At 52.7% G+C, this 57,671-nt stretch carries 57 protein-coding genes (2 of these 57 running past the window's edge); 51 read left to right on the top strand and 6 right to left on the bottom strand.

Translation table 11 applies throughout. The features are described 5' to 3' along the window. Positions 1–1,370, bottom strand: partial view of a S8 family peptidase gene (locus ACFQI7_RS05875; protein WP_218097036.1) — the 5' portion only. 517 nt of this gene lie to the left of the window's left edge; only the first 1,370 of its 1,887 coding nucleotides appear in the window; it begins with the start codon at positions 1,368–1,370; its stop codon lies off the left edge, out of view. Between the two features lie 234 nt (positions 1,371–1,604). Between ACFQI7_RS05875 and ACFQI7_RS05870 the strand changes: the two genes are divergently transcribed. The 13 genes from ACFQI7_RS05870 (at position 1,605) to ACFQI7_RS05810 (ending at position 11,829) form a co-directional block, all read left to right on the top strand. Then, complete coding sequence (locus ACFQI7_RS05870; protein ID WP_218097037.1) at positions 1,605–2,105, top strand: YpuI family protein; 501 nt, start codon at positions 1,605–1,607, stop codon at positions 2,103–2,105. Positions 2,106–2,182: 77 nt separating this feature from the next. After that, on the top strand, positions 2,183–3,325 hold the full coding sequence (locus ACFQI7_RS05865) for a glycoside hydrolase family 15 protein (RefSeq protein WP_218097038.1): 1,143 nt from the start codon (positions 2,183–2,185) through the stop codon (positions 3,323–3,325). Between the two features lie 50 nt (positions 3,326–3,375). Continuing rightward, positions 3,376–3,582 (top strand): DUF1540 domain-containing protein, encoded by a 207-nt coding sequence (locus ACFQI7_RS05860; protein ID WP_218097039.1) that lies wholly within the window; start codon positions 3,376–3,378, stop codon positions 3,580–3,582. A gap of 42 nt (positions 3,583–3,624) precedes the next feature. Continuing rightward, the gene (locus ACFQI7_RS05855; RefSeq protein WP_218097040.1) at positions 3,625–4,050 is read left to right on the top strand and encodes a hypothetical protein; all 426 of its coding nucleotides are present in this window, start codon (positions 3,625–3,627) and stop codon (positions 4,048–4,050) included. Positions 4,051–4,192: 142 nt separating this feature from the next. Next, entirely contained in the window at positions 4,193–4,900 is a 708-nt protein-coding gene (locus ACFQI7_RS05850; protein ID WP_218097041.1) for a lytic transglycosylase domain-containing protein, read from the top strand. Positions 4,901–4,981: 81 nt separating this feature from the next. Further along, complete coding sequence (locus tag ACFQI7_RS05845) at positions 4,982–6,154, top strand: cysteine desulfurase family protein (RefSeq protein ID WP_218097042.1); 1,173 nt, start codon at positions 4,982–4,984, stop codon at positions 6,152–6,154. Positions 6,155–6,157: 3 nt separating this feature from the next. Further along, positions 6,158–7,369 carry a tRNA uracil 4-sulfurtransferase ThiI gene (gene thiI, locus ACFQI7_RS05840; protein ID WP_218097043.1) on the top strand — a complete coding sequence of 404 codons (1,212 nt, stop codon included), beginning with the start codon at positions 6,158–6,160 and terminating at the stop codon, positions 7,367–7,369. Positions 7,370–7,402: 33 nt separating this feature from the next. Continuing rightward, positions 7,403–8,071, top strand: a complete 669-nt coding sequence (locus ACFQI7_RS05835; RefSeq protein WP_218097044.1) for a TerC family protein — start codon at positions 7,403–7,405, stop codon at positions 8,069–8,071. A 197-nt stretch (positions 8,072–8,268) separates the two neighbouring features. Beyond that, the gene (typA, locus tag ACFQI7_RS05830; protein WP_218097045.1) at positions 8,269–10,110 is read left to right on the top strand and encodes a translational GTPase TypA; all 1,842 of its coding nucleotides are present in this window, start codon (positions 8,269–8,271) and stop codon (positions 10,108–10,110) included. A gap of 98 nt (positions 10,111–10,208) precedes the next feature. Continuing rightward, entirely contained in the window at positions 10,209–10,478 is a 270-nt protein-coding gene (locus ACFQI7_RS05825; protein WP_218097046.1) for a YlaH-like family protein, read from the top strand. Positions 10,479–10,505: 27 nt separating this feature from the next. Further along, positions 10,506–10,973, top strand: a complete 468-nt coding sequence (locus tag ACFQI7_RS05820) for a hypothetical protein (RefSeq protein WP_218097047.1) — start codon at positions 10,506–10,508, stop codon at positions 10,971–10,973. Then, on the top strand, positions 10,970–11,242 hold the full coding sequence (locus tag ACFQI7_RS05815) for a hypothetical protein (RefSeq protein ID WP_218097048.1): 273 nt from the start codon (positions 10,970–10,972) through the stop codon (positions 11,240–11,242). Before ACFQI7_RS05820 ends, ACFQI7_RS05815 begins: the two co-directional genes overlap by 4 nt. A gap of 134 nt (positions 11,243–11,376) precedes the next feature. After that, complete coding sequence (locus tag ACFQI7_RS05810) at positions 11,377–11,829, top strand: pyridoxamine 5'-phosphate oxidase family protein (protein ID WP_218097049.1); 453 nt, start codon at positions 11,377–11,379, stop codon at positions 11,827–11,829. 38 nt (positions 11,830–11,867) lie between these two features. Here the strand turns inward: ACFQI7_RS05810 and ACFQI7_RS05805 are convergent, their stop codons facing one another. Further along, positions 11,868–12,425 carry a YhcN/YlaJ family sporulation lipoprotein gene (locus ACFQI7_RS05805; RefSeq protein ID WP_218097050.1) on the bottom strand — a complete coding sequence of 186 codons (558 nt, stop codon included), beginning with the start codon at positions 12,423–12,425 and terminating at the stop codon, positions 11,868–11,870. A 107-nt stretch (positions 12,426–12,532) separates the two neighbouring features. On the opposite strand from ACFQI7_RS05805, the gene ACFQI7_RS05800 reads away from it, so the two are divergent. Next, a complete protein-coding gene (locus tag ACFQI7_RS05800) occupies positions 12,533–13,867 on the top strand; it encodes a PhoH family protein (RefSeq protein ID WP_218097051.1) in 1,335 nt (444 codons plus the stop codon). An 84-nt stretch (positions 13,868–13,951) separates the two neighbouring features. On the opposite strand, the gene ACFQI7_RS05795 is transcribed toward ACFQI7_RS05800, so the two are convergent. From ACFQI7_RS05795 to ACFQI7_RS05785, 3 genes are all read right to left on the bottom strand, one after another. After that, complete coding sequence (locus ACFQI7_RS05795) at positions 13,952–14,479, bottom strand: hypothetical protein (RefSeq protein ID WP_230414622.1); 528 nt, start codon at positions 14,477–14,479, stop codon at positions 13,952–13,954. A 53-nt stretch (positions 14,480–14,532) separates the two neighbouring features. Then, on the bottom strand, positions 14,533–15,639 hold the full coding sequence (locus ACFQI7_RS05790) for a hypothetical protein (RefSeq protein ID WP_218097052.1): 1,107 nt from the start codon (positions 15,637–15,639) through the stop codon (positions 14,533–14,535). Between the two features lie 125 nt (positions 15,640–15,764). Then, positions 15,765–16,697, bottom strand: coding sequence for a hypothetical protein (locus ACFQI7_RS05785; protein ID WP_218097053.1), 933 nt, complete (start codon positions 16,695–16,697; stop codon positions 15,765–15,767). 87 nt (positions 16,698–16,784) lie between these two features. Here ACFQI7_RS05785 and ACFQI7_RS05780 point away from each other — a divergent pair, with 87 nt between their 5' ends. After that, entirely contained in the window at positions 16,785–17,921 is a 1,137-nt protein-coding gene (locus ACFQI7_RS05780; protein WP_230414623.1) for a class I SAM-dependent methyltransferase, read from the top strand. A gap of 64 nt (positions 17,922–17,985) precedes the next feature. Here ACFQI7_RS05780 and ACFQI7_RS05775 read toward each other — a convergent pair whose 3' ends face one another. After that, a complete protein-coding gene (locus ACFQI7_RS05775) occupies positions 17,986–18,216 on the bottom strand; it encodes a DUF2626 domain-containing protein (protein ID WP_218097054.1) in 231 nt (76 codons plus the stop codon). A 299-nt stretch (positions 18,217–18,515) separates the two neighbouring features. On the opposite strand from ACFQI7_RS05775, the gene ACFQI7_RS05770 reads away from it, so the two are divergent. From ACFQI7_RS05770 to ACFQI7_RS05595, 36 genes are all read left to right on the top strand, one after another. Beyond that, complete coding sequence (locus tag ACFQI7_RS05770) at positions 18,516–19,163, top strand: RsfA family transcriptional regulator (protein ID WP_218097055.1); 648 nt, start codon at positions 18,516–18,518, stop codon at positions 19,161–19,163. Positions 19,164–19,272: 109 nt separating this feature from the next. Continuing rightward, positions 19,273–20,274 carry a ketopantoate reductase family protein gene (locus ACFQI7_RS05765; protein WP_218097056.1) on the top strand — a complete coding sequence of 334 codons (1,002 nt, stop codon included), beginning with the start codon at positions 19,273–19,275 and terminating at the stop codon, positions 20,272–20,274. A gap of 17 nt (positions 20,275–20,291) precedes the next feature. Beyond that, positions 20,292–20,687 carry a DUF3397 domain-containing protein gene (locus ACFQI7_RS05760; protein WP_218097057.1) on the top strand — a complete coding sequence of 132 codons (396 nt, stop codon included), beginning with the start codon at positions 20,292–20,294 and terminating at the stop codon, positions 20,685–20,687. A 325-nt stretch (positions 20,688–21,012) separates the two neighbouring features. Then, positions 21,013–22,674, top strand: a complete 1,662-nt coding sequence (locus ACFQI7_RS05755; protein ID WP_218097058.1) for a peptide ABC transporter substrate-binding protein — start codon at positions 21,013–21,015, stop codon at positions 22,672–22,674. Between the two features lie 331 nt (positions 22,675–23,005). Continuing rightward, positions 23,006–23,941: an ABC transporter permease gene (locus tag ACFQI7_RS05750; protein ID WP_218097059.1), complete on the top strand. Its 936-nt coding sequence runs from the start codon at positions 23,006–23,008 to the stop codon at positions 23,939–23,941. Continuing rightward, complete coding sequence (locus ACFQI7_RS05745; RefSeq protein WP_329958200.1) at positions 23,941–24,855, top strand: ABC transporter permease; 915 nt, start codon at positions 23,941–23,943, stop codon at positions 24,853–24,855. Before ACFQI7_RS05750 ends, ACFQI7_RS05745 begins: the two co-directional genes overlap by 1 nt. 35 nt (positions 24,856–24,890) lie before the next feature. After that, the gene (locus ACFQI7_RS05740) at positions 24,891–25,916 is read left to right on the top strand and encodes an ABC transporter ATP-binding protein (RefSeq protein ID WP_218097061.1); all 1,026 of its coding nucleotides are present in this window, start codon (positions 24,891–24,893) and stop codon (positions 25,914–25,916) included. Next, complete coding sequence (locus tag ACFQI7_RS05735; protein WP_218097062.1) at positions 25,913–26,875, top strand: ABC transporter ATP-binding protein; 963 nt, start codon at positions 25,913–25,915, stop codon at positions 26,873–26,875. The genes ACFQI7_RS05740 and ACFQI7_RS05735 overlap by 4 nt, the downstream gene beginning before the upstream one ends. A 167-nt stretch (positions 26,876–27,042) precedes the next feature. Next, positions 27,043–28,680: a bacillithiol biosynthesis cysteine-adding enzyme BshC gene (gene bshC / locus ACFQI7_RS05730; protein ID WP_218097063.1), complete on the top strand. Its 1,638-nt coding sequence runs from the start codon at positions 27,043–27,045 to the stop codon at positions 28,678–28,680. Between the two features lie 58 nt (positions 28,681–28,738). Further along, positions 28,739–30,004 carry an adenosylhomocysteinase gene (locus ACFQI7_RS05725; protein WP_218097064.1) on the top strand — a complete coding sequence of 422 codons (1,266 nt, stop codon included), beginning with the start codon at positions 28,739–28,741 and terminating at the stop codon, positions 30,002–30,004. Between the two features lie 207 nt (positions 30,005–30,211). Continuing rightward, positions 30,212–31,282 (top strand): DUF4349 domain-containing protein, encoded by a 1,071-nt coding sequence (locus ACFQI7_RS05720; protein WP_218097065.1) that lies wholly within the window; start codon positions 30,212–30,214, stop codon positions 31,280–31,282. 127 nt (positions 31,283–31,409) lie between these two features. Next, positions 31,410–31,847: a division/cell wall cluster transcriptional repressor MraZ gene (mraZ, locus tag ACFQI7_RS05715; protein WP_218097498.1), complete on the top strand. Its 438-nt coding sequence runs from the start codon at positions 31,410–31,412 to the stop codon at positions 31,845–31,847. Positions 31,848–31,867: 20 nt separating this feature from the next. Further along, positions 31,868–32,818 carry a 16S rRNA (cytosine(1402)-N(4))-methyltransferase RsmH gene (rsmH, locus tag ACFQI7_RS05710; RefSeq protein WP_218097066.1) on the top strand — a complete coding sequence of 317 codons (951 nt, stop codon included), beginning with the start codon at positions 31,868–31,870 and terminating at the stop codon, positions 32,816–32,818. An 18-nt stretch (positions 32,819–32,836) separates the two neighbouring features. Continuing rightward, positions 32,837–33,298: a cell division protein FtsL gene (ftsL, locus tag ACFQI7_RS05705; protein WP_218097067.1), complete on the top strand. Its 462-nt coding sequence runs from the start codon at positions 32,837–32,839 to the stop codon at positions 33,296–33,298. A gap of 29 nt (positions 33,299–33,327) precedes the next feature. Then, positions 33,328–35,649: a penicillin-binding transpeptidase domain-containing protein gene (locus tag ACFQI7_RS05700; protein ID WP_218097068.1), complete on the top strand. Its 2,322-nt coding sequence runs from the start codon at positions 33,328–33,330 to the stop codon at positions 35,647–35,649. Positions 35,650–35,844: 195 nt separating this feature from the next. After that, positions 35,845–37,791, top strand: a complete 1,947-nt coding sequence (locus tag ACFQI7_RS05695; RefSeq protein WP_218097069.1) for a stage V sporulation protein D — start codon at positions 35,845–35,847, stop codon at positions 37,789–37,791. A gap of 114 nt (positions 37,792–37,905) precedes the next feature. Further along, entirely contained in the window at positions 37,906–39,393 is a 1,488-nt protein-coding gene (locus tag ACFQI7_RS05690) for a UDP-N-acetylmuramoyl-L-alanyl-D-glutamate--2,6-diaminopimelate ligase (protein WP_218097070.1), read from the top strand. Between the two features lies 1 nt (position 39,394). After that, the gene (locus ACFQI7_RS05685; RefSeq protein ID WP_218097071.1) at positions 39,395–40,822 is read left to right on the top strand and encodes a UDP-N-acetylmuramoyl-tripeptide--D-alanyl-D-alanine ligase; all 1,428 of its coding nucleotides are present in this window, start codon (positions 39,395–39,397) and stop codon (positions 40,820–40,822) included. A gap of 106 nt (positions 40,823–40,928) precedes the next feature. Next, entirely contained in the window at positions 40,929–41,891 is a 963-nt protein-coding gene (gene mraY, locus ACFQI7_RS05680) for a phospho-N-acetylmuramoyl-pentapeptide-transferase (RefSeq protein WP_218097072.1), read from the top strand. A gap of 2 nt (positions 41,892–41,893) precedes the next feature. Next, the gene (gene murD / locus ACFQI7_RS05675) at positions 41,894–43,312 is read left to right on the top strand and encodes a UDP-N-acetylmuramoyl-L-alanine--D-glutamate ligase (protein ID WP_218097073.1); all 1,419 of its coding nucleotides are present in this window, start codon (positions 41,894–41,896) and stop codon (positions 43,310–43,312) included. 108 nt (positions 43,313–43,420) lie between these two features. Then, on the top strand, positions 43,421–44,518 hold the full coding sequence (spoVE, locus tag ACFQI7_RS05670; RefSeq protein ID WP_218097074.1) for a stage V sporulation protein E: 1,098 nt from the start codon (positions 43,421–43,423) through the stop codon (positions 44,516–44,518). Positions 44,519–44,525: 7 nt separating this feature from the next. Then, a complete protein-coding gene (locus ACFQI7_RS05665; protein ID WP_218097075.1) occupies positions 44,526–45,599 on the top strand; it encodes an undecaprenyldiphospho-muramoylpentapeptide beta-N-acetylglucosaminyltransferase in 1,074 nt (357 codons plus the stop codon). A gap of 196 nt (positions 45,600–45,795) precedes the next feature. Further along, a complete protein-coding gene (gene murB, locus ACFQI7_RS05660) occupies positions 45,796–46,701 on the top strand; it encodes a UDP-N-acetylmuramate dehydrogenase (RefSeq protein ID WP_218097076.1) in 906 nt (301 codons plus the stop codon). A gap of 15 nt (positions 46,702–46,716) precedes the next feature. Beyond that, on the top strand, positions 46,717–47,985 hold the full coding sequence (gene murA, locus ACFQI7_RS05655; RefSeq protein WP_218097077.1) for a UDP-N-acetylglucosamine 1-carboxyvinyltransferase: 1,269 nt from the start codon (positions 46,717–46,719) through the stop codon (positions 47,983–47,985). 163 nt (positions 47,986–48,148) lie between these two features. Beyond that, positions 48,149–49,060 carry a cell division protein FtsQ/DivIB gene (locus tag ACFQI7_RS05650; RefSeq protein ID WP_218097078.1) on the top strand — a complete coding sequence of 304 codons (912 nt, stop codon included), beginning with the start codon at positions 48,149–48,151 and terminating at the stop codon, positions 49,058–49,060. A 189-nt stretch (positions 49,061–49,249) separates the two neighbouring features. Then, positions 49,250–50,503, top strand: coding sequence for a cell division protein FtsA (gene ftsA / locus ACFQI7_RS05645; protein WP_218097079.1), 1,254 nt, complete (start codon positions 49,250–49,252; stop codon positions 50,501–50,503). Positions 50,504–50,553: 50 nt separating this feature from the next. After that, positions 50,554–51,696, top strand: coding sequence for a cell division protein FtsZ (gene ftsZ / locus ACFQI7_RS05640; RefSeq protein ID WP_218097080.1), 1,143 nt, complete (start codon positions 50,554–50,556; stop codon positions 51,694–51,696). 278 nt (positions 51,697–51,974) lie between these two features. Further along, complete coding sequence (gene spoIIGA / locus ACFQI7_RS05635) at positions 51,975–52,874, top strand: sigma-E processing peptidase SpoIIGA (RefSeq protein WP_218097499.1); 900 nt, start codon at positions 51,975–51,977, stop codon at positions 52,872–52,874. A gap of 76 nt (positions 52,875–52,950) precedes the next feature. Next, the gene (gene sigE, locus ACFQI7_RS05630) at positions 52,951–53,673 is read left to right on the top strand and encodes an RNA polymerase sporulation sigma factor SigE (protein ID WP_218097081.1); all 723 of its coding nucleotides are present in this window, start codon (positions 52,951–52,953) and stop codon (positions 53,671–53,673) included. A 172-nt stretch (positions 53,674–53,845) separates the two neighbouring features. Beyond that, on the top strand, positions 53,846–54,628 hold the full coding sequence (sigG, locus tag ACFQI7_RS05625; RefSeq protein WP_218097082.1) for an RNA polymerase sporulation sigma factor SigG: 783 nt from the start codon (positions 53,846–53,848) through the stop codon (positions 54,626–54,628). A 183-nt stretch (positions 54,629–54,811) separates the two neighbouring features. Continuing rightward, positions 54,812–55,114, top strand: a complete 303-nt coding sequence (locus tag ACFQI7_RS05620) for a YlmC/YmxH family sporulation protein (protein WP_218097083.1) — start codon at positions 54,812–54,814, stop codon at positions 55,112–55,114. 108 nt (positions 55,115–55,222) lie between these two features. Beyond that, complete coding sequence (gene pgeF, locus ACFQI7_RS05615) at positions 55,223–56,083, top strand: peptidoglycan editing factor PgeF (RefSeq protein ID WP_218097084.1); 861 nt, start codon at positions 55,223–55,225, stop codon at positions 56,081–56,083. A gap of 54 nt (positions 56,084–56,137) precedes the next feature. Continuing rightward, positions 56,138–56,827 carry a YggS family pyridoxal phosphate-dependent enzyme gene (locus ACFQI7_RS05610; protein WP_218097500.1) on the top strand — a complete coding sequence of 230 codons (690 nt, stop codon included), beginning with the start codon at positions 56,138–56,140 and terminating at the stop codon, positions 56,825–56,827. 61 nt (positions 56,828–56,888) lie between these two features. Continuing rightward, on the top strand, positions 56,889–57,311 hold the full coding sequence (locus ACFQI7_RS05605; protein WP_218097085.1) for a cell division protein SepF: 423 nt from the start codon (positions 56,889–56,891) through the stop codon (positions 57,309–57,311). A gap of 22 nt (positions 57,312–57,333) precedes the next feature. After that, entirely contained in the window at positions 57,334–57,618 is a 285-nt protein-coding gene (locus tag ACFQI7_RS05600; protein ID WP_377516699.1) for a YggT family protein, read from the top strand. A 21-nt stretch (positions 57,619–57,639) separates the two neighbouring features. Then, positions 57,640–57,671, top strand: partial view of a YlmH family RNA-binding protein gene (locus ACFQI7_RS05595; protein WP_218097086.1) — the beginning only. 751 nt of this gene lie beyond the right edge of the window; the window shows 32 of its 783 coding nt (coding positions 1–32); the start codon lies at positions 57,640–57,642; its stop codon lies beyond the right edge, outside the window.

Here is a 57,671-nt window from a genome sequence, read left to right as displayed (position 1 = left end):
TTGATCGCATCGTGCAGGAACTGCGCATCCGCATAGTTGCCCAAGCTCATATTGATGACTTTGGCGCCATGATCGGTCGCCCAGATAATGCCTTGCGCGACGGCATACGTACTTCCTGCGCCGCTTTGATCGAGCACTTTGATCGGCATGATCCGGTTATACCAGCTCATGCCCGCTACGCCCAGGTTGTTGTTCACCAGCGCGCCGATGACGCCGGCTACATGCGTTCCATGACCTACGTCGTCGAGCGGCTGGGAATCCGGGTTAACCACGTTATACCCGCTTATGAGTTGATCTTTCAAATCGGAATGGTTCAGATCGACGCCCGTATCAACGACCGCTACGACAACATCCTCCGAGCCCTTCGTTACGTTCCAGCCGGCTTCCGTCTCGATGAGCGGCAAGTTCCACTGATATCGGCGGTACAGCGAATCGTTCGGGGTCAACACCGATTTTGAATTTGGCGGAGTGGATGGCGCCGCTTCGTCCGTTTGGTTCGTTAAATACAAGAAGTGAGGCTCGGCATACTCGATGTTCCACTTCTTGAAATAGTTCATCAACTGCTTCGCTTCCATCCCGCTTGATTCGAATACGTAGGTGTAGCCGAGTTTTTGCACATGAGCGCCGCCGATCTCTTTTTGGATGCGGGACAGATCGCTGGCGGACGGTTCTTTTTTGAACTTGACGACGACTTGATTCATGTGATAATGGCTTGTGCCTTCATTGTCTTCCGGATGATCGACATGAACATCCTGGAGCGTCCGGGAATCGACCGATTCGATTTTATAGCGCCCTTCGCTCGGATAGGTGACGATACGCAAATTTTTCTTCTGATGATCGGCAACCTGCTGCAAAATTTGCTGCCGTACTGCGCCGATAATACCGGTTGATCCGTCACCGGAAGGCACGCCGATAACGAAGTAGGTTCCTGCGCCGGTTTGTAAAGGTTGGGATTGATACGGTTTTCCCTGATCCGCCAAACGTTTGGCTTCGTCCAGCGATGCGGATAGCGCGCTCTGCACTTCCGGTTTCAGCGTTCCTGCCGAAACGCCCTTATCGCGCGGCTCGCCGGACTTGGTCCATGTGAGCTTTTCCATATGCGGATGTTCCTTTTGTAGCGTCTGCAGCCGCTGGCTGATTTTATCCGCCGGTTCCGACTTTACATCGTTCGCGGCTCGGCCAATTTCATAACTGCATTGCGTGCGGCACAACTCATCGGTTCTTGCGACATCCTGCTCCAAGGCCGATTGTTTCATTTGCAGTTCGACGGCAGGACTGATGGATTCGGGTTTTACGCGTTCTTCGCCGCGGGGGAAAATCAGCGCCGCTCCAACGACCAAAAACACAAATGAAAGCACATATTTCCACATGGCTGCTGCCTCCTAAGATCATCAATGTATCGTTAGATTTCCCATGAACCTGTCTTTCCTAGCGGCAAGGGAATAATTACACGTTTTGCTTACGAATGACAATCGATAAACGAGCGGCGATAGGTTTTTGTATATTACTTTTATGTTGGTTTTGTGGTACGATGTTGATAGGAACTGCAGTTGAATGATTATCACTTATTGTTTTGTTTCAAAGTTTAAGGAGGTCTAGCCCAAATGGCAGTATTTAATGTGAAAAATGTTTGCGAAACAACGAGAACAAAGTTGAGCGAAGCCATCGGTAAAATGGAAACGTTCCTGAACGGTCATGCTTTGCAGCAGCTTAATACGGATAACGATGAGGCAATGGAAGAGTTCTATAAGGGCTTTTTGACCGATACCAGACATTTGCTTGTATTTTGCGAAGTAGCTTACGAGAAGCTCGGTGTTGCGCTTCGCCGTCCGAATTTCAACGTGGATTATTCCGAGAAAGTATTATACGAGGTATACCATAACTGCGTGAACAGTTTCTTTTATCCGAAAAACGAATGCTACTCCGAAGACGGACGCTACGCTTATACAGGGCAGGATGCGATTCGCTTCCGGAAAAAACCGGTTCGCGTCGTACGCGACCTGACGATTGAACTGTCGAAATTATTTGAAGCGCTGCGTGAAGACTTGTCTTACTATGAGACTGACTATATTACCCAAAAAAGAATGCAGGGCGAAAAAGTATAACGGAAAGCCTGCTTGAAATAATATGAAGGAAAGAGGTGCTAACAGACAAGCATCTCTTTTTGTTTAGGGGGAATCTGATGAATCGTGCCTCAATCCTTGCAGGCGACCTGGCGGAAGCGAGCAAAAAACTGATTGCATGGAACCAGCATTCAAGCGGCGGATATGTGGCCTCCCCGTTATTTTCGCACTATGGATTCAGCTGGCTTCGGGACGGCAGTTTCATTGCATTCGGCATGGACTGCGCAGGCGAGACGAACAGTGCGGAGCTGTTTTACGATTGGGTGCGCCGCATTCTCGAGACGAAAGCCGGATATATCCGGGAGCTGATCGAAAAGAAGAAGCGCGGGGAGCAACCGCAACGCCAAGAAATGTTACATACCCGTTATCATTTGGACGGCAGAGACGATACCGGTTCGGATTGGGGCCATTTTCAGCTGGACGGTTACGGTGCATGGCTTTGGGGGCTTGCGGAGCATTTGAAGCGGACAGGACAAACGCACATTCCGCAAATTTACCGCACTAGCGTGGAAGTGACTTGCGATTATTTGCGCACGTTTTGGCGTATGCCGAACTTCGATTGCTGGGAAGAGAACGCCGACCATGTACATTCTTCTACGTTAGCGTGTATATATGGAGGGCTGAGGCATATTGCCGAGCTGGAGGAAAACGAAGCGCTCGAGGAGGTTTGCCGTGATATACAAGCATTTATTTTGGAGAACGCGGTTCATCCCGACGGTCACTTCGTCAAATATGTCACGCCCATTCAAGTCGAGTCGGGGCTGCGCTTTGAAATCGGCCACCCGGGCGTAGATGCAAGCCTGTTTTGGCTTTGTGAGCCGTTTCGCGTTGTAACGGCCGATCACCCTGCGTTTCGGACGACGCTTCGCAAAATAGAACGAGAGCTGCGCACGGATCAAGGCGGTATTCGCCGTTATGCGGACGATTCCTACTACGGGGGTGGCGAATGGCTGCTGCTCACGGCCTGGTACGGATGGATTCAACTGCGCATCGGCAACAAAGACAAAGCCGAACGAGCGTTATCATGGATCGTATCGAAAGCGGATAGACTGGGCCGATTGCCGGAACAAGTGCCGGATGCGCTTGCCTCTCGAGAACGTTACGACGAATGGGTCGGGCGATGGGGGACACCGGCTTTGCCGCTGCTCTGGTCGCATGCGATGTATCTGGTGCTATATAACATGCTGAAAGAAGACGGCTAGCAAGTATATCCCCATTTCAGAACGGGTAAGCTGAGATAGGGGTGATTACGATGCCAGTAGTCAAATGCAGCGTTGCCAACTGCGAATATTGGGCGCAAGGCAATAACTGTAACGCCGACACGATTATGATCGAGGTCGACAAGCATGCCAATGTGGGATATGATACGGAATTTGCAAAAGATTTTGAAGATCATCAGGATGAGGCAGCTAATGTAAGAAGCACCTGTTGTCACACCTTCGAGCCGAAGAAATCGTAAAGCTGATTCAAGCTCGCGAATTCGAGGAGAGAAGGTGGCCAAATGAACGACAACAAAGAGGATCGCATACAGCGCAACTCATTGGACGCCAGGTCGCAAGAACGGTTTAAGAAAGATCAGATCGCGAAAGAATCGGGCGGATCGGGATACGAGGAGGAATATGCGGCCGAAATCGCACCTGCAGCGGCTTACCGTCCGGAAACAAGACAGTTTTCGGATAACGTGGAAGAAACAAATGCCGACACGGGTCCGGCCGAGGGCGCGCAATCGTTCCGCTGGCTCGGATATACGGCTTTACTGCTCTCCATTGCATCGCTGTTTATATACCCGGCCTTGCTGGGTACAACTTCGGCGTTGTTTGGATTTTTCGCCTATATACTCGGATTCCGTGCACTGGGAGCATGGTCGGTGGCGATCGGGCTCATTTCGCTGGCTGGGTATTTGTTTCTTGTTCCGCTGTATGCGTAGCCCGTCTTCATTGGAGCAGACCTTTGCGGTCTGCTTTTTTTGTCGATTTATGCTATTTTGGGCTAGCTGATCAAAGGAAAACAGTGTACAATAAATAGATAAGAAGAAAAATGCAATCAATTGAAGGAGAGCCGGCTTCGAGATGGGAATGGATCCACACACGATCAAAGAGCTGCTGCAGCTGCAAATATGGAACAAATCGAGTTTGCTGACCTCCAGCGGAGCAGCGGCGAAATCGGATGCTGAAAGCGATTTTTCCGGGCTGTTGAACAGCTTGCTCGCTGGTCAGCAAGACACGCAGGCCGATACGGCGAACGTACGGGCTGAACAGCGGCCGAGCAAGGATACGCTCGCGGCGGCTGCGATGCTGGCGAGCCGTGTGGCACCGGCTTCATGGAACCGTTATCTGCAAAGCGACGACACCGTAAACAAGCCGACCGCATTCGAAAACGTTATTCAGGCAGCAAGCCGTAAGTTCGGCATAGAGCCTGCTCTCGTCAAGGCGGTCATTAATACGGAATCTTCCTTTAATCCGCAAGCCGTATCGCGATCAGGGGCCAAGGGGCTAATGCAACTGATGGATGGTACCGGGCAAGCGATGGGCGTCGTTGATCCTTTCGATCCGCAGCAAAATATCGAAGGCGGGACGAAATATTTGTCCGGCCTGCTGATGAAATATAACGGGAATCCTGGTACCGCGCTTGCCGCGTATAATGCCGGATCCGGCCGATTGGACAAGCTCGGGATTAAAGATGATCTGGACTTGGAGGCTAAGCTGCATTTGCTTCCGGCAGAGACTCAGCAATATGTTCGTAAAGTAATGCAGCTTAAGAATCATTATGAGGCATGATGACGGACGCGAGACCAACCCTTGAAAGCTCCGGTGGAGAACATGAGGGATTGGTCTTGTTTTTGTCGGGACGGAGGCAGCATGCGGGCACTGTATTTGGATAATGCGGCGACGACGCCAATGTATGAAGAAGTAATCGATACGATGGCCGAAGTGATGAGAACGTATTTCGGCAACCCGTCGTCGTTGCACAAGCTCGGCGTTCAGGCGGAACAACTGGTGCGTCGGGCCAGGGAGACGATTGCGGCCGGCTTACGCTGCGCACCGGAAGAAATCCGGTTTACTTCCGGAGGAACCGAGAGCAACAATTTGGCGATACGCGGCGCAGCTTATCGCTATCGTGGCAGAGGCATGCGGCTGATCACTTCGGAGATCGAGCATGCTTCCGTTTACGAAACGTTTCGGCAGCTCGCGAAGGAAGGGTTCCATGTCACATTTCTTCCGGTCGACTCGACCGGGCAAGTGGAGCTTGACGCGCTCAAGGACGCTTTGACGGCCGATACGACGCTCGTCAGCATCATGCATGTAAACAATGAAACCGGCCGCATCCAGCCGATTGCCGACATCGCCCGCATGCTGCGGGAGCACAGTCCGGCAGCATTGTTTCATGTCGATGCGGTGCAGGCGATCGGCAAGCTGCCGTTTTTCCCCGGTGACCTCGGGATCGATTTGATGACATGTGCGGCGCACAAGCTGCGCGGACCGAAAGGGATCGGTTTTCTGTACTGCCGCAATGGCGTGGAATTATCGCCGCTCCTGCTTGGAGGAGGGCAGGAGAACGGTTTGCGCTCAGGAACGGAGAATGTGCCTGCCATTGTCGGCATGGCTAAAGCCGTGCGGCTCGCGATGGAAGAGCAGGCAGCGTTTGCCGAGCAGACGGCAGCGATGCGCAGCAAACTAACGGAGTGCATCTCGCAAATGCCGGAGCTGGTGCTGAACGGATCTCCCGATAAAGAAACAATGGCACCGCACATTGTCCATTTTTCCTACCCGGGTATGAAGTCGGAAGTTCTCGTACATGCTTTAGAACAGCAAGGCATTTACGTGTCTACACGATCCGCCTGTTCGTCCGGTGCGGAAAAGCCAAGCCGGGTATTGACCGCCATGGGCTGTTCAAGAGAGAGAGCGGTAAGCGGCATCCGGCTTAGCTATTCGCTAATGCAAACGCTGGATGACGTGGATTATTTTTGCCTCATGCTGAAGGAAACGGTCACACGGCTCAAGCCTTCGGCATCGGTACGCGGAAGGAGGTAGCTTATGATTCCGGATCGGATCGTTCTTCGATTAGGTGAGCTGACGCTAAAAGGTCGCAATCGGCATCGGTTCGAAAAACAAGTGATGGAGCAAGTCAAGCGGGTGCTTCGTCCGTTCCCTTCCATCGCTTACCGCAAGGAGTTCGGGCGTATCGTCCTGTTGACGGGCGGAGCGGATGTGGAGGCGTTGAAGGCGCCGCTTCGCAAAGTGTTCGGCATTACGTCGTTCAGTCCCGTGTATACTTCCGCGCTGGAGCCAGAGACGATCGAGCGGATGGCTTTACAAGTAATGCAGACATTGCCCGATGTACCGAATACGTTTAAAGTGAATGTACGAAGAGCCAATAAAAACTTTCCGATCGATTCTCAAGAGATGAATCGTCGCGTGGGAGGTCATGTGCTGCGGGCGTTTCCCGATCTGAAGGTCGACGTTCGGCAGCCGGAAGTGGAACTTAAGGTCGAGCTGCGTGAAGAAGAAGCGCTGATCTACTGTACGCGTGAAGAAGGAGCGGGCGGCTTCCCGGTCGGTTCGAACGGGAAAGCGATGCTCATGCTGTCGGGTGGGATCGATAGCCCCGTTGCCGGGTATTTGGCGATGCGGCAAGGATTGCGGCTGGAAGCGGTGCATTTTCACAGCTATCCGTTCACGAGCGAGCGATCGCAGCAAAAAGTGAAAGATTTAGCTGACAAGTTAAGCGCTTATACGGGATCCATCAAGCTTCATATGGTGCCTTTCACCGACGTCCAGACCAAAATTCATCAGGTGTACAATAAAAATTTGCTCATCACACTGCTGCGCCGAGCGATGATGCGGATCGCCGGGAAGCTGGCGGTAACGGCGGAGGCCGGCGCTATCGTCACGGGCGAAAGCTTGGGGCAAGTGGCCAGCCAGACGCTGGGAAGCATGAACGCCATCGGTCAAGTGGTACAAATGCCGCTGATTCGGCCGCTTGTTTGCATGGATAAACAATCGATTATTCGGATCGCCGAATCGATTGATACGTATACGTTGTCGATATTGCCGTATGAAGATTGCTGCACATTATTTCTTCCGCCGAGTCCGAGCACCAATCCGAATGTGAATGTGGTTGAAAGTATCGAACGAAGCATGCCTTGGCTGGAGTCCGAACTGGATGAAGCCGTTCGCCGTACGGAAACGGTCTGGATCGGAAACGATCGTAACAAAACAAGCGACCCGTTTGCTTCGTTATTTTAATTTTGTGTCTACTATATCAGGAGGGTCATGTCGATGTGGGATTGGTTTGTACTTTTTTTGGAAATCATGCTTATTAATATCGTGTTAAGCGGCGACAACGCTGTCGTGATTGCGCTTGCCAGCCGGAACTTGCCTGTAAGTCAAAGAAAGCAGGCGATATGGTGGGGAGCGTTCGGAGCGATCGGTCTGCGCGTCGTGCTTACGATTATCGCCGTTTACATACTGGATATTCCGTACATTCAATCCGCAGGGTCCTTGCTGCTGCTCTGGATCGCAATCAAGCTGCTGATTGACGACGACGGGCATGCCGATGTAAGAGAAGCGTCCACCCTTGGCAAAGCGATCTGGACGATCATCGTCGCCGATTTCGTAATGAGTCTCGATAATGTCCTGGCGATCGCGGCTAAAGCGGAGGGCGAGATCGGCGTCATCATTCTCGGGATCGGGCTTAGCATCCCGATCATCATTTGGGGAAGCAATCTGGTCGTAAATTTGCTGAAGAAATTCCCGATCCTCGTCTACATCGGAGCGGGTATTCTCGGTTATACTTCCGGCGAAATGTTTCTTGCGGATACGAAAGTATCGGAAGCGATTCTGCACGGAGTGCCGCATTATATCGTTCCGGTCGTAACCACGGTGCTCGTGATCGGTGCCGGATTGCTGAAGCAATTTGTGTTTAAACCGAAGCCGAAGCATTCGTAAAAAGCCGGTTTTGTTGACGCAATGTTAAAAATATTGTCAGTTTCTTGCGTTTTATAGTGAAACTCCGTATAATGAAGTGTGAATTGTAGCGTCGGCGCTTACGTCCGACGCTTCTTTTGTGAACGGGCTTCCGCTTCATTCATTCAATGACAGCATGCGGATACCAAGTTATTTTCAAAGAGAGGGTTTTGGGACAAATGCATTCCAGAGACAAGATTCGCAATATTGCCATCATCGCACACGTTGACCACGGAAAAACGACGCTCGTTGACAAGCTGCTTCAGCAATCCGGTACGTTCCGCGAGCACGAGGCGGTTCAGGAGAGAGCGATGGACTCCAACGATTTGGAGCGCGAGCGCGGCATTACCATTTTGGCAAAAAATACGGCAATCAAATACAAAGATTATCTTATTAATATCGTGGATACTCCGGGCCACGCCGATTTCGGCGGCGAAGTGGAACGGATCATGAAGATGGTCGACGGCGTGCTGCTTGTCGTCGATGCATTCGAAGGCACGATGCCGCAGACGAAATTCGTGCTGCGCAAGGCGCTGGAGCAGAACTTGACTCCGGTCGTCGTCGTTAACAAGATCGACCGTCCGAACGCGCGTCCGGCCGAGGTCATCGATGAAGTGCTTGACTTGTTCATCGAACTTGGCGCGAACGACGAACAGTTGGATTTCCCTGTCGTGTATGCTTCGGGGTTAATGGGGACGTCCAGTTTGGTGCCGGAACAGCAGGACGATAACATGCAGGCGCTGTACGATACGATCGTATCCCAAATTCCGCATCCGACGGAAAGTGTGGAAGAACCGCTGCAATTTCTCGTCACGCTGATGGATTACAACGAATATCTCGGGCGTATCGCTATCGGACGGGTCAACCGCGGCGTTGTGCGTCAAGGTCAAGCGATCGCCGTCATTAACCGGGAAGGTCAAGTAAAGCAAGCCCGTGTGGAAAAACTGTTCGGTTTCCAAGGACTGAAGCGTCTGGAGATCGAAGAAGCCGGAGCCGGTGACATCGTTGCCATTGCCGGCATCAAGGATATCAATATCGGCGAGACGCTTGCCGATCCTGCCCGTCCAGAGGCATTGCCGGTGCTCAAGATCGATGAGCCGACGCTGCAGATGACGTTCCTTGTCAATAACAGCCCATTTGCGGGCCGTGAAGGGAAATGGGTAACGTCCCGCAAGCTTCGCGAGCGCCTGATGAAAGAGCTCGAAACCGACGTAAGTCTTCGCGTGGACGAGACGGATAGCCCGGATGCTTTCATCGTATCGGGACGCGGAGAGCTCCACCTCGGCATTCTGATCGAGAATATGCGCCGCGAAGGCTTTGAACTGCAAGTATCGAAGCCGGAAGTGATCATCAAAGAGATCGACGGCCAAAAGATGGAGCCGATCGAGCGCCTGATCATCGACGTGCCGGAAGAAAGCATGGGTTCGGTCATGGAGAGCCTTGGTACCCGCAAAGCCGAAATGGTCAATATGATCAACAACGGCAGCGGCAACGTGCGTCTGGAGTTCCTGATTCCGGCCCGCGGCTTGATCGGATACCGCACGTACTTCCTGACGCTGACGCGGGGATACGGTATTCTGAATCACGCTTTCGACAGCTACGGCCCATATGCCGGCAGCGGCGTTGGCGGACGTCACGAAGGCGTTCTCGTATCGAGCGAAACGGGCAATTCGACCTTGTACGGCATTTTGTCCGTTGAAGACCGGGGAACGCTGTTCGTCGAGCCGGGAACCGAAATTTACGAAGGCATGATCGTCGGAGAGCATACCCGGGATAACGACATTATCGTCAATATCTGCAAAGAGAAACAGTTGACGAACGTCCGTTCCGCAACGAAAGAAGACACGGTGAAGATGAAGACGCCGCGTTTGTACTCCCTGGAGCAGGCATTGGAGTACTTGAACGACGACGAATACTGCGAAATTACGCCAAAGTCGATCCGGCTGCGTAAAAAGATTTTGAATAAAAGCGAACGGGAACGTGCGGAGAAGCATCGCAAGATGGCAGAAGCCGGCGCGTAACGCGAAGGAATGCGGGAAAAGCTCTGAGTGCTCAGAGCTTTTCTTTGCAGCTTGCGGGCATTACAATAAAGGTATGATGCCTTTCGGAGGTGAGACGATTGACGGAATGGTTTGGAGAGCACCCTTGGATTACATTCGTTTTAATTTTTATTTTAATTACATATGTGTACAATAAAGTATTCCGAACGCGGAAACTGCCGGTATTGAAAAATGCCGTCATCTATTTGCTGCTGGCGTTTGGGTCGCTCATGCTGTTGTTTTTTCAGATTGCAGGGCTACCGATCGTCCCATCGCTTACCGTTGCTGTGGTGTTGATGCTGATGGTGCGCATTCGTTACTTTTTTCAGGAACGGTCGGCCAAGAAATAACATTCGAACGCGGAAGGGGCAATTGGTTTGGCGAACCTATGGCTAGTTCCAGTGCGGTGGGACGGGACGGAGGCCGAGCTCCATTCCGAAAGGCTGCTGCTCGAGCCGGAAGAGCACAAGGAGCGTTTACTGCGTGCCGTTCAGGCGGTACATCCCCGTTTGCTGCTTCTATTTAAAGCGGCGCTATTGCTGGACGACGAAGCGGCGGATGCCTGCGGCGTGGCCGAGCTGCCGTTTGCGTTGGAGCAGGGAGGGGGTATTCGTCTTGCAGCGGCGGATGCGCTTACAGACCGTGCGGCGGGTTCCGAGCCGCTGTGGCCGTTGTCCCATTGTGCGGAAGCTTATTTGCACCGGCTGATCGCTCCGGCTGAAGCGGAGCAACTGATGGCCGCTGTGAACGCGGAACCGGACATACAGCCTTGGATCCAGGCGATGCGCAATTGGTTCGGGCAAGGACTGCACGTCATTTTGTTGAGAGAGGACGGGAGCCTATGAATTTGCAGGATGCGCTGTTCAATTGGCTTCAAATCCGGATTGTAGCCGAAGCCAGACCGGATGATCAAGCGGCACAAGAAACAAAGCAATTTTTTGAGGACATCTTGCGTGAAGATCATAAGCTGGACGAGTTTTCGGTTACGTCGGACGAGACGATGTATCGGATTAAATACGGCAGCGGAGAGCAGAGGAAGCTGCAAATGTTCGACCGCGAGTCCGCCGAGCAATTGTTGTCCGATATAAATTCGAACCCGAAATACAATGAGTGACATATAACCCGTCTCCCTTTGATAAAATAAGTTATCAAGGTTTGAAGGGAGTGTCCATGATATCTGTTTGTGGTTGCAAAACTATTCCTATGCTATAATGAAATTGTTTCACCATGTTTGCAGGAGGGGAATCCATGGCCGAATTAGTCACAGCTCTATCGGAGCAGCAGTACGAACTATTGCAAAATGAGGCGTTTGCTTTGCTGAGCACAATCGATCACGAGACCGGTGCGCCTGCCATGAATGCGATCTCTTGGGTATACGCCAAAGATGTGAATACCGTACGTTTTTCAGTGGATCAGCGCTCACGTATTGTAGCGAATATAAAGCAAAACCCGAATGTCACCTTGACTACGATCGGCGCCGGGTCCGTGCATGCGATAAATGGCCATGCCCGGCTGGTAATCGATGCGCTTGAAGGAGTTCCGTTCAAATTGGCCTGCTTCGACATTGAAATTTCGGCGGTTCGCGACGCCATGTTCTATGGTTCGCGCATATCCGTCGCTCCCGAATACGAGAAAACATACGACAAGCGTGCGGCTGAAAAGCTGGACACGCAGGTGTTCACTGCCATGAAAAAAGCCTAGAAAATTTCGTTCTAGGCTTTTTTTGCACAATGGAATGGTTACGGATTGTTGACAGGCTTGTTCGGGGCTGCATGTTGCGGTTGATTCCCTTGCGGCGGCGTCTGGATATCTCTCGGCATTTGAGGGACAATTCTTCCGATAATCGCTGCCATTTCCTCCGCTAATCCGTGTACCGGACGGCCGTTCTGCATATTCGTTCGAATACTTCTCAATCGTTCGGCCAAATCCATATCCGCAGTTACCAACGCATCCACACCGTAAGGATCTTTCTTCAGCGCTTCGGCGACTGACAGCTTGATTGTACCTACTTTGGCCCGATCCATGCCAGGCGGCACATTGATTCCGACGACCGCCGTATTGCCGAAAACGACGCAGTTGGCGCTTTCCACATTCGGGATGCTCGTTGCGATTTGCTCCAATCGATCGGCAACGGCGCGCGGGTCTTGAATTTGTTTCTTTTGAGGAGCCGTTTGATTTACTTTCACTTGTCGATTTTGATCAGCTGTCTGAAGGGGAGAAGCTCCATTTTTTGGTGATTGGGTACAACCTGCCATAACGACGGACAACATCAAGAAAATGCCGACAAACATCCGCATAAATTCATCATCCTTTCATTTGCAGTATCAGTTTTGGTTAGTTTGTCCGCGCAAACCGGTTCCTATGTATGTCTAGAGCCAAACACCAAGCCTGGGAGGGAACTCAAATGAAAAAAATTTATGTGCTGGATACTAATGTGTTATTGCAGGATCCAAATGCCATATTTGCTTTTGAGGATAACGAAGTGATCATTCCGGCCGTTGTGCTCGAAGAAATGGATGCGAAGAAGCGCAACGCGGATGAACTTGGGCGCAATGCGCGCCACATCTCCCGCATGCTTGACGGACTGCGCAGCGAAGGCAGATTGTTTGAGGGCATTGAACTGCCAGGCGGCGGATCCCTGAAGGTGGAATTGAACCATCGGAGCTTCGCCAAACTGCAGGAAGTGTTCGCTGACGCGACGAACGACAACCGCATATTGGCGGTAGCGCTCAATTATCATTTGGAAGAAAAAGACAAAGAATCGCCGAGACCTGTCATCCTGGTCAGCAAAGATGTACTTGTTCGCATCAAAGCGGATGTGCTGGGGATCACCGCGCAAGACTATTTGTCGGACCGAATCGTAAGCATGGCTGACGAAATCTACTCCGGCCATATGACGATACACGTGCATCCTTCGGTGATCGACGAATTTTACACATATCGATTTTTAGGCGTCCAATCGCTAAATCTCGGTTATCCGCTCCATCCGCACGAGTTTGTCATTTTGAAAGACGAAATGGGTACGAGCAAATCGGCGCTGCTGAAAGTGAACGCGGAAGGCAAGAAGTTGGAGCCGCTCTACCTTAGCAACGATCCAATCTGGGGCATTGCGGCACGCAACGCGCAGCAGCGAATGGCGCTCGAGCTGCTGTTGAACGACGATATTCCGCTTGTGACGCTGACGGGGAAAGCGGGAACGGGGAAAACGCTGCTGACGCTTGCGGCCGGTCTGATGAAGGTGGAGGATGAGCGGAAATACAAGAAGCTGCTGATCGCCCGGCCCGTTGTGCCGATGGGCAAAGATATCGGGTATTTGCCCGGGGAGAAAGAGGAAAAGCTACGGCCTTGGATGCAACCGATTTATGATAATTTGGAATTTTTGTTCGACACGAAGAAGCCCGGAGATATCGATAAAATATTGCATGGGCTTGGCAGCATCCAGGTCGAGGCGCTCACGTATATACGCGGGCGGTCGATCCCGGGGCAGTTCATCATCATCGACGAGGCGCAAAACTTATCGAAGCATGAAGTGAAGACGATCGTTTCCCGCGTAGGAGAAGGCAGTAAAATTGTTCTGCTGGGCGACCCGGAGCAAATCGACCATCCTTATCTGGACGCATCGAGCAACGGCCTCACCTATGTGGTAGAGCGGTTTAAGGAGCAAAACATCAGCGGACACATCATGCTGGAACGCGGCGAACGTTCCCATCTCGCCCAATTGGCTGCAGATTTGCTCTAAAATAGGTAAAGGACAACAAAACAACGCATCGGCCGCGACGCTCCATTCGTCATCCGGCCAATGCGTTGTTTGATGTATATCGAATTACGTTGCCCAGCGAACCGAACTGCCGTAAGCTTTTGCGATCCTTTCCGCCAATGGTTGATTCTGCGTTTCTATGGCATAAAGCACCTGATCGGCATCAGCCTGGCTTGCGGCCAGCAGATGTTCCTCCAGCTGCGCCAGAGCGGCGTCCGGCTCTGCGGACCGGAAAGATTCGCTCATCGCTGCAGCGCCTTCCAGGTAAAACAGGCTGACGAGATCCGCGTATACGTATACGTTCTCCAACCGGCTCGTAAAGCCGAAATCGCTGAACGTTCGATACAGCGTCACCGGCGCAGGCAGCAGCAGCAGCGGCATCTCTTCCCACGGGATCGCGTACTGCTCCATGACGGGAACGGCTTCGTTTCGCTCCGCTTCCGACGAGAAAATAAGCAGTTCTTTCTCCCGGTCGAACAGCGAGGCTTTCCCGGCCAACGCTTTCACGATTTGTGCATAATAACCGGCCCGCTTGCCTTCGGGCAAGTCCATGGCGAGCGCCCATTTGCGGATATAGTCCATTATCGGCTTCACGCTCCTTGTTTTAGCTCTATTATCCGGAAAAAAGCCGGCTGCTGCAACTTTCGTCACAACGCCAGCTTTATGAAGATGCTTAACTTGCCTTCTTCCAGCTTGAGGCCCGTTATTTGGAGGAAAGATGCGATATTTTGCGGATAAATGCCGAGATCGAAATTTTTTTGCAATTCCTCTACCGTTGTGGCAGGCAGCGCATAGCCGTTGAACAGCAGTTCTTGGATCGAATAACGAATGAATGATTTCGATTTGCCGTTGTCTTTGGAAGCCATCTCGTAGCGGCCTTTGATCGTCAGCGCAATATCGTCCTGCTTGCCGGAAGCGATAACGGCATCTTCCGTAAAACGAAATGTCATATTGCGGAAGATTTCATTCTTCTTTTGCAAGAAGGCGTTCAGCTCCTGGTCGGTCATCTGAAACGTATAGTTGAAGCCGTTCATAATCAAGTTAGAGGTTTTTCCGCCGGATCCGGGGCTTCCGGCAGTCATGATCTCGGGCAAGTCATTCATGGCCTTCGCCAAAGCTTGAAAATACGTTTTGAACAGCGGTACGCCTTTATCCTGCCACAGCCGGTTTAGATCGGTTATTTGCTGCTGTACTTTGACGGCTTCCTTATTTTTCGCCAGCATCTCGTCCACTTCCTTTTGTAGGGTGACCAAGCGGGCTCGTTCGTTTGTATACCGGTCTTTCGTTTGCGTCAGCGCCGTTTGCGCTTGCGTTTGCTCCGCTTGCAGCGCCGTCAGCTGTTTCCATGCCGTTTCGTGACGACTTAAAGCCTGCCGGTCCGTATGCAGAATCATCTGCAAATACTCCAGCACGGACAACGCGTCGGATAATGAGCGAATGCTGAAGACGATCGTCCACAGCGAATCCCGGTCTCCCTGATAGTAAGCACGTATTACTTTGGCCGCATGCTGTCTGGCTTCGGCGGAAGCGCTGCGCGCCGCTTGCAGCTTTTGCTCCGTGTCCTTCAGCTGCGCCGTCAGCGTCGCTTGCCGTTCGGAGATGCGCCCAAGCTCTCTGTCGATTTCATAGACGGTCAACCCTTTCTGCAGGATGTCCCGGTTTGCCTCCGTCGTTTCCGCCCAAACCGTTGACCTGGGAAATGCCGAAACGAAGCATAACCATATCATCAGAAGCACAGTCCATTTCCGCTTCATTCCTGCTTGTCCTCCTCCGGTTTGAAACAAAATCTCTCAACTAAAGAATATCATGACTTTTCGTAAAAAATGCCAAAAAAATACTTTTCACGCCTGCCGAGAGGTGAAAAGTATTTTTGGAACGCTTATTTTTTGGGTCGATCGAGCATTCGAAGAAATTCGCTTATCGGTTTCACTTGCTTCGGCACTTCCATTGCGAAGACGGGCGTTCCATTTATATCGCTAATCGTATGCTTCCAGTTGATTTCACTCGAAGCTGCGCCGTCCCATTGAAGATGCAATATTCCCGACTGTTCGCGAATAAAGCCGTCAGGATCGATCGTCACGGTAATGAAGGAAGGGACCGTCGGTTTCAGACGCTCCGTTGTCTTTTTCCATTGTCCGTGTTGCGCATCGGTGCTTAAACCGCTCATCAACAGTTCATCGAGCAGGCTGGGGATGATTCCATTGAAATAAGCGGTCGCCGCTTGTTCATTTTTGCCCGTCATCTTCAGTGTAATGGTCTTGGAGTCCGTTCCTTTGGCTGCAGCGGTTTGCTCTTGTGGAACCGGTTCAAGCCAATCCGGGTTAATCCCCTCGAGCATCTTCGTAACGATGGCCGAGCCAAGGTGACCCGTCTGTTTCAACCGATCCGCATGCTCTCCCAGCGGCACCTGCATATATTCATCTAGCTTATTTACGATTGGCAACCGGACATACATTTTGTTATCTTTAAGAAGGATCGGGATTTCCATGGGCGTCCCTGAGCCTTTAGGCGTCACTTTAAAGATCGATTCCATTCGGAGAGGCTCCAATAACGACACGCTGCCGCTATAATCGATTGAACTTTCCTTGAACATGGAAAGCACAGCGGCGGTTAACGGCGGCATACCCGCGAAGAGTGACGCGTCGAGCTTCATATCCGCATGGCCGCTGAAGCGGTACGTTTGAATATGCTCTTGTTTTTGCGCCGCCTGAAGCAAATCCTGCTTCAGCTGCTTGTGATCGGTGCACCCGGCGGCGAGCAGGAGCACGCAGCATAACAACAAGACGATGGCAATAGCTTTAGGGTTAAACAAGACTTCCGCTCCTCTATATGAATTCTCATCCTATTATAACGAGCGGGTTTCGGTTTGTCTGTAGTAAAAAGGTGTGAGGTGGCGAACTTGAACGAAACGATGCAACAAGGAAGCTCCAGCTTAATGGAAACGATCAAACGAGAAATAGCGGCAGCATCGGAACAAGCGATTTCGTTTCGCCGTTTTATGGAATTATGCTTGTATCATCCTTCCCTCGGATACTATATGAGAAGCGAAGAGAAGATTGGCCGAAGCGGCGATTTTTACACGGCTGCATCTATCGGCGGCTTGCTTGCCGACACGATCGCCGAATGGATCGTGAACGAGCCTTTCTGGACTGGCAGAGCAGCTGAGACGGTTCGCATCGCGGAATGGGGCGGAGGCAGCGGAAAGCTTGCGGTGCAGCTTCTGGATACGCTCCAGGCAACGGCGCCGGAGCTGTACGGCCGACTTGAATATATTAGCGTGGAAACAAGCGGCTACCATCGCGAGCTGCAATCGTCCGTGCTTACCGATCATGCAGGCAAGGTGCGGTACTATACGGCTGATCAATGGTATCGCCAGGGGCCTTGGGTCAATACGCTTGTTCTGTCGAACGAGCTGCCTGATGCGTTCCCGGTATTTCGGATCGTCGTGAGCAATGGCCGATGGATGGAAAAGGTCGTGTACTGGGACGAGGAAAAGAACGAGCTAGCGGAAGCGGAACGTCTGCTTACGGACGAAGCGGTGCTTGCTTATATCCGCGAGGAGCACATCCCTTGCCGGGAAGGCCAACAGTTTGAAGTGAATCTCGCAGCCACAGACTGGATGCGTTCGGTTGCCGCGGCGCTGGAACAAGGTACAGTGCTTACGATCGATTATGGGGACGTCGGCGAGGAGCTTTACGCACCGCATCGAATGAACGGCACGCTGCTTTGTTACCGCAAGCATGTGGCTTCGGATACGCCGCTGCAGTTTCCGGGAGAGCAGGATATGACCGCGCACGTCAACTTCAGCGCATTGATCCGGGCCGGAGAAAATGGAGGGTTGAAAGCAACGGAGCTGATGACGCAAAAGCAGTTTCTCGTTCGAAACGGACTGCTGCAGCGGCTGCAGTCCCACGATGCGCGCGATCCGTTCTCGCCTGAGGCGAGGCGCAACAGAGCGATACGGCAGCTGCTGCTCAGCGACCAGATGAGCGAACTGTTCAAAGTGTTGATTCAAAAAAAAGAACCGCCGTCCTGATCGGAATCGCGGTTCTTTTTTTGCCGTTCGTTCACTTTAAAGCACTGGGTTACCGGAGGATTGGTTACACCGACATCTTGAAGAAAGACCAGTAAGTGAAACCGGTAAACGATACGATCATGTACCCCCAAAAAATCAATATGTAGGCGCGTTCGGATAATTTCATGTATCCTAAAAGCACGAAAATCGCCGTCTGGGCAAAAAAGATCAATGCCATCGGGATAAAGTCACCGGCCAGCGCCATGAGCCCGATTGCAAGCGTCCAAAAGCCTAGAACTCGAAACATGCGATCCATCCTGCATCCCCCTTTCTACGGTCACATCTAAAGTTACTATCCAACATTATAACTTTTCCACCTGCAGGTGTAAACGTCAAATCCGTGACGAAATTAAGTCAATTTGCTTTTCTTCACCATATCATTTCCTTCTCGTCCCCCAAACATGTATGGCGACCTGAAAAAATGGCAATACAAATTACTAGAAAAGTATTCTATGAACTCTACCATGGGCATAGAGATAAAGTAAAGCATCACATAATTTGCGAACCACCATTCATAGATGTGGATGATACCTTTTGGGTTGGGAGGACTGCTCGATGACTGCAATCAGACAAGATGCATGGAGCGAGGAAGACGATTTGATATTGGCGGAGGTGACATTAAGACATATCCGAGAAGGCAGCACACAGCTATCCGCGTTCGAGGAGGTTGGGGAAAAAATAGGCCGAACCGCGGCAGCTTGCGGTTTCCGCTGGAATAGCTTTGTTAGGAAAAAATATGAGGCGTCCATTCAAATCGCGAAAGCGCAGCGTCAAAAACGAAGCCAACAAAAGAAGCATTCGCCTGCGTTTGCTTCCGTGGCCAGCAGCGTATCCGGTTCGGTTGGAGCCGAAAGTTCCATGCGCAGTGACGGAATCGTAGAGGAAATATCGATCGATGCAGTCATACGCTTTTTACGGCAGTGGAAAGGAAGCTATCAAGAGATGGTGCGCCATATTCGCCAACTCGAGAAGGAACTGAACGATAAGCAGGATGAGCTTGAGAGACTTCGCAGTGAAAACGATGTGCTGAAAAGTCAAGTCAATGAAGTTTCATCGGACTACCGCGTCGTGAACGACGACTACAAAGCGCTGATCCAAATCATGGACCGGGCGCGCAAGCTTGCTTTTTTAGCCGAGGAGGAAGAAGAAGCGAAGACGCGGTTTAAAATGGACGAGAACGGGAATTTGGAACGAATTGAATAGATTTACGACATAATGCCCCGGTTTCCTCATTGCAGGAGATCCGGGGTTTGTTCGTTTATGGGGATCTGCTATGATAGGTAGAAAAAGAGATTAACGATGGGGGGATTGGATGGGACGAGTCCGATTAACGGTCGTCGGAGCCGGTGCGGTAGGCTTGCTGTTTGCGGCGAAGCTTGGTATGGCCGGCTTTCGGATGGAATTGTGCGCTAGAAGACCGGCTCAGAGGCAACTGCTGCTGGAAAACGGCGTGCGGTTTAGGAGCGGTATAGAGGAATCGGCGAAAGTGAATGAAACGATCGTGCGGCCGCACATTCGTATGCTGGCGGAGGATGCTTCCATTGCAGGCGAGAGTGAAGAACGCATTCATTTTATTATTTTGGCGGTCAAGCAGGCAGCATTCACCCCGGAATTTGTGGAGCAAGTCGAGCGTCTGACAGGACCTGCAAGCTGGGTGGTCTGCCTGCAGAACGGCATCGGCCATATCGATGCGCTGTCTCGCCTCGTGCCTGAGGAGCGGATTTTCGCTGCAGTGACGACGGAGGGCGCAATGAAACGATCCGATCATGAGGTTATACATACCGGGAACGGTACGACCTGGATCGGTCCGGTCCGCCCGGCCGGGAGTCGTGAGGCGGACGAAGCGCAAAAAAAACTGGCGGAACTGCTAAATCTTGCAGGATTCCATACATTTTTGTCGAAAAACATCACTAGCAGAGTTTGGCAAAAATTGATTATTAATTCCGCTATAAACCCTTTGACCGCCATTCTTCGGGTTCACAACGGCGAACTGCTGCAGCGGCCGGAAGCGATGGAGCTGATGCGGACGCTGGTTGACGAAGCGGTGGCAACGGCCGATAAACTGGGGCTATCTCTTGATCCCGACTTATGGGAGCAGCTGCTCGAGGTTTGCCGCAAGACGGCAGGCAACCGTTCGTCGATGCTTCAGGATTTGCTGGCCGGAAGAATGACGGAGATTGACTACATCACGGGTGGGATTATGAGGGAAGCGAAAAAGGCAGGACTGGTTGTACCCGCACATCAAACGGTTTATCGGTTGGTGAAAGCGATAGAAGCGGGGGCGGAAGCCGGAGGCCGAACTCAACTACTGTGACGAAACGGTGGGATTGCATGAATATGCTGCTTGATTGGCTTAACAAGCTCTATATGACGCTTGCGCTCGTTCCCTTCGTGGCCTTTTTCATCACCTGGTTCATTGCTTATGGTTTAAGCCGCGATAAACGAAAATCAACGCATCTCAGTATGGATATTACGACGCTGTTCCTAGTAGGTTCCGTCGCTTACATGAGCCGCAGCATCTTTGGGTCGGGAATGCTGCTTTGGACGATTGTGCTGCTGTTTCTCGTAGCGGCAGGACTGCTCGGCAATCTCCAGACCCGGATGAAGGGACGCGTCGATCTGCTAAAAATCGCAAGGACGCTCAGCAGATTCGGATTCGTTCTGCTGACGGCTTTCTATGTATTGCTGCTGTTTGTCGGAATCGGAAAGTTTATGTTTAAGCTGTAAAAGTTATGGTAGAAATCATAGTGGAAAATGAATAATTTTCATCTGGAAATGGGAGCCTAAGGAATAGGCTCTTTTTCTTTTTGTTCAAAAATATGGAGGCATCGGATGAAAATGGAAAAGTAATTACCCTTCTGTAAAAATATGTTCCTAGATTTTATTGACCTATGGTTGTATAATTATTTATTGGTAACGGTTTCAGAGTATTTACATTTTGCGCATGATCTTATAATATCAGAGATGGATTATTTGCGTTACCTATATGTCATGAAATCTCACGTGATATATAGATACCATATAATTACATATTCACAAAGGGGATGGATTTATGAAGTTTCAAAAGCTTCTGGTTTACGCTACGGTAACGGCCATGCTCGGAGCTGTGGCTGCCGGATGCGCGGATAGCGGAAAGAAAGATGCAGGGGGAGCTGCGGGCGATACAAAAGCGCCGGCGCAAGAGCTGCGGATCAACTTGTCGGCCGAGCCGCCTGCGATAGACAGTTCGATCGCGACTACGAACCCGTCTTTCACGATTTTGAACGCCGTTAACGAAGGATTGTACCGTCTGGATGCCGACGGAAAGCCGCAGCCTGCGCTTGCCAAAGAGCTTCCGAAAGTTTCCGCCGACGGGCTTGTATATACGATCACGCTTCGTGACGGATTGAAGTGGGCCGACGGTTCGCCGCTCAAAGCGAGCGATTTCGTCTGGGCTTATCAGCGGACGCTGGATCCTGCGACAAAAGCGAAATATGCGACGATGCTGGCCTGGATTAAAGGCGGCGCCGCTTTGAATACAGCAAAGCCGGAGGAGCTGGAAGCGAAAAAAGCGGCTCTCGGCGTAAAGGCAAAAGACGACAAGACGCTTGAAATTACGCTGGAAAGACCGGTAGCTTTCTTCACGGATCAGCTCGCGATGCCGCTCTTCTTCCCGCAAAATCCTGATTTTGTGAAGAAACAAGGCGATAAAAACGGTGCCGATGCCGACAAAATTATGGGCGCCGGTCCGTTCAAGATGGAAAAATGGGATCATGAACAGCAACTGGTCATGGTGAAAAACGAAAATTATTGGGATGCGGCGAACATCAAGTTGACCAAAGTCACCGTCAACGTGGTGAAAGACCCAAACACGTCGCTCAATATGTACGAGACGAATCAGGTCGACTTGACCGAGTTGAAAGGCGACCAGCCGAAAATGTATCAAGGCAAGCCTGATCTCGTGTTCAAGAAAGAATTCGTAACGGCTTACGTGTTGTTCCAAAACAAAAAAGTACCTGCCTTCGCCAATACGAAAATCAAGCAGGCGCTTGGTATGGCGATCGACCGCAAAACGTTTAACGAAGTCATTCTGGGCGGAACTTCGATTCCGTCGACGGGTCTTGTTCCAGGCACCGTTCTTGACGGCAACAAGCAGGAATTCCGTAAAGTGGCCGGCGATACGCAGCCTCCGTACGATCCTGCCAAAGCAAAGCAATTGCTGGCCGAAGGCTTGAAAGAGCTGAACATGGCTTCGCTGCCGAAGTTCAAGCTGACTTCCGACGATACGGAAACATCGAAGAAAACGATCGAATTCATTCAGGCGCAATGGAAACAAAACCTGGGTATCGACGTTGACGGAGAACCGCTGCCGTTCGCGCTGCGCGTCAAAAACATGCAGGAATACAACTTCGATGCGCTGATCGGTCTGTGGGGTGCGGATTACAACGATCCGATGACGTTCCTTGATATGTGGCTTTCGGATAATAAATCGTTTAACTACATGCAGTACAGCAGCAAGCAGTATGACGATCTGGTGAAGGGCGCGGATAAAGAGGTTGATCTTGCGAAGCGTTCCAAAATGATGATTGACGCTGAAAAAGTGCTCATGTCCGACGCTTCGATTTCTCCGCTTTACTTCCGTACAAGACCGTATGCGAAGAAGCCGAACGTTGAAGGCTTGATCTTGCCTGCCATGTCCAAAGAATGGGAGCTTCGCTGGACTTACTTGAAGTAAGCGATGCGCTGCACGTTGTTTAGACAGCTGCCTTGCCGCGAAAAGTGAGCACTGCTTGTCAGTGCTAGCGGCTTACGACAACTAGCCGTGGATTGGTGTCGCTGTTTCAAATGGTTGACAACTGCCCGCCGTTTCAACCGGCTTGCCGTTGCAACAGGGACCGTTCTAATCTTTATTGGAACGGTCCGATTTTTTCAATAGGCAAATAACCGATCGGAACTGCTTCGCAAACATAGCCACCGAAGCGTCTATGCTTGCGAAACAGTTCTGCCTGCAATTATGCGACCGTAACTGTTTGACGTTTTCTTTGAACAAGCTCAGGAGGTGTGCCATGCTTCGCTTCTTATTGCGTCGGCTGGTTTATATGATCATGACATTGTGGCTCATCGTCACGTTCACTTTCGTTCTGATGAAAAACTTGCCGGGAGATCCGTTCGGTGAAGATTCGCAGAAGATGACGATCGAGCAGAAAAAGATTTTGTACGCCCAATACGGCTTGGATAAGCCGATCTGGGATCAGTATTTGAAGTATATGAACAACGTGATTCACGGCGATCTCGGAGTATCTTTCGCCTTTCCGACGCGGAAAGTTACCGAAATCATTAAGCAAGGTTTTCCCGCCTCGCTGGAGCTCGGTTTATGGGCACTTGGCATTGCCATTGTCGTTGGTCTCATCTTGGGGATTATCGCGTCTTTGAACCATAATAAAGGTTTGGATATCGCAGCGATGTTCACCGCTGTAGCAGGGATTTCGATTCCGTCCTTTGTGCTGGGGCCGCTGTTATCGTATTTTGTAGGGGTCAAATTAGGGTGGCTTCCGCCGGGGATGTGGACGGGGCCGTCTTCGAGGGTGCTGCCCGCCATTGCCTTGTCGTTCGGGACCATTGCCATCTTGGCGAGGCTTATGCGAACGGCGATGCTCGACGTATTGAATCAGGATTACATTAAAACTGCGATGTCCAAGGGCTTGTCCCAGCGTGCCATTGTTGTCAGACATACGCTTCGCAACGCGATACTGCCGGTCATTACCGTTCTTGGACCGGTTTTCGTCAACCTGATTACAGGTACGCTCATTGTCGAGCAAATTTTCGTCGTACCGGGACTGGGCAAGCATTTCGTACAATCAATTTATTCGAATGACTATACTATGATTACCGGACTTACTATTTTCTATGCTTTTATACTCGTTGTCGTTCTGTTTATTACCGACATCATTTACGGTTTGGTTGATCCGCGCATACGTCTGGCGAGAGGGGGCAGCAAGTGATGGAAGTTTCGAAAGATATGTTTCAGCCGCTGAACAAAGATGTCCTCGGCCAAGAGACCATTGTGCGGCCTTCCCAGACGTACTGGCAGGATGCCTGGAGAAGGCTGAAGAAAAACAAGCTGGCGATGTTCGGGCTGTGCAGCTTGGTTTTGCTGTCCGTCCTTGCAATATTCGGGCCGATTTTTTCCCACTTCGATTACGCAACGCAGGATTATGCGATCAAAAATCAGACGCCGTCCGCCTCGCACTGGTTCGGAACGGATGATTTCGGCCGCGACTTATGGGTGCGGATTTGGTGGGGCACCCGCATTTCCTTGCTGATCGGCCTTACGGCAGCGGCACTCGACCTTGTGTTCGGTGTCCTGTACGGCGGGATTTCCGCTTATTACGGCGGACGCGTAGACGACATTATGCAGCGGATAATCGAAATCATTTACTCCATTCCGTTTTTGCTCATTTCGATTTTGCTCATTGTCGTCATCGGTCCCGGTTTCAAAACGATCATTATTGCATACGCGATTACGGGATGGGTGCCGATGGCGCGGCTCGTACGCGGTCAAATATTGACGCTGAAAGAGCAGGAATATGTGCTCGCGGCGAAAACGCTCGGCGCCGGCGGGGCGCGCATTATATTGAAGCACTTGGTGCCGAATGCACTCGGCTTAATTATCGTGCAAATTACGTTTATCGTACCTTCGGCGATTTTTGTCGAGGCGTTCCTAAGTTTTATCGGCCTTGGCATTCGCGTGCCGCTGGCTTCGCTGGGGTCGCTGCTTTCCGACGGAGCAAACAACATTCGGTTGTACCCGCACCGGGTCATTTTCCCGACGATCGTATTCAGCTGGATTTTGCTCAGCTTCAACCTGCTTGGCGACGGTCTGCGCGATGCGCTTGATCCGAAAATGCGCAAGTAAGCAAGCTATCAGTTCATGGGGAGGTGCTGCAAACGATGAATAACAATATATTGGAAGTTCGCGATCTGAAAGTATCTTTTCGCACGTATGCGGGGGAAGTTCAGGCGGTAAGAGGCGTCTCCTTTGATCTGAAAAAAGGGGAAGTGCTGGCGATCGTAGGGGAGTCCGGATGCGGGAAATCCGTTACGGCGCAAACGATCATGCGTCTTATTCCTTCGCCGCCAAGCGTCATCAAGAATGGCTCTATCAAATTCGACGGGAAAACGGAAATTACCCGTATATCCAATAAAGCGATGGAAAAAATACGCGGCTCGGAGATGGGGATGATTTTCCAGGATCCGATGACTTCGCTCAATCCGACGATGACCGTCGGCAAACAGATCACGGAAGGCATCATCAAGCATCAGAAAGTAAGCCGCGAGGAAGCGAACAAGCGCGCGCTCGAAATATTGAAGCTTGTCGGCATGTCGAATCCGGAAGGGCGCATGCAGCAATATCCGCATGAGTTTTCCGGCGGGATGCGCCAGCGCGTCATGATCGCCATTGCGCTTGCGTGCAATCCGAAGCTGCTCATCGCCGACGAACCGACGACGGCGCTCGACGTCACGATTCAAGCGCAAATTATCGAGCTGATGAAGAAGCTTTCCGAGAAGACGGAAGCTTCGATTATCGTCATTACCCACGACCTCGGCGTTGTAGCCGAGATGGCGCAGCGCGTCATCGTCATGTATGCCGGCAAAGTTGTGGAACAAGGCACCGTGGACGAAATTTTCTACGAATCGAAGCATCCGTACACATGGGGATTGCTTCGTTCCGTACCGCGTCTCGATCAGAAGAAAGACAGCGAGCTCGTGCCGATTCCCGGTACGCCTCCGGATTTGTTCGCTCCGCCGAAAGGCTGCGCGTTCGCGGCCCGCTGCCCGTATGCGATGGGCGTATGCGGCCAGATCGATCCGGAGCATACGAAGCTGTCCGATACGCATTCGGCGGCTTGCTGGCTGCTGCATGAAGGAGCTCCGAAAGTGGAGCGTCCGGTGGAAGCGGGAGGTGCGGCACGATGAGCAACCAACAACCGTTGCTGGAAGTTCGCAATTTGCAGAAGCATTTCCAATTGGGCGGAGGCAAAACGCTGAAAGCCGTCGATAATATCAGCTTCGCCATCGAGCGGGGAGAAACGTTCGGTCTCGTGGGCGAATCCGGCTGCGGTAAGTCGACGACGGGACGCACGATCATCCGTCTGTATGAGTCGACCGGCGGCGAAGTGTTGTTTAACGGCGAGAACGTGCACAATCTTCGCGGGAAGAAGCTGCTCGATTTCCGCCGGGACATGCAGATGGTGTTCCAGGATCCGTACGCTTCGCTGAATCCCCGCATGACCGTCGGCAACATTATTGCCGAGGGGATCGACATTCACGGGCTGATGTCCGGAAGCAAGCGCAAGGAGCGCGTGTTCCAACTGCTGCGCGACGTCGGCCTGAACGAAGAGCATGCCAGCCGTTTCCCGCATGAGTTTTCAGGCGGTCAGCGTCAACGGATTGGGATCGCGCGGGCGCTTGCGATCGAACCGAAGTTCATCATCGCCGACGAACCGATCTCGGCGCTGGACGTATCCGTGCAAGCACAAGTCGTCAATTTGTTCAAAAAGCTGCAGAAGGAGCGGGGGCTGACCTATTTGTTCATTGCCCACGACCTTGCGATGGTAAAGCATATTTCCGACCGGATCGGCGTAATGTATCTCGGTAAGCTTGTTGAGGTGACGACGTCGGAAGCTTTATACGCAAAGCCGCTGCATCCGTATACGCAGTCGCTGTTGTCTGCTATTCCGATCCCGGATCCGGAAGTGGAGCGGCACAGAGAACGCATCATTTTGGAAGGCGAAATTCCAAGCCCGCTGAACCCGCCGAGCGGCTGCCCGTTCCGCACGCGCTGTCCGATGGCGATGTCGGAATGCGCCGCCGCTATGCCTGAATTCAAGGAAGTGGAGCCGGGTCATTTCGTCGCATGCCACTTGCATAAATAATAGAGGAAACAGCCCTTCGTTTCATCGAACGAAGGGCTGTTTTTGCTTTGACGATTGCCGGGAACATGTGTACAATATATTAAGCTTCAATTATTAAGCAAAGGACGCGCATCAGGTTGTCATACCTTGAGCGCATCGCAATACATACGGGAGGGTGGCGGCAAGCTTTGCAAGTAGAGGCAATTCATTGGAAGTCCGGCCAGCCTTTGACGGAGGACTATATTCACCGGTTTGATAAAGTGGGCGATTTGTTCGACTATAATCCGTGGGAAGCGGCCGGCTGGCAAGAAAGGGCCGATTGGCTGGATAAGGAGCGTTCGGGCGGAGCGGATCGAAACGCGCTTTCGGAGGCGCTGATTCGTTTCAACACGGCGATTGGCGGCTCCGAGGCGACGATCCGTCAGGCGGAGCTGCTAAAGGACCGACGCACGCTTTGTATCGTCGGGGGGCAGCAGGCCAGCTTATTTACCGGCCCGCTCTTGGTCATCTACAAGGCGATCACGCTCATTCAGACGGCGAAGCAGGCATCAGACAAGCTGAAACGCCCGGTGGTACCTGTGTTTTGGATCGCGGGAGAGGATCATGATTTTGACGAGGTGAACCACTTCCACTACCTGTCTTCGGATTTGAAGGTGGAGAAAGTAAAGCTGGAGCATCCGACAGGGCTGCGAACGTCCGTCAGTCAAACCGTAATTCCCCACGAGCAATGGGAGGAAGCGCTTGCGCAGATGGAGCAATCGCTCATGCCGACCGAGTTTCGCGCGGAGCTTATGGCTTCGCTTCGCTCGATGGCGGACAGCTCGACCTCGCTGGTCGATTATTTCGCCCGGATCATGGCCAAGCTGTTCGGTGCGTACGGGCTCGTGTTCGTTGACTCGGACGATCCGCACATACGCAGGCTTGAATCTCCAATGTTCCAACAGCTCGTGGAGCGGAGCGACGCTATTCACAGCGCTTTGCTGAAAGGCAAAGAGCGCGTGCTCTCAGGCGGCTATCAGCCGCAGGCGGAGCTTCATGACCGCGGAGCAAACCTGTTCGTGTACGATGGCGGCGAGCGGATATTGCTTTATCCGGCGGAGGACGGGAACGGTTTTACAGACAGAAGAGGCGAGCGGCGTTATTCGCGCGAATATTTGGCGGATTTGGCCGAATCATCACCGGAGCGTCTGAGCAACAACGTGATGACCCGGCCGCTGATGCAGGATTACTTGTTCCCGGTGTTGGGCGCCGTTCTCGGACGATCCGAGATCGCTTATTGGGGACTTACCCGCGAAGCGTTCCATCTGCTCGGCATGCGGATGCCGCTGCTCCTTCCCAGACTTGAGTTTACGCTGCTGGAAGGCACCGTGCAGAAAAATATGAAGAAATTCGATCTGAGTCTGGAGGATGTGCTGTTCCGGCTGGAAGACAAACAGCAGGGATGGCTGCGGGAGCAGGATCAGCTCAACTTGGAGGAGCGATTCGGCGAAGTCAAGTCGCGGTTCAAGGACAGCTATGAACCGCTCATTGAGGCAATCGGCGGGATTAATCCGGGACTGCGCAAGCTGGGTGAGACGAATCTCGGCAAAATCATCGAACAGATCGAGTTTTTGAAGCAAAAGTCGGAGGACGGAATGCGATCGCAATTCGAATCCGGCATCCGTCAATTCGAACGGATCGGCATGTCGCTGATTCCCGGCGGCAAACCGCAAGAAAGGGTATTTAACATAGCCTCGTACATTAATAAATACGGCGAAGGTTGGCTGAAGGAGCTGCTTGAGCTTCCGCTGGAGCCGGATGGAAAGCACAGGGTATGTTACATATAAAGCAAGACTAGGAATCATACGACACGACTATCTAACTATTCAAGGAGGAATTTTATTCATGGCAAGCACAGTGAATCAAAGCATTATTCGCGATATCAAATTGGCTCCGGAAGGGCATTTGAAAATCGATTGGGTTAACGCCCATATGCCGGTGCTGAACCGCATCCGCGAGCAGTTCGAGAAGGAACAGCCGTTCAAAGGGCTGAAAGTGGCGATTTCGCTTCACCTGGAAGCAAAAACCGCTTACCTGGCTAAAGTGGTGCAAGCCGGCGGCGCCGAAGTGGCGATCTGCGGCTCCAATCCGCTTTCTACACAAGATGATGTATGCGCAGCGCTTGTAGAAGACGGCATTACCGTTTTTGCGAAGTACAATCCGGATCCGCAAGAATATAAAGAGTTGCTGATCAAAACGCTGGAAACCGAGCCGGACCTGATCATTGACGACGGCGGGGATCTCGTGACCATTCTCCATTCCGAGCGCAAAGATTTGCTCAAAAAAGTGCGCGGCGGCGCGGAAGAAACGACGACCGGTATTTTGCGCCTGAAGTCTTTGGAAAAAGAAGGGCAGCTTCAATTCCCGATGGTTGCCGTTAACGACGCCTTCTGCAAATACTTGTTCGACAACCGTTACGGTACGGGGCAATCCGTATGGGACGGCATCAACCGGACAACGAACCTGGTCGTCGCTGGCAAAACCGTTGTCGTCGTCGGTTACGGCTGGTGCGGCAAAGGCGTTGCAATGCGGGCCAAAGGATTGGGTGCGAACGTGATCGTTACGGAAATCGATGCGATCAAAGCGGTTGAAGCTTACATGGACGGCTTTGCAGTCATGCCGATGACGGAAGCGGCCCAATTGGGCGATTTCTTCGTTACCGTAACGGGCAACCGCGATGTTATCCGCGGGGAGCATTACAAAGTGATGAAGGACGGCGCGATCTTGTCCAACGCTGGCCACTTCGACGTTGAAGTGAATAAGCCGGAGCTGGAAGCGATGTCCGTATCGAAACGTACCGTTCGCCGCAACATCGAAGAGTATAAGCTGCAGGACGGACGCAAGTTTTACATTTTGGCGGAAGGCCGCCTCGTAAACCTGGCAGCCGGCGACGGTCACCCGGCGGAAATTATGGACATGACGTTCGCGCTGCAGGCGATGTCGCTCAAGTACGTGAACGACAACTACAAGCAAATCGGCAACAAAGTTGTAAACGTTCCTTATGAGCTGGATGAGCAAGTAGCCCGTTTCAAGCTTGCTGCCATGGGAATGGGAATCGATACGCTTACGGTGGAACAGCAATCCTATTTGGACAGCTGGGCAGAGCATTAATAGTTCGCGTCTCGCTTCGCGAGCGTTCGAATCAAACTCTCTCGATGATGTATTCATCGGGAGAGTTTTTTTGTTTGGTTGTATTGAAACTCTTGGCTGTTTTTCCAACATCATGCAACAATGCCGATAACCGTTCCGTCTATGGTGATAGCGAATCGTTTGAAGCGGATTCGCTGCCAGTTTTCGCAAAAATAAGGGGGATTAGCGATGCGAAACAAAGCAAGGGCGGGCTTTTTGCGGCAGTACCGGGGAATGGTCGGCTTGACGAAAGGAGTGTGTGCGTCGCTGGCTGTGTTAGTGGCGGTTGTAGGCGTGCTATCAGGCTGCGGCACCGGCGATTCAGCGGCTTCGAAAAGCTCGGAGCTCAGTGCAGCCATGCCGAGTGCGCAGCAGGCGAACGGTAGCGCTTCAGCGGAAAAAGCGGATAAAGCGACGGCTGCGTCGGACGCCAAGGCTTCTTCGAACACGGCGGCCGGCGGCAGCTTCACGGGAGAAACGGCGCCGGAGGCGACCGACCCGTTCAGCCGCAAAATCATTTACAAAGCCAATCTCGTCATGCAGGTGGAGAAATACCAGGACACCGCGGCCAAGGTACAGGAAGCCGTCAGGCAGTCCGGAGCGTACATTTTGCAGTTCAGCGAAAATATGGCGGCTGCCGAAAAGGGCGGGACGTTTATCATCAAAGTTCCTGCGAACGGCTTTCAATCGCTGCTGACGATGCTGGAACAAATCAACCCGACCATGCAAAAAAATATGCAGGGGCAGGACGTGACTGAAGAATACGTCGATTTGTCTTCGCGGCTGAAGGCCAAGCAAGTCGTGGAAGAACGGTTGATTTCGTTCATGGAGAAGGCGACGAAAACCGACGAGCTTGTCGCATTTTCGAGTGAGCTCGGGAAAGTTCAGGAAGAAATCGAGCGTATCAAGGGCAGAATGCGCTATTTGGAGCAAAATGTCGCTTACTCCACCATCGAGCTGAGATTGACGCAAAAGATCGGATCCGCCGAGGTCATCGGCTCAAAAGACCGGGGGCCGCTGCTGAACCGGGCCGTGGCGGCGTTAAACGGCAGCGTGACCGTATTGTCCGTCATGTTCCAGTGGTTTGTCGTATTTGCGGCCGGAGCGCTGCCGATTATAGCGCTTCTCATCATTATCGGCGTACCGCTGTGGTTTGTCAGGGGAAAAAGAAAAGCGAAGCTGGCCGATATCCGCAAGCAGCTTGCCGAGCACAACAAGCTGCCGGAAACAACGGAGGCCACTCCGAAAGAGCTGGAATAGACGGTACCTATGAAAAATCCTGTTTTCGTCTTAGGGACGAAGCAGGATTTTTTGTTCCATACAGCGAATTATAGTTTACAGGTGGAGGAAAGTGGGTTAAAGTGGAGGAAAGGGGGTGGCGAGTGGGATGTTTATGGGGGAATATCAACATACCGTTGATGAAAAAGGCCGAATGATCGTGCCCGCGAAATTTCGCGAAGCCCTCGGAACATCGTTTATCGTCACTCGCGGCCTGGACCAATGCTTATTCGTATACCCAATGGATGAATGGGCGGTGCTGGAGCAGAAGCTCAAGGCGCTGCCGCTGATGAAATCGGACGCTCGCGCATTTACCCGTTTTTTCTTCTCCGGAGCGACCGAGTGCGAGCTGGACAAACAGGGCAGAGTCAATCTGCCGAACAATCTGATCGAACATGCCAAGCTGGAGAAAGATTGCGTCGTGATCGGCGTTTCCAATCGGGTGGAGATTTGGAGCAGGGCAATCTGGGAAAACTATGCCGAGCAATCGGAAGAATCGTTCAACGAGATTGCCGAGAAATTGGTTGACTTCAACTTCGATTTGTAAACGTTCAGGAGGATGCGGGCATGTTTCATCATATTACGGTGTTGAAAGAGGAAGCGGTACAAGGACTACATATCAAGCCTGACGGCGTATACGTCGACTGTACGCTCGGCGGAGCCGGGCACAGTCTGTTGATCGCAAATCAGCTTCATTCCGGCGGAACGCTGATCGCATTCGATCAGGATGATGCCGCGCTTGCTAATGCAGCGGAACGTTTGGCCCCGGTTGCGGATCGGGTGAAGCTCGTGCGCAGCAATTTCCGCTTTTTGGAACGGGAGCTTTCCCGGATCCCGCAGGCAATGAAGAACGGCAAGCCTCAGGTGGACGGCGTGCTGTTCGATCTTGGCGTTTCTTCCCCGCAGCTGGACGAAGCGGATCGCGGCTTCAGCTACAACCAGGATGCCGAGCTTGACATGCGGATGGACCAAACGGCGCCGCTGACGGCCCGGGATATCGTAAACGATTGGTCGGAGCAGGAAATTGCAGAAATTTTGTTCAAATACAGCGAGGAAAAATTTTCACGGCGTATTGCAGCGAATATCGCAGCAGCCCGCGCAAAGAAACCGATCGAGACAACATCGGAGCTCGCGGAGCTGATCAAGGAAGCGATTCCCGCCGCGGCGCGGAGAACGGGACCGCATCCGGCCAAGCGCAGCTTCCAGGCGCTGCGCATCGCGGTCAATGACGAATTGGGCGCTTTTGAGGAAGCGTTGGAGCAGACAATCCGATGCCTCGCCCCGGGAGGGCGCGCATCCGTTATAACTTTCCACTCGTTGGAGGATCGTATCTGCAAACAGACGTTCAACAAATACGTCGCCAAATGCACATGCCCGCCGGATTTTCCGATGTGCGTATGCGGCAACAAAGGGATCGTCAAACTTGTCAATCGCAAGCCGATCGAGGCGAGCGCGGAGGAATTGGAAATGAATCCGCGGGCGCGTTCGGCGAAGCTTCGCATAGCGGAAAAACTTTGAAACTAAGGGGGAACCATCTTGCCGGCTTATATTCATGGGAGTTTAGCGGTGGAACAGCGCTCGGAGAACAAAGTAAAACCGAAGGAACCGAAAAAAGCGGTAAACCGCAACAACAAGTCGCTGCCGGTGCAAGAGAAGCTGCTGTATTTGTTCACTGTAGCGATCTGCGTGGTGGTGGCGGGCCTCATCATTTGGCGTTATGCCCAAATCTATGAAATGAACACAAATATTAATAAGATCGAGACGAAAATCAAGCAGCTGGAGGCGGAGAACAGCGTGCTGAAGCATAAAGTGGATGCGCTGTCGTCGCCGGAGCGCCTTGGCGAAGAAGCGAAAAAACTGGGTCTTGTCGTTCCGGAGGAAAATCAAATTAAGCCGGCCGGCAACGCGAAGAGCGGCGGCGCAACCTCGCCCAAGCAAGTGGCTAGCAATCCGCCGTCCGGTTCGAGTGCGGGCAAAAAAACAAAGGATCAACCCTGATCTGTTTGCGGGAATAGGGGGAAAATGACATGACAAAAAAAGTGAAATTGCGTTCGCTGCTGATCGGAGGGATATTTACCCTCCTTTTTCTTGTTCTTGTAACACGATTGTATTGGGTTCAGGTGGTTCATGGGGAGGAGCTGCTCACCATGGCCAAGGAAAAATGGGCGACCGACAAGGAGCTGCTGCCGATTCGCGGCGCCATTATGGACACCAACGGCAAAGTACTGGCTGAAGACGCCCCGGCCTATACGCTCGCTCTCGTGCCGAAGACGATTCACGAGAAAGGGTTCGAGAACGTGGTCGCAACCGAACTCGCGGCGATACTGAAGCCGCCTGGCGATCCCGCGGCCGTTGATGCGCTCGCGAATCAAATCAGGGAACGGCTGAATAAAAAAAGAGCGAACGGCGATTATTACGCGCAAGTGGAGCTCGGCAACGACGGATGGAAGATCGATGCGGAAGTGGCGGACCAAATCAAGAAACTGACGGAACGGCTGCAGCAAAGCATCGAAGGAAAGAACAAGAGCGTCGGCATTTTGCTGAGGCCGGAGAGCAAACGCTTTTATCCGGGCGGCAAGCTGGCGGCCCATCTGCTCGGCTACAGCGATAAGGAAGGCGTGCCCAAGATGGGGCTTGAAGCGCAGCTGGATACATACTTGAAAGGTGTTCCCGGCTCGCTTAGCTACGAGTCGGACCGCTATGGAGTGGAGCTGCCGAATTCGAAGGCGGAATACAAGAAGGCAATTAATGGAAACAACGTCGTCTTGACGCTTGATAAAAACATTCAATTTTATCTCGAGAATGCGCTTGATAAAGTGAACGACAAATGGCATCCGAAAAGCTTGACGGCGATCGCCGTCGATCCGAAGACGATGGAAATTCTCGGGCTGGCCAACACGCCTTCATTCAACCCGAACCGCTATTGGGAAACAAAGCAAATGAGCGATTTTCAAAATCATGCGATCGTCTCCCAGTATGAGCCGGGCTCGACGTTCAAGATCGTAACATTGGCCGGTGCGGTTGAAGAAAATTTATTCAATCCGACAGACAAATACCAATCGGGCGCCATCCAGGTTCCCGGACGTACGCTGCATGACCATAATATCGTCGGATGGGGGAAAATTTCGTATTTGGAAGGCCTCAAGCGTTCCAGTAACGTAGCGTTTGTTAAGCTCGGCTTGGAGAAGCTGGGACAGGAAAAGCTGCGGCAATATATCGATAAGTTCGGCTTTGGCGCGAAAACGAACGTGGATATTCCCGGAGAAGTGCCCGGCATCGTCAAAATGAAATATCCGGCTGAATTTGCGACCGCGACTTACGGTCAAGGGATGACGGCGACTGCGATTCAACAGACGGCGGCTTACGCGGCGATCGCCAATGGCGGAAAGCTGATGTGGCCTCATCTGATTAAAGAAATATACAATCCGGAAACGGGTGAGGTCATTCAAAAGAATGAGCCCAAAGTGATCCGTGAAGTCGTTTCGGAAAAAACGGCGGCGCAGGTCAGCGAATATTTGGAAACCGTCGTCTCTGATCAGGAAATCGGAACGGGGCGAAAAGCATATATCGAAGGGTACCGGATTGCAGGCAAAACCGGAACCGCCAACCTCGTCGAACCGGGAGAAAAAGGGTACGCCGAAGGTAAATGGGTCATTTCCTTCATCGGCTATGCGCCGATCGAAAATCCGCGCATTTTGATTACGCTGATTGCAGACCAGCCGGATTTGGGCGGCAACTACCATCTGGGCGGCGATGTGCTCGCTCCGGCCTTCAAGGAAATTATGTCCCAATCGCTGCGCTATATGGGCGTAGCACCGTCGACGGCAGCCAAGCAGCAAATTCAGGCGGTCGAACGCGATATGCGCACGACGGTTCCAGATTTTATGGGAGTACCCGCCGAACAGGCGCGATCGACGATGAGTCAATTTGGCATTACCGTGGAGACGATAGGCAAAGGTTCCAATATCATCGCCCAATCTCCTACGCCAGGTACAGAAATCGGCGGTGCGCAGCGAATGTATGTATTACTTCAGGATAGCGGTGAAATCGGCGTTCCGGACTTGACCGGAAAATCGCTCCGTGACGCCATGGAAGTGTGCTCGTTCATTAAAACCCGCTGTACGTCGACGGGCGAAGGCTATGTCGCTGCGCAATCGCTGGAAGGCGAAGGGGACGCGCGCATGGTCACGCTGCAGCTTAAACCGTACAACCAGCTCGCCGGTAAGACGGATAAAAATGCGAAAACGGATACGACAACGGCCAAACCGCCGGTGACACCGCCGCCGAAGAAGAACGCCGCAGCCGGTTCAAGTTCGGGCGGCTCGGATAAAAAGACAGCCCAGCGCTAGCGGCAGGTGCGGCGACGGCTGCCCTAACAGAGATTCGTGTATTATCTGCTGCGATGCGGCATGATCAAGTTGTAGCCGTGGAGACGCTTGTCTATAAAAGTTGGCGAACTGGACCGATAGCTTGTTCTAACCCCGGGTTGTCCCGAATAGGGATGATATGAATGATTCTCTGTTCAGGGAGGGGAAGAAGCGGGCATGAGGGCATCGAACGTAACGGTTCGCCGCAGGCTATTCGCCGCACTCGTTGTAGGAACCATTTTATTTTTTGCACTTGTCGTGCGGCTCGCATATGTACAGCTGTGGGCTGGTCCCGAGCTGTCGGATAAAGCGGAGGAATCGTGGCGGCGCGACATTCGCGTTACCGCCAAACGAGGGGAAATATTGGACCGCAACGGCATGCGTCTGGCTTACAACATCAGCACGCCAACCGTTTTGGCGATTCCGGCACAGATCAAAGATCCGAAGGAAACGGCTGCCAAACTGGCTGCGGTGCTGGAGATGAGCGAGGAGTCCGTCTACAAGCTGATTACGAAGCATGAGAAAAGCGTCTACATTAATCCGGCCGGCAGGAAGATGACGATGGAGAAAGCGGAGGAAGTCCGGAATCTGTTTTTGCCGGGCATCCGGGTGACGGAAGACAACAAACGGTACTATCCTTTCGGGGGATTAGCCGCGCACGTGCTTGGCTTTACAGGTATTGATAATCAGGGATTAACGGGCATAGAGTTGAAGTATGATAAAAATTTGACCGGCATAAACGGCAGTATTTCGTATTTGGCTACGGCCAATGGCAAGACGATGCCGGGCTCGAACGACGAATACAAGCCGCCGCTCGACGGAATGAACTTGCAGCTGACGATCGACGGTCATATTCAGTCCATTATGGAGCGCGAGCTGGATCAAGCGATGGTGAAGTATCAACCGAAGCATGTCATCGCCATTGCGATGGACCCGAATAACGGCGAAATATTGGCGATGGGCTCGCGGCCGGGATACGAGCCGGGCAATTACAGGGATTATCCGGTCGAAAATTATAACCGCAACTTGCCGATCTGGATGACCTATGAGCCCGGCTCGACATTCAAGATCATCACGCTCGCCGCAGCGCTCGAAGAGAAAAAAGTAAACCTGAACGAAAGCTTTTACGACGACGGAGCGATCGAAGTATCCGGCGCACGGCTGCGCTGCTGGAAACGGGGAGGGCACGGAAGCGAAACGTTCCTCGGCGTCGTGGAAAATTCATGCAACCCGGGATTTGTCGTGATGGGGCAGCGGCTTGGCAAAGATACGTTATTCGATTACATCTACAAATTCGGCTTCGGCAAAAAAACGGGTATCGATCTGGGCGGAGAAGAGAACGGCATCATGTTCAAGCCTTCCCGGGTAGGTCCGGTTGAGCTCGCGACGACGTCGTTCGGCCAAGGCGTCTCGGTTACTCCGATTCAGCAGATTGCTGCGGTATCCGCTGCGGTAAACGGCGGCAATTTGTTCAAGCCGCATGTAGCGAGAGCCTGGTACAAACCGGATAGCGGTGAGCTGGTCGAGACGGTTCAGCCGGAGCTGGTGCGCCGTGTCATCTCGGAGGCGACATCCAAGCAGGTGCGCGAGACGCTGGAAAGCGTCGTGGCCAACGGGACCGGACGCAACGCGTTCATCGACGGCTATCGTGTCGGCGGCAAGACGGGGACAGCGCAAAAAGTCATCAACGGCCGCTACTCGGCTGACGAGCATATCGTCTCGTTTATCGGCTTTGCGCCGGCGGACGATCCGAAAGTGGTTGTGTATGCGGCTGTCGACGATCCGCAAGGGATCCAATTCGGCGGGCTGATCGCCGCGCCGCTTGTAAAGAACATTATGGAAGATACGCTCCGATACATGAAAGTGCCGCAGCGTAAAGATCAGCTCGACCGGAAGTACAATTATGGAGATACGAAAATCGTAGAAGTGCCGAATTTGATCGGCATGACGTTAACGGATATTTACGAAGATATGAACATGAACTTCCAGCTGGCCAAGTCGGGAGCAGGGAAGAACGTCATCAACCAGGTGCCGAAACCGGGTACGCGGGTGGAACAAGGCTCCACGATCCGCATTTATTTGTCGGATGCGGCTCCCCCGCCGGAGACCGATTCAAAGCCGTAAGGAACCGGGCTGACGGCAAACCGACAGTTCACTGACTTTTCGAAATTTAGGCTTTTCAGCGTGCATTTTTTTGTCCATAATAGATACCATGTGTAAAAATGGAGGGGACCCGGAATGCAACTGAAAGAACTCGCTTCGCTGCTGCCCGTTAGCCGGCTTACCGGCGACGGAAACACCGAAATTACCGGAGTGCAGATGGATTCCCGCAAAGTAGGGCCGGGCGATCTGTTCATCTGCATTACCGGAACGGCGTTTGACGGCCACGACTTTGCCGAACGCGTAATCGGACAGGGGGCGGCGGCGCTTGTGGCGGAGCGGGACTTGCAGGCCGCGGTCCCTACGCTTATTGTGAAAGATACGAGATACGCGATGGCCGTCATTGCCGCCCATTTTTACGGGTACCCGAGTCGCGAGCTTAAAGTGATCGGCGTCACTGGAACGAACGGCAAGACGACAACGACGTATTTGCTGGAAAGCATTTTAAGCGACCACGGCTTTCGAACCGGACTCATGGGAAATATCCATGTGAAAATCGGCACGCAGTTTCATCCGAATCATGCGACGAATACGCAGGAAGCGCTCGAACTGCAAAGAATCCTTCGCGAGATGGTGAACGCGGGAACAGATTATTGTCTGATGGAAGTTTCCTCGCACGGACTCGAACGGGGGCGGGTGAAAGGCTGCAGCTTCCGCACCGGCATATTTACGAATTTAACCCAGGATCATCTGGATTATCATTTGACGATGGAGCGGTATCAGGCGGCCAAAGCGCTGCTGTTCTCCCGTATGGGCAACGAATTTGACGCAGATCCGAATCGTCGTCATTTTGCGGTGCTGAATGTGGACGATGCGGCCTCAAGCGACTTTGCCGGCCAAACTTCCGCACAGGTGATCACCTACGGGATCGACGATGCTTCCGCGGACGTTCGGGCGGAAAACATCGAGATGACGTCCGGCGGGACACGGTTTCGCTGCGTCACCTTCAAAGGCACTGCAGAGATTCGGCTTCGTCTGGTGGGGCGCTTTAACGTCTACAATGCGTTGGGCGCTATTGCTGCCGCCTTGGCGGAAGGGCTGGAGCTTGGTCGCATAGCGGAGAGCCTGAGCCGGATTCAATCCGTGGAAGGGCGAATGGAGATCGTTGACGCAGGGCAGCCGTTTCTTGTTCTGGTGGACTACGCCCATACACCGGACGGACTTGAAAATGCGTTGTCGACGATCAGCCAGTTTGCCGAAGGCAAAATTTTTTGCGTCTTCGGCTGCGGCGGCGACCGGGACCGGACGAAACGGCCGGTCATGGGCAAGCTGGCGGCGGAATATAGCGACTATGTCATCGTCACTTCGGATAATCCGCGTACCGAAGAGCCGGAATCGATTATCCGGGACATCGTGCCCGGGCTGATCGAAGCCGGATGCGAGCCTAACGGTTACGAGCTTATTGCCGATCGCAGGCAAGCGATCGAAAAAGCGGTTGCCATGGCGGCCCCGGGGGATGTAGTATTGATTGCGGGCAAAGGACATGAAACATATCAGGACATCATGGGGATTAAGCATGATTTCGACGACCGGAAGGTTGCGAAGGAAGCGATAAGGGGACGATGAAGTGATCAATAAGACGTTGGCGGAAATTGCCGCTATGGCTGGGGGCAGGTTGGCGGAAGGCGCACCCGCGGACCTGACGATCCGCGGAGTGTCCAAAGATACGCGATCGCTCCGCGAAGGCAATCTTTATGTGCCATTGATCGGCGAGTCGTTCGACGGTCACGACTTTGTCGATGCGGCGATGGCACAGGGCGCAGCCGCCGCTTTGTGGCAGATCGACCATGCTGCGCCTCCTGTCGGCGCGCCGCTGGTCATTGTGGACGATACGCTTGCTGCGCTGCAGCGGCTTGCCAAAGCGTACCGCAGGGAGCTCCCTGTTCGCATCGTTGGCATTACGGGCAGCAACGGAAAGACGACGGTCAAAGATATGACGGCGGCGGTTTTGTCCACCGCATTCGAAGTGCATAAGACGGAGGGAAATTACAACAATCATATCGGCTTGCCGATAACGCTGCTTCAGATGTCGCCTGACACGGAGCTGGCCGTACTCGAAATGGGCATGAGCGGGCGTTGGGAGATCGATCTCTTGTCCCGGCTGGCCGAACCGGAAGTTGCGGTCATTACGAATATCGGGGAAGCGCACCTGCTTCAGCTCGGCTCGCGCAAAGAAATCGCACGGGCCAAAACCGAAATTTTGGCGGGGCTGCAGGCAGGCGGTTTGCTAGTATATAACGGCGACGAGCCGCTGATTCCGGAAGTGCTTCCGGAGTTGGCGGAAGCGGGACGCATGCAGAACGGAGCATATTCCGTCACCCGGTTCGGGAAAGGCGGCGACAACGATTTGTACCTGCTCGAGGTCGCGGCGGATGCCGGCGGAACCCGTTTCAAAGTGAACGTCGATTCGCAGACGCAGTACCGCATACCGGCGCTCGGAGGACACAATGCGGTCAATGCGCTCGCTGCGATCGCCGTCGGCCGGCATTTCGGGTTAAGCTCGCAGCAAATTGCCGCAGGACTGCAGGATGCGGTCATGACCGGCATGCGAATCGAAGTGATGCGCTTGCCGAACGGTCTTACGCTGCTGAACGACGCCTATAATGCAAGTCCGGCCTCCATGAAAGCGGCGATTGACCTGCTACACGAATTGAAAGGTTACCGAAGCAAGTTCGCCGTACTCGGCGACATGCTGGAACTTGGCGAACAAGAGGCTGATTTTCACCGTGCCGTCGGGGCGTTGCTCGATCCTGCAGAGGTGGACGCGGTTTACTTTTACGGTCCGCTTGCAAGTTACATGGCGGAAGGCGCCAGGTCGCGTTTTGCGCACGACCGGGTGCTGCATTTTACGGATAAAGAAGAGCTTGCACGGGCATTGGCATCCCGGACCGCAGCGCAGGACCTCGTTCTTATCAAGGGTTCCCGCGGAATGAAGATGGAGCAGGTTGCGGCCTTTTTGAACGATTCGGAATTTTTAAGTTCACCGGAGAAGTAAAATGAACTGCGAAATTCTGAACCAAGAAAACCTGCCATGAAGTCGCGGTCGTTCATCCTTGAATGGCTTCGATACAGGTTTTCTTACGCAATAGGGGGGATCATCCGTGGATTTTAAAATTGTTATGCTTACGCTTGGCGTGGCCTTTTTACTCGCGGTCATTATGGGACCGCTATTTATTCCGCTGCTGCGCCGTCTGAAGTTCGGTCAGCAGATTCGCACCGACGGACCGCAAGGCCATTTGAAAAAGGCCGGTACGCCGACTATGGGCGGAATCATCATCATGCTGGCGCTCGCGCTTGCGGTGCTCCGCTTCGGGGAGAAGAACCTCGAGACGATGACGCTGCTCGTCGCGTCGCTCGGTTACGGGTTTATCGGCTTTTTGGACGATTATATCAAAATTTTATTTAAACGTTCCCTCGGGCTGACCGCGAAGCAAAAGCTGCTCGGCCAGTTGATCGTATCCGTTATCGTCTGCGTGCTGCTCGTGCAAATGGATCACAGCACGGACATTCGAATTCCGTACGTCGGCTTTTCGTTTGATTTGAGCTGGCTGTACTTCCCGTTTGTCGTTTTGCTGATGATGGGCACTTCCAACGCCGTGAACTTTACGGACGGTCTCGACGGACTTCTCGCCGGCACAAGCGCGATTGCGTTCGGAGCGTACGCGGTCATTGCCCTGAACAACTCACAGCCGAATATTGCGATATTCTCGGCAGCGATGGTTGGTGCCGTGCTCGGATTTCTCGTGTTCAATGCGCATCCGGCCAAAGTGTTCATGGGCGATACAGGGTCGCTCGGCATTGGCGGAGGTCTTGCGGTTGTCGCGATGTTAACGAAATCGGAAATATTGCTGGCCCTGATCGGCGGCGTATTCGTCGTGGAAATTTTGTCGGTCATCATCCAGGTTGTCTCCTTCAAAACAAGAGGCAAGCGGGTGTTCAAAATGAGCCCGATTCATCATCACTTCGAACTGGTCGGCTGGTCGGAATGGCGCGTCGTCATCACGTTCTGGACCGCAGGTTTGATACTCGCGGGAATCGGATTATATATTAATGAGGTGTTGTAAGCATGGAACATCCAAATGCATACCGGGGCCGTCAGGTCGTCATCCTGGGCCTCGCCCGCAGCGGCGTCGCTGTGGCCAAACTTTTTCATGACGCGGGTGCGTTTGTAACGGTTAACGATAAGAAGGAACGCCAATTATGCCCTGAGGCCGACGAACTTTCGGCTCTGGGTATTTCTGTTGTTTGCGGCAGTCATCCGGCGGGGCTCATTCATGAGGGCATTGCCCTTGTCGTGAAAAATCCGGGCATCCCGTATACCATCGAGCCGATTCAGCGCGCAATGCACTTGAATATCGAAATCGTAACGGAAGTGGAAGTGGCGTATCACATTTGCGAGGCTCCGATCATCGGCATCACCGGCTCGAACGGCAAAACAACGACGACGACGTGGACGGGTCTCATGCTGGAAGCGGGGGGACTGAAACCGATCGTGGCCGGCAATATCGGCCGGGCGCTAACGGAAGCGGCGCTGACCGCAACAAGCGACAACCGGATGGTCGTGGAGCTGAGCAGCTTCCAGTTGAAAGGAACGAGCGCGTTTCGTCCGCGGATCGGCTGTTTGCTCAACGTCTACGAAACGCATCTCGATTACCACGATACGATGGAAGATTATATCGATTCCAAAGTGAAGTTGTTTGCGAATCAGACGAAGAGCGACACGGCCGTATTGAACTGGGACGCCCCGATTTGCAGAGATATCGCGCAAAAGGTGAACGCCTCCGTTTTGCCGTTTTCTACGAAGTCGGTGCTGGACTACGGTTTTTATGTGCAGCCGCCGCTTGCAGACGAACAGGACGATATCGCTAGAATGCTGGTGTACCGCGATGCGCAAGGACAAGTGAGTCCGATTATGCCGGCTGGCGAACTGGGCATTCCCGGCACGTTCAATATGGAGAATGCGCTCGCGGCAAGCGCGATGGCTTACACGGCCGGCGTTCCTTTACATACGATCGCTGAAGTGCTGAGATCGTTCCGCGGCGTGGAACATCGGCTCGAATCCGTGGCCGAGCATAACGGCGTTCACTTTTACAACAATTCCAAGGCGACCAATCCTACGGCCACGGTCAAGACGATCGAGGCGTTCAAGCAGGACATCATTTTGATTGCGGGAGGACTGGATCGCGGCTCCGATTATATGGATTTGCTTCCCGTATTTCAGCGTCAGGTGAAAGGTCTGGTTGCGTTCGGCGAGACGAAGGAAAAAATCGCCCGGGTTGCGCGCCTTGCAGGATTGAGTCAAGTGAAAACGGTCGATACTGCTAACAATGTGCAGGATACGGTTGACGAAGCGGTAAGAGCGGCTCTGGCCATGGCGAAACCGGGCAACGTCGTACTTTTATCGCCGGCGTGCGCCAGCTGGGACATGTTTCCTTCCTATGAGGAAAGGGGAAGAATGTTTAGGCAGTCCGTGCATAACCTTTAAGAGGGGGGTATACAAGCCTACCCGCCCGGCAGCGGTATTGAATGCCCGCTGACGGCAGCGGTGACGGCTGATGCCTGCCTTAAGTCTAAGGTTAGAGGTGTGGGCGGTATGGTTAAAGCGCGATCGACTCCGGATATGTTGTTGTTAGGTTCCACGATGATGCTGCTCGTGATCGGAATTGTGATGGTATACAGCGCGAGCGCCGTACTTGCATTTCGCGAGTTCGGAGATTCCTTCTATTACTTGAAGCGTCAAGCGTTATTTGCCGTATTGGGCGTCGTGGCGATGCTGTTTACAATGAACGTAGATTATTGGGTTTGGAAAAAATACGCCAAGCTCGCCCTGCTCGTCTGCCTCGTGCTGCTCGTGGCGGTGCTCATTCCGGGCATCGGCGTCGTGCGCGGAGGCGCCCGAAGCTGGCTTGGCATCGGCGCTTTCGGTATTCAACCTTCGGAATTTATGAAGATGGGCATGATCATTTTTCTGTCCAAATGGCTGTCCGAACAGCAGGGCACGATCACCTTGTTCAAACAGGGACTGCTCCCGCCGCTTGGCCTCGTCGGACTGGCTTTCGGACTCATTATGCTTCAGCCCGATCTCGGCACCGGAGCCGTGCTTGTCGGGGCTTCCCTGCTGATCATTTATACCGCAGGCGCACGGCTCCTGCACTTGTCATACCTTGGCCTTGTAGGCCTTGTGGGCTTCGTCGGCCTGATCATCGCGGCTCCGTATCGGCTCAAGCGGATTACGGCCTTTCTCGACCCGTGGCAAGACCCGCTTGGCGCCGGCTATCAGGCGATTCAGTCGCTGTACGCGATCGGCCCGGGCGGACTCGTCGGACTCGGGCTTGGCATGAGCCGCCAAAAGTACAGCTATCTTCCCGAACCGCAGACGGATTTTATATTTTCCATTATCGCGGAAGAGCTTGGTTTTATCGGTGGAACATTTGTTCTGATCCTATTCACCCTGCTGCTGTGGCGCGGCATGCGGACGGCCATTACGGCACCCGACACGTTCGGAAGCCTGCTTGCCACAGGGATCGTCGGGATGATTGCCGTCCAGGTCATTATTAATATCGGCGTCGTCATCGGTATGTTTCCGGTCACAGGCATCACGCTTCCTCTCATCAGCGCCGGAGGCTCCTCGCTCACCTTGATGTTGACTTCTATCGGCGTGCTGCTTAATATTTCCCGTTATTCGAGGTGATGTCCTTATGAAAAAAATCGTCTTTACCGGCGGAGGTACGGCCGGGCACGTGACGCCGAATTTGGCGCTCATGGCACGGCTTCGTTCCCACGGCTGGGATATGGAATACATCGGTTCCCGCGACGGAATCGAACAAGAAATTATCAGTCACGAAGGCATCCCGTTTCATCACATCTCATCGGGCAAATTGCGAAGATACTTTGATTTGAAAAATTTCAAAGACCCGTTCAAAGTGCTGAAGGGCGTTGCCGAAGCTCACAGACTGCTCCGCCGAATCAAGCCCCACATCGTCTTCTCGAAGGGGGGCTTTGTTGCTGTCCCGGTCATTTTGGCCAGCCGGTTGAACGGCATTCCGGTCATATCGCATGAATCCGACCTGACGCCCGGGCTTGCGAACAAAATCTCGATGCCTTTCGTTTCCCGGATTTGCGTAACGTTCCCGGAGACGATGAAGTTCGTGCGCAGCGACAAGGCGGAATGCACGGGGCTGCCGATTCGTGAAACGATGCTGCAGGGAAAGCCGCTGCGCGGCTTGTCGCTTTGCGATTTTCATTCGCAGAAGCCGGTACTTTTCATTATGGGCGGAAGCCTCGGAGCGCAGCGCATCAATGAAGCGATCCGGGGATCGCTAGACACGCTGCTGCAGCATTTTCAAATCATTCATATTTGCGGCAAGGGACACCTGGATTCCTCATTGTCGCAAGTGAGAGGCTACCGCCAGTTCGAGTACGTCAAGGATGAGCTCCCCGATCTACTCGCCTGTGCCGACCTTGTTGTTTCGCGGGCAGGCTCCACATCGATCTTTGAGTTTTTGGCATTGCGCAAGCCGATGCTGCTGATCCCGCTTACCCGGCAGGCCAGCCGGGGAGATCAAATTTTGAATGCGGAGTCGTTCGAAAGGATGGGGTACGCCCGCGTTCTGTATGAAGAAGACTTGAGCCCTGAAATGCTGCTGCAGCGGCTGATCGAGGTGCATGAACACCGCTCGCAACTGAGGGAGCGAATGGCGTCCAGTCCGTTCGCTAGCGGTACGGATACGATCGTACAGCTGATCGAAAAGTACCGGCGGCCCGGCAATTGAGGAAAATGAATAGGCGATTGTCACACTATTTCCGATTTCACATAAACTACACTATAACCGTGACAGACGCCCGGCGAAGCAGCGAGCCGCCAGCGCGAGAGAACGAAAGAGAATGCGCGTTCATCGGCTGCTGCTCCCGATTTTCGAGGCCATATCGCAAATCGGCGCCCCGGCTGTTCTGTAAAGGAGGATTCCCATGCAACAGGTCAAACTTGAGCTTTTGAGCGGCTCCTACGGTGACGTTCGATTGAACGAACCGCTCGCCCCCTACACGACATGGAAAATCGGCGGTCCGGCCGATATTCTGCTTGTGCCGCAGTCGAAAGAACAGCTCATTCAAGCGGTAAAGCTTCTTCATGCGCATCAGACGCCTTGGTTCGTGCTCGGCAGAGGCTCGAATCTGCTCGTTTCCGACAAAGGCGTACGCGGCGTTGTGATCAAGCTGGGGGAAGCGCTGGAGAAGGTGCGCATCGAGGGGGAGCGGGTTTACGCCGGCGGCGCCGTTTCGTTCATCGTCTTATGCCAGATGGTCGCACGCGAAGGTTTGGCCGGGTTGGAGTTCGGCGGAGGTATTCCGGGAACAGTGGGAGGCGCCGTTTATATGAACGCCGGGGCGCACGGGTCCGATGTGTCACGCATTCTATCGCGAGCTGAAGTGCTGCTGCCGACAGGAGAGTTGGTTACGCTGCAGAAAGATGACTTCGCTTATGCCTACCGACATTCGATGTTGCATTCCGAACCTGGGATTGTGACGGAAGCGGTGTTCCAGCTGAAACGCGGCGACCGCAAGGAAATCGTAGCGTCGCTCAACGCGTTCAAGGAGCGAAGGCTGCAGACGCAACCGCTGACGCTGGCTTGCGCGGGAAGCGTCTTCCGCAACCCGGAAGGGCATTTCTCCGCCAAGTTGATCGAAGACGCCGGTTTGAAGGGGTTAAGGGTAGGCGGTGCGGTCGTCTCGCCGATGCATGCCAACTTTATTATCAACACCGGGCAGGCTACAGCTCAGGATGTGCTCGCCTTGATCGAACAAGTGCAGGACACCGTGAACCAGAAGTACGGAGTGCGACTTGTTCCGGAAGTAATGGCGGTGGGTGAGCGGTAAATCGGAGGTGGGACTTTGGAAAAGTTGGTGATCGAAGGTGGGAGACCTCTTACGGGAACCATCAGGATTCACGGCGCTAAAAATGCCGCGCTGCCCATTATGGCGGCAAGCATTATGGCGGAAGGTACAGTAAAGATTCAGAACGTGCCGAATCTTTCCGACATCCATGTCATGCTGGATATTCTGCGTGCACTGGGCTGTGAAGCCGGGCACACAGGCGATACAGTAACCGTAAACACGACAGGAGTACATGAATTCCATATTCCTGAAAGCTTGATGAGCCAGATGCGCTCGTCGATCTTCCTGATGGGTCCGCTGCTTAGCCGTCTGGGTCGGGTAGAGCTGTATCAACCGGGCGGATGCGCAATCGGCGAAAGAAAGATCGACTTGCATCTTCAAGGTCTTGCGGCGATGGGCGCAGTCATTGAAGAAACCGGCAATAAAGTCGTATGTACGGCGGAAGAGCTTCGAGGCGCCGAAATCATGCTCGACTATCCGAGTGTAGGCGCTACGGAAAATATTATGATGGCGGCGGTCATGGCCAAAGGCATGACAACGATCACGGGTGCGGCCCGGGAGCCGGAAATTCAGGATTTGCAAAATTTTCTGAATACGATGGGCGCCAAAATAATCGGGGCGGGAACGGATACGATTACAATCGAAGGCGTTTCCGAGTTAACCCCTTGTACTTATCGGATTATACCCGACCGGATCGTCGCTGGCACGCTGATGATTGCCACTGCGGTCACAAGAGGCAACGTTACGCTGGAACAAATATCTCCTGCACACCTGACCTCGGCGATTCACGTCTTGAAAAGGGCGGGTGTTCAAATTACGATTCACGGTGATATAATGAACGTATGCGCCTTGGCGAGGCCGAAGTCAATCGAGCGGATCGTTACCTCGCCGTACCCGTCGTTTCCGACGGATTTGCAATCGCAGATTATGGTGCTGTTCAGTTTGGCTGACGGACTCAGCGTTGTAAAAGAAACGGTATTTGAAGGCAGATTCAGACATGTGGATGAACTTTCGCGAATGGGCGCGGATATTCGGGTCGATTTGAACTCGGCGTTTATACGAGGCGTGCCGAGGCTGTACGGCGCTACAGTGGAAGCTACCGATTTGCGGGCGGGAGCCGCGCTCGTGATTGCCGGTCTGGCAGCGCAAGGCACGACGGTGATCGAACAAATTCATCATATTGACCGGGGTTACGAGCAGATCGAGCGGATGCTCGGACGACTTGGAGCCGCAATTCAGCGAACTTCCCCGGTAAAGACGGAATAAGCACTCATTTATCCTTATGCTAGCTGCCGCTGAAATATCCCTTTTCCACGTTGCAACCGTTACTGCGCAAATACCGCAGTCGGTTGTCCGGAAAGGGATACTAAGCGGTTTACATATTTTTGGGTACCGGAATGCCGTGCCCTATATTTCAGGAGGACAATCCATGCCAGCGGAACGGTTACCGGTCATTAAAAATCCAAGCCCGAAAAGACGAGGACGCAGCAGCAAGAAGCTGCTTCTTTTCCTGTTTGTGTTTTTCATTACCTTGCTGCTGGTATTGTTTTTTCAATCGTCTTTGAGCAAAATCACGGTGATCGAGATCCAGGGTCAGGAACTCGTATCGCCGGACGAAATCGGACAAGCCGCCGCAGTCAAGCCGGGAGACCATTTTTTTTCCGTCTCCACCAGCCGGATCGAAGATCAGGTTAAGGCGCTGCGCATGGTCGAATCCGTCGATGCATCGAAGCATTTTCCGGGAAAAATCGTAATCGAAGTCAAAGAATATGCGAAAGTCGCCTACCAAATCAGCGACGGCGGTCAAGTGGAAGCTTTGCTCGCCGATGCCAGCATCGTTCCAGTCAAAGTGCAGGGTGTTGCGCTCGATATGCCGATTTTATCCGGTTGGGCGAATGATGATCCGCTGAAAACGAAACTTTGTCTGGCTATGTCGAAAGTGCCTTCATCGTATTTTTCCGATATTTCCGAAATCAAGCCGTTCCCCAGCGATTCGTTTCCAGACAGGATCAAAATGTACACGAGATCTTCGTTCGAGGTGCAAACTACGATCGGAAAGCTGCCCGAGAAAATCAAATATCTCGATTCTTACATCGCTTCTTTAAGAGAGAACAAGATTACCAGCGGCATTATCAAGTTGCTCGAAGCGGATTCTCACATTCCGTTCGACGCGGAACCGCCTGCCAAAACGGGGGCAAGTGACGGCGGCGCGGCCGCTCCTCCGGCGTCAAACAAAGATTCTGCCAAAACATCCCAAACGTCTGTTCAGAACAATGCGTCTTCCGCCGCGAATAGCGGGAAAGACGCGAAGCCGCCGTCAAAAGAAACGTCTCAAAATTAAAAGAACCCCTCTACTCAATTATCCAAATAAATGATAGAATTGAAATTATGGGATATTTGGAGATTCTCTATGAATTGCCATCAAAAAGTTTATAAAAAAAAAAGGGAATTCGTGAGCTGTGTGGAATTAATACAGGAGGTTTGCTGACCAAGGCTCATATATTACACTTGTTACAGGAGGTGCCACGGGTTGAGCAGCAATGACATCATTGTTAGTTTGGACATCGGTACATCCAAAGTTCGTGCTATTATTGGGGAAGTCGTAAACGGCGCCATTAATATAATTGGAGTTGGATCTGCCGACTCCCAGGGAATTCGCAAGGGAGCCATTGTGGATATCGATCAAACGGTGCAGTCCATCCGAAGCGCGATCGATCACGCGGAAAGAATGGTAGGTATTCAAATTGCCGAAGTATACGTTGGTATTTCCGGCAATCATATCGCACTGCAGTCTAGCCATGGCGTTGTCGCCGTCTCGAACGAAGACCGGGAGATCGGGGACGACGACATTGAGCGTGTCATACAAGCGGCCAAAGTGATTCCATTAGCACCAGAACGGGAAATTATCGGAGTTGTACCGAATCAGTATGTGGTAGACGGAACGGATCAAATTCACGATCCGAGAAGCATGATCGGGGTAAGACTTGAAGTGGAAGCCACCATCGTCACAGGTACGAAGACGGCGATACATAATTTGCTGCGTGTGGTGGAGAAATCGGGACTGAAGGTAGCCGGCCTTATTTTAATGTCGCTGGCTTCGGGTCACCTTGCCTTGTCCAAAGACGAGAAGGCAATCGGTACCGTGTTGGTGGATATCGGCGCAGGCGCCACGACGATTGCCGTTTTTGACGAAAATAATATGGTAGCCACCACAACCCTTCCGATCGGGGGAGAGTACATTACGAACGACATTGCATACGGCTTAAGGACGCAAGCCGACGTGGCCGAGAAGATCAAGCTCAAGTTCGGCTGTGCTATCGTCGAGCATGCAGCCGCTGATCAGGTGTTCAAAGTGAACCGGATCGGCAGCAATGTCGACAAGGAGTTTTCCCAGGTCGATCTGGCAAATATTGTCGAACCCCGGGTTCAGGAAATATTTCACTTGATTCGGCTCGAAGTGCAGCGTCTAGGCTTTACGGAACTGCCTGGCGGCTACGTGCTGACCGGCGGAACCGTTTCGATGCCGGGCATGCTCGCCATCGCGCAAGCGGAGCTGGCCTCGTCCGTACGCATCGCGGTACCGGATTATATTGGTGTGCGAGATCCCGCTTTTACAGGCGGCGTAGGTATCATTCAATATGCTTCGAAATATTTGCGCAGCTCCAAGAGTGGATCTTCCGTGAAGAAAACGGCAAGCCCTGTGAACAAAAAGGCGTCCTTCAGTCAAGAGCAAAAGCCCTCGGCTATGGAACGATTCAAAAATTGGTTAAGCGAATTCATTTAAGAACAGTCAGGCTGCTTTAGGCATAGCCGAATGAGGGGGAAGACGCTCAAATGTTTGAAATCGATATGGACATGGACCATTTAGCGAGAATAAAAGTCATCGGCGTTGGCGGGGGCGGAAGCAATGCAGTCAACCGGATGATCGATAATGGCGTGAAAGGCGTGGAGTTCATCACGGTGAACACCGACGCCCAAGCGCTGCATTACGCCAAGTCGGAGCTTAAGCTGCAGATCGGCGACAAAATGACGCGCGGTCTCGGTGCCGGAGCCAATCCGGAGGTAGGCAAGAAAGCGGCGGAAGAATCCCGCGACCTTATTGTGAACACACTCAAAGGCTCCGATATGGTTTTCGTTACGGCCGGCATGGGCGGTGGTACGGGAACGGGAGCTGCCCCGGTCATCGCGGAAATCGCCAAAGAATGCGGCGCATTGACGGTTGGGGTTGTAACCCGTCCGTTTACGTTCGAAGGCCGCAAGCGTCAAATGCAGGCCGAACAGGGGATTGCGGCGCTCAAGGAAAAAGTGGACACGCTGATCGTTATTCCTAACGACCGATTACTGGAAATCGTCGACAAGAAAACGCCGATGCTGGAAGCGTTCCGCGAAGCGGATAACGTGCTGCGTCAAGGCGTTCAAGGCATTTCCGACCTTATTGCCGTACCGGGTCTGATTAACCTCGACTTCGCGGACGTCAAGACGATCATGACCGAGCGCGGATCGGCACTGATGGGTATCGGTATCGCTACCGGAGAGAATCGTGCGGCCGAGGCTGCCAAAAAAGCGATTTCGTCCCCGCTGTTAGAGACGTCCATCGACGGGGCGCGCGGCGTATTGATGAACATTACAGGCGGTATTAACCTGTCGCTATATGAAGTGAACGAAGCGGCTGACATCGTAGCATCCGCTTGCGATCTCGAAGTGAATATGATCTTCGGTGCGGTCATTGATGAAACGCTGAAAGACGAGATCCAAGTAACCGTCATTGCTACGGGCTTCGAATATAAAGCGGCACCGCAACCGAGTATGCGCAAGCCAGGAGGCACCGGCGCTCCTGCGAATGCTACGCACCCGCAGAACGATTCGTCCGACTCGCGATTGAACAGTCTCCGTCCTTTCGGCGGACAAAACGCGAATGATCAGCTCGACATTCCGGCGTTCTTGCGCAATCGCAACCGCAACGGTTTCGACAAGTAATACGAATACGTTCATAAGGCAAAGCCGTCTCCTTTATCTCAAGGGAGGCGGCTTTTTCCTTTTCTACCCACTCTCACCGGTGGGAGGAAATTTTTTTTTTGATCCGCCAGAGTGCGGAGAGCAGGGCATGCGCCGGAGAGTTTACGTGTCCCCCACCTCCCCCATCCGACAAAAAAAGTCTCTTGCAATCGGCAAGTTTAGACAGACTTTGGAATATAATTGCTTTATACTTGTCTCATTCAAGCCGAGCGACTTAAGAGAGGCGGGTGGAACGGAAAATGATCGTCTATATCGATATCATTTTCCTGTTCAACGTGCTGATCGACGGGATGCTGCTGTGGACGACCGCCTGGTCGCGAAAAATCCGTTATCGCTACTGGCGGCTTGCTTTATCCGCTATTCTCGGCGGCAGCTACGCCGTATTTCTTTTTTTTCCGCCGCTGTCCTTTTTGTACACGTTTGCCGTCAAATTTTTGCTTTCGTTGCTCATGCTATTGATGGCGTTCGGTTACGGAGGACTGCAGCATTTTATACGGAATTTAGGCGTGTTTTACCTCATTAATTTCATTGCGGCCGGCAGCGTCTTGAGCATTGCCTATTTTTGGCAGACGTCCGGTGAAGTCGTAAGCGGCATATTGTTCAGCCGGAATATGAAGGTGACGCTGCCGATGCTAGTATTCTCCATCCCTTTTGCGGTGTGGGTATACCGACAGGTCATATCCGGGCTGAAGCGCAAGCAGGAGTTGTCGGCTTTTACGGCAAAAGTGGACGTGCATATCGACGCCTTCGCTTCGAGCTGTGTCGGCTTGATCGATACCGGCAATCAGCTGTACGATCCGTTGACGCGAACGCCGGTCATGGTAATGGAAGCCGGCCAGTGGGGGGAACACATCCCGGAAGCATGGATGGACAAAATACGCCGTTCCGAGGTGGATCAGCTTGTGTCCGCGATCGGTACGGAACCTTTTATATGGCAGGACCGGCTGAGGCTGGTTCCTTATCGGGGGGTGAACCGGAGTACGCAATTTATGCTGGCGATCAAACCGGATCGAGTCGTCATCACGACGGACGGCAAGCAGATCGAATCGAGCAGAGTGCTGATCGGGCTCGACGGCGGCCGGCTTAGTTCCGATAACGCTTACCAGGCAATTATTCATCCGTCATTGCTGCAATTGTAAATAGGGTCTGTCGGCTTAATGTTTACGGACAGGCGATACAGCATAAATCTCATTCGTGAACGGGAGGATGCTTAACATGCTAGTGAAATGGAAGCTCATCATGCAAATTTATTATTTCCGTCTTTTGCTGCTGCTCGGGCTCAAAGGAGAAGAGATTTATTACATCGGAGGAAGCGAAGCGCTGCCGCCCCCGCTCACCCGCGAAGAGGAAGAATATTTGCTGGAGAAGCTTCCGTCGGGGGATGCGGCGATCCGCGGAATTTTGATCGAGCGCAACTTGCGTCTGGTTGTCTATATCGCCCGCAAATTTGAGAATACCGGAATCAACATTGAGGATCTCGTATCGATCGGTGCGATCGGACTCATTAAAGCGGTGAATACGTTTGACCCGGAGAAAAAGATCAAGCTGGCGACCTATGCATCGCGCTGCATTGAAAACGAGATTCTCATGTATTTGCGCCGCAACAGCAAAATCCGCACGGAAGTCTCGTTTGACGAACCGCTCAATATCGATTGGGACGGAAACGAGCTGCTGCTCTCCGATGTGCTCGGTACGGAAAACGATACGATCTACCGCAATATCGAGGAACAGGTGGACCGGAAGCTGCTGCACAAGGCGCTGGATAAGCTGTCCGAGCGGGAGCGGATCATCATGGAGCTGCGATTCGGACTTCAGGACGGCGAAGAGAAGACGCAGAAAGATGTCGCCGATATGCTCGGTATTTCACAATCGTACATATCCCGGCTGGAAAAGCGGATCATTAAACGGCTTCGCAAGGAATTCAACAAAATGGTGTGAATGGAAATAAATCTTTTTTTATGTCGAATGAAAGCGAAACCGGGCTTGTCCAGACTGGATTTAGCCCGTTTTTGACGTCGTTTGGCGTCGGAACCGTTCCGTCTGGGTGCGCATAAAAAAACGTTCCGAGGAGATAATTAACAGTAATGTTTCTCCTTGGGAGGTAATCACGGTGACCCGAAACAAAGTCGAAATATGCGGCGTCGATACGGCAAAGCTACCGGTTTTGACCAATGCGGAAATGCGTGAACTGTTCGTTGATCTGCAAACGAAGAATGAGCGATCTGCAAGAGAGAAATTAGTCAACGGCAACCTCAGGCTCGTCCTGAGCGTTATTCAGCGGTTCAATAACCGCGGGGAATTTGTCGACGATCTGTTTCAAGTCGGATGTATCGGGCTGATGAAAGCCATAGATAATTTTGATTTAGGTCAAAATGTAAAGTTCTCTACGTACGCCGTACCGATGATTATCGGAGAAATCCGCCGATACTTGCGCGACAACAATCCGATTCGCGTCTCCCGCTCGCTTCGCGATATCGCCTACAAGGCGCTGCAGGTGCGGGATCAACTGACGAACCAGAACTCGCGCGAACCGACAATTTATGAAATTTCCGAAGCGCTGAACGTCCCCAAAGAAGACGTCGTCTTCGCACTCGATGCGATTCAGGACCCGGTCTCGCTCTTCGAGCCGATTTATCATGACGGCGGCGATCCAATCTACGTGATGGATCAAATCAGCGACGATCGCAACAAAGACGTTTCGTGGATCGAGGGCATTGCGCTTCGCGAGGCGATGCGCAAGCTGAACGACCGGGAGAAAATGATATTATCGATGCGCTTTTTTGACGGGAAAACGCAAATGGAAGTCGCGGATGAAATCGGCATTTCGCAAGCGCAAGTATCCCGGCTGGAGAAGTCGGCGATCTCCCAAATGCAAAAGCATGTCAAAAATTAAGCCCCGAATAACGGGCAACTGGTGCGATGAAAACGGCCTGAACCGCGTGAAGCGGGGCAGGTCTTTTTAAATCGTGCGAAAGTTTCTTCCGCTGCATGGACATTTTGCTGGGCTCCCACATATAGTATAAAAAAGGGCGCCGACAGGAAAGCCCAATCCATGAGAATACGTGGTGGTTGCAGCGTGAAAATATCGGATTTTCAAACCAAAGACGTGATCAACATCGTGGACGGAAAAAAGCTCGGGCAAGTGAGCGATCTGGAGCTTGATCTGCGGGGCGGCCGGATCGAAGCGATCGTCGTGCCGAATTCAACCCGTTTCTTCGGCCTGTTCGGAGGAACGACCGAGGTGGTCATTCCTTGGAAAAATATCGTCAAAATCGGAATGGACGTCGTCCTTGTCAAACTGGACGATTTGCGAACGTATCGTCCGCAAGATGAAACCGACCCGTCCTATGAATACAACAACCGGCCTTATCGCGCTTAAGCGACAGGCGGGCGGGAACAACGAAGAGCAGCCGGTGACGAACGCGGATGCTCTTTTTTTTCGCTTGGTGTATACTTAAAGGAATATGCCGGGAGGGGAGTGCAAACCATGGAACCATTCGCAAAGCAATCGGCCGGGAACGGCAGCGTCACGTTGACTTTATCTTCATGGACGGAACGATACCCGCAGCTGTCAGCCGGATTTACGACCCGGCTCGGCGGCGTCAGCGCCGAACCGTTCGGCAGTTTAAATTGCGGTCTTCATGTCGGCGACGATCGTGAAGCGGTGGTTGCCAATAGAAGACGTTTGGCGGGAGCGCTGCACATTCCTTTTGAAGCCGCGACGTATGCCGAACAAGTGCACGGTAAAGAGATTCAGGTCGTCAGCCGGGCGTTGCGCGGAGCGGGGAACGATTCGCGCGAAAAGGCGCTGCAGGCGAAGGACGGATTTGTCACGAGCGAGCCTGGCGTCTTCTTGTTTGCGCTGTTCGCCGATTGCGTGCCGCTGTTCTTCTACGACCCGATTCGTCGGGCGGTCGGGCTGGCGCATGCCGGTTGGAAAGGAACGGTGCTGCAAATCGCCAAAGCGACGCTGGAGACGATGAGCGCGGCTTTCGGCACGAAACCGCGAGATGTGATCGCTGCAGTAGGACCATCCATCGGGGCATGCTGCTATGAAGTGGACGATGCGGTTATCTCCCGCGTCGACAAGCTGCTGCCCGAGCTGCCGGGTTCCGGGAACGGTACAGAGGGGTCTTCAGCCGTCTACGAGCGTAAAACGGACGGAAAATATAACTTGAACTTGCAACAATTGAACCGACAAATTATGATAAAAGCAGGAATTTTGCCGGCGCATATCGAAATAACAGGTTTATGCACAAGCTGCCGGACCGATTTGTTTTTTTCACATCGAAAAGAAAACGGAAAGACAGGGCGGATGGCTGCCTGGATCGGGCTCAAGGAACAGTAGGAAACGGCCGGGAGAATCACTCCCCCGGGCCGTATGATGAGGTGAACGTTGGATTTGACTACAACGCTGAAAGAACGCATACAACTGGTGGAAACGAAAGTGGCGGACGCTTGCCACAGGGCGGGCCGAAATCGCGATGACGTTGGGTTGATCGCAGTAACGAAATATGTTTCGCTGGGGACGACCGGCGAAGTGTTCAAGGAAGGGCTCTTGCATGTCGGAGAGAACCGCTGGCAGGATGCGCAGCCCAAATGGGAAGCGTTCGGCAGTGAAGGGACATGGCATTTTATCGGCCATCTTCAGACGAATAAAGTAAAGGATGTTGTAGGCAAGTTCGCTTACATTCATTCGTTGGACAGGCTATCGCTAGCAAAGGAAATCGATAAAAAAGCCGCCGCGCTTGGGTTGACGGTGAACTGTTTTATACAGCTCAATGTTTCCGGGGAAGAGACGAAATACGGTTTGGCGCCGGAAGCGCTCTTGTCGTTCGCCGAGTCGATACGGGATATGAAACACATCGCGATCGTCGGGCTGATGACGATGGCGCCTTACGAGGCGGAACCGGAGTCGACGCGTCCGGTGTTCCGGGGACTGCGCGAATGGCGGGACCGTTTGAACGAATCGGCGGTATTAGGCTACGAGGTGCCGCATTTATCGATGGGCATGTCGAACGATTTTGAAGTAGCGATTGAGGAAGGCGCAACCTGGGTGCGTCTAGGTTCGATTCTGGTGGGTAAAAAATAATAGGAAGCTCTCGGCATGTTTTTTAAGGTTTCATTCGGAAAGCTGCAGAGGAGGAGAGGGAATGGGCGTCATGAACAAATTCATGAATTTTTTAGGCTTGCAGGAAGAAGAAGAGGTCGTCGAACGCGAACGTATATCCGAGTCACAGGAGGAATATGAAACCCCGCTCGCAGATACGCGTAAGAATAAGGGAAACATCGTTAGCATACATTCACAAAAGAATGTCCGAGTCGTGCTTCACGAGCCGCGTTCCTATGACGAAACGCAGGAAATCGCCGATCACTTGCGTTCCCGCCGCCCTGTTGTGGTCAATCTTCACCGGGTGCGTCCCGATCACGCGACGCGAATTGTCGATTTTCTGAGCGGCACCGTCTACGCTTTGAACGGTTCGATTTCCAAGATCGGTCCGAATATTTTTTTATGCACGCCGGATACCGTTGAAATTCACGGCTCGATCTCGGAAATAATGAATCAAGAGAGCTAACGACTATTATTATGAGAACGAGGTGAGCTTCAGCTTGTCGTACTCCATCGAAGGTTATATCCTTACACTGATCAACATTTACCAATACGTGCTTATCGCATATGTTCTGCTGTCATGGCTGCCGAGCGCAAGGGAAAGCTTTATCGGCGAAATGCTAGGCAAGCTGTGCGAACCGTATCTCGGCGTATTCCGACGGTTCATTCCCCCGATTGCGGGCATGATCGACATTTCACCGATCGTCGCGCTGATCGCGCTGCGATTTGTGGGCCAAGGAATTATCGCCGTGATTGGTTTTATTATTCCTTAAGCTGATTGCAGGTGAACCGTTTTGACGAACGAGCATATTTACGCTCACTTTCA

Origin of the sequence: Paenibacillus allorhizosphaerae, from assembly GCF_042659105.1 — a bacterium.
Classification (GTDB): domain Bacteria; phylum Bacillota; class Bacilli; order Paenibacillales; family NBRC-103111; genus Paenibacillus_G; species Paenibacillus_G allorhizosphaerae.
This window is presented reverse-complemented; position numbering and strand designations above follow the sequence as displayed.

What these genes read in the sequence shown, in the direction of transcription:
- ACFQI7_RS05870 (WP_218097037.1), top strand. Translation starts at nt 1,605, where the DNA reads ATGGCAGTATTTAATGTGAAAAATGTTTGCGAAACAACGAGAACAAAG.
- ACFQI7_RS05865 (WP_218097038.1), top strand. Translation starts at nt 2,183, where the DNA reads ATGAATCGTGCCTCAATCCTTGCAGGCGACCTGGCGGAAGCGAGCAAA.
- ACFQI7_RS05860 (WP_218097039.1), top strand. Translation starts at nt 3,376, where the DNA reads ATGCCAGTAGTCAAATGCAGCGTTGCCAACTGCGAATATTGGGCGCAA.
- ACFQI7_RS05855 (WP_218097040.1), top strand. Translation starts at nt 3,625, where the DNA reads ATGAACGACAACAAAGAGGATCGCATACAGCGCAACTCATTGGACGCC.
- ACFQI7_RS05850 (WP_218097041.1), top strand. Translation starts at nt 4,193, where the DNA reads ATGGGAATGGATCCACACACGATCAAAGAGCTGCTGCAGCTGCAAATA.
- ACFQI7_RS05845 (WP_218097042.1), top strand. Translation starts at nt 4,982, where the DNA reads ATGCGGGCACTGTATTTGGATAATGCGGCGACGACGCCAATGTATGAA.
- thiI (WP_218097043.1), top strand. Translation starts at nt 6,158, where the DNA reads ATGATTCCGGATCGGATCGTTCTTCGATTAGGTGAGCTGACGCTAAAA.
- ACFQI7_RS05835 (WP_218097044.1), top strand. Translation starts at nt 7,403, where the DNA reads ATGTGGGATTGGTTTGTACTTTTTTTGGAAATCATGCTTATTAATATC.
- typA (WP_218097045.1), top strand. Translation starts at nt 8,269, where the DNA reads ATGCATTCCAGAGACAAGATTCGCAATATTGCCATCATCGCACACGTT.
- ACFQI7_RS05815 (WP_218097048.1), top strand. Translation starts at nt 10,970, where the DNA reads ATGAATTTGCAGGATGCGCTGTTCAATTGGCTTCAAATCCGGATTGTA.
- ACFQI7_RS05810 (WP_218097049.1), top strand. Translation starts at nt 11,377, where the DNA reads ATGGCCGAATTAGTCACAGCTCTATCGGAGCAGCAGTACGAACTATTG.
- ACFQI7_RS05805 (WP_218097050.1), bottom strand. Translation starts at nt 12,425, where the DNA reads ATGCGGATGTTTGTCGGCATTTTCTTGATGTTGTCCGTCGTTATGGCA.
- ACFQI7_RS05800 (WP_218097051.1), top strand. Translation starts at nt 12,533, where the DNA reads ATGAAAAAAATTTATGTGCTGGATACTAATGTGTTATTGCAGGATCCA.
- ACFQI7_RS05790 (WP_218097052.1), bottom strand. Translation starts at nt 15,639, where the DNA reads ATGAAGCGGAAATGGACTGTGCTTCTGATGATATGGTTATGCTTCGTT.
- ACFQI7_RS05775 (WP_218097054.1), bottom strand. Translation starts at nt 18,216, where the DNA reads ATGGATCGCATGTTTCGAGTTCTAGGCTTTTGGACGCTTGCAATCGGG.
- ACFQI7_RS05770 (WP_218097055.1), top strand. Translation starts at nt 18,516, where the DNA reads ATGACTGCAATCAGACAAGATGCATGGAGCGAGGAAGACGATTTGATA.
- ACFQI7_RS05765 (WP_218097056.1), top strand. Translation starts at nt 19,273, where the DNA reads ATGGGACGAGTCCGATTAACGGTCGTCGGAGCCGGTGCGGTAGGCTTG.
- ACFQI7_RS05760 (WP_218097057.1), top strand. Translation starts at nt 20,292, where the DNA reads ATGAATATGCTGCTTGATTGGCTTAACAAGCTCTATATGACGCTTGCG.
- ACFQI7_RS05755 (WP_218097058.1), top strand. Translation starts at nt 21,013, where the DNA reads ATGAAGTTTCAAAAGCTTCTGGTTTACGCTACGGTAACGGCCATGCTC.
- ACFQI7_RS05750 (WP_218097059.1), top strand. Translation starts at nt 23,006, where the DNA reads ATGCTTCGCTTCTTATTGCGTCGGCTGGTTTATATGATCATGACATTG.
- ACFQI7_RS05745 (WP_329958200.1), top strand. Translation starts at nt 23,941, where the DNA reads ATGGAAGTTTCGAAAGATATGTTTCAGCCGCTGAACAAAGATGTCCTC.
- ACFQI7_RS05740 (WP_218097061.1), top strand. Translation starts at nt 24,891, where the DNA reads ATGAATAACAATATATTGGAAGTTCGCGATCTGAAAGTATCTTTTCGC.
- ACFQI7_RS05735 (WP_218097062.1), top strand. Translation starts at nt 25,913, where the DNA reads ATGAGCAACCAACAACCGTTGCTGGAAGTTCGCAATTTGCAGAAGCAT.
- ACFQI7_RS05725 (WP_218097064.1), top strand. Translation starts at nt 28,739, where the DNA reads ATGGCAAGCACAGTGAATCAAAGCATTATTCGCGATATCAAATTGGCT.
- ACFQI7_RS05720 (WP_218097065.1), top strand. Translation starts at nt 30,212, where the DNA reads ATGCGAAACAAAGCAAGGGCGGGCTTTTTGCGGCAGTACCGGGGAATG.
- mraZ (WP_218097498.1), top strand. Translation starts at nt 31,410, where the DNA reads ATGTTTATGGGGGAATATCAACATACCGTTGATGAAAAAGGCCGAATG.
- rsmH (WP_218097066.1), top strand. Translation starts at nt 31,868, where the DNA reads ATGTTTCATCATATTACGGTGTTGAAAGAGGAAGCGGTACAAGGACTA.
- ACFQI7_RS05700 (WP_218097068.1), top strand. Translation starts at nt 33,328, where the DNA reads ATGACAAAAAAAGTGAAATTGCGTTCGCTGCTGATCGGAGGGATATTT.
- ACFQI7_RS05695 (WP_218097069.1), top strand. Translation starts at nt 35,845, where the DNA reads ATGAGGGCATCGAACGTAACGGTTCGCCGCAGGCTATTCGCCGCACTC.
- ACFQI7_RS05690 (WP_218097070.1), top strand. Translation starts at nt 37,906, where the DNA reads ATGCAACTGAAAGAACTCGCTTCGCTGCTGCCCGTTAGCCGGCTTACC.
- murD (WP_218097073.1), top strand. Translation starts at nt 41,894, where the DNA reads ATGGAACATCCAAATGCATACCGGGGCCGTCAGGTCGTCATCCTGGGC.
- spoVE (WP_218097074.1), top strand. Translation starts at nt 43,421, where the DNA reads ATGGTTAAAGCGCGATCGACTCCGGATATGTTGTTGTTAGGTTCCACG.
- ACFQI7_RS05665 (WP_218097075.1), top strand. Translation starts at nt 44,526, where the DNA reads ATGAAAAAAATCGTCTTTACCGGCGGAGGTACGGCCGGGCACGTGACG.
- murB (WP_218097076.1), top strand. Translation starts at nt 45,796, where the DNA reads ATGCAACAGGTCAAACTTGAGCTTTTGAGCGGCTCCTACGGTGACGTT.
- ACFQI7_RS05650 (WP_218097078.1), top strand. Translation starts at nt 48,149, where the DNA reads ATGCCAGCGGAACGGTTACCGGTCATTAAAAATCCAAGCCCGAAAAGA.
- ftsZ (WP_218097080.1), top strand. Translation starts at nt 50,554, where the DNA reads ATGTTTGAAATCGATATGGACATGGACCATTTAGCGAGAATAAAAGTC.
- spoIIGA (WP_218097499.1), top strand. Translation starts at nt 51,975, where the DNA reads ATGATCGTCTATATCGATATCATTTTCCTGTTCAACGTGCTGATCGAC.
- sigE (WP_218097081.1), top strand. Translation starts at nt 52,951, where the DNA reads ATGCTAGTGAAATGGAAGCTCATCATGCAAATTTATTATTTCCGTCTT.
- pgeF (WP_218097084.1), top strand. Translation starts at nt 55,223, where the DNA reads ATGGAACCATTCGCAAAGCAATCGGCCGGGAACGGCAGCGTCACGTTG.
- ACFQI7_RS05605 (WP_218097085.1), top strand. Translation starts at nt 56,889, where the DNA reads ATGGGCGTCATGAACAAATTCATGAATTTTTTAGGCTTGCAGGAAGAA.